The 57,671-nt window shown below is 30.0% G+C and carries 61 protein-coding genes, 1 tRNA gene and 1 pseudogene (1 of these 63 running past the window's edge); 25 read left to right on the top strand and 38 right to left on the bottom strand.

Going from position 1 to position 57,671, the window contains the following annotated elements; genetic code table 11:
• The 4 genes in view from moaA to mqnP are tightly spaced (at most 12 nt apart) and all read right to left on the bottom strand, a layout consistent with a single transcriptional unit that may run on beyond the window.
• On the bottom strand, positions 1–101 hold the beginning of the coding sequence (gene moaA / locus AJ887_RS00610; RefSeq protein WP_002860981.1) for a GTP 3',8-cyclase MoaA. It extends 862 nt beyond the left edge of the window; only the first 101 of its 963 coding nucleotides appear in the window; its start codon is at positions 99–101; the stop codon falls past the left edge of the window.
• 12 nt (positions 102–113) lie between these two features.
• Positions 114–629: a DUF6115 domain-containing protein gene (locus AJ887_RS00605; protein WP_070239761.1), complete on the bottom strand. Its 516-nt coding sequence runs from the start codon at positions 627–629 to the stop codon at positions 114–116.
• Positions 626–1,123, bottom strand: a complete 498-nt coding sequence (locus AJ887_RS00600; RefSeq protein WP_002860983.1) for a hypothetical protein — start codon at positions 1,121–1,123, stop codon at positions 626–628. Before AJ887_RS00600 ends, AJ887_RS00605 begins: the two co-directional genes overlap by 4 nt.
• The gene (mqnP, locus tag AJ887_RS00595) at positions 1,114–1,998 is read right to left on the bottom strand and encodes a menaquinone biosynthesis prenyltransferase MqnP (RefSeq protein WP_070239763.1); all 885 of its coding nucleotides are present in this window, start codon (positions 1,996–1,998) and stop codon (positions 1,114–1,116) included. The genes AJ887_RS00600 and mqnP overlap by 10 nt, the downstream gene beginning before the upstream one ends.
• 70 nt (positions 1,999–2,068) lie before the next feature.
• Here mqnP and miaA point away from each other — a divergent pair, with 70 nt between their 5' ends.
• Entirely contained in the window at positions 2,069–2,938 is an 870-nt protein-coding gene (miaA, locus tag AJ887_RS00590; protein WP_070210600.1) for a tRNA (adenosine(37)-N6)-dimethylallyltransferase MiaA, read from the top strand.
• On the opposite strand, the gene AJ887_RS00585 is transcribed toward miaA, so the two are convergent.
• Positions 2,924–3,487, bottom strand: a complete 564-nt coding sequence (locus tag AJ887_RS00585; RefSeq protein ID WP_070210601.1) for a manganese efflux pump MntP family protein — start codon at positions 3,485–3,487, stop codon at positions 2,924–2,926. The two genes, miaA and AJ887_RS00585, sit on opposite strands and share 15 nt — an antisense overlap.
• A 147-nt stretch (positions 3,488–3,634) precedes the next feature.
• On the opposite strand from AJ887_RS00585, the gene AJ887_RS00580 reads away from it, so the two are divergent.
• Positions 3,635–3,709, top strand: a tRNA-Glu gene (locus AJ887_RS00580).
• A gap of 134 nt (positions 3,710–3,843) precedes the next feature.
• Here AJ887_RS00580 and AJ887_RS00575 read toward each other — a convergent pair.
• The gene (locus AJ887_RS00575) at positions 3,844–4,026 is read right to left on the bottom strand and encodes a hypothetical protein (RefSeq protein ID WP_070239765.1); all 183 of its coding nucleotides are present in this window, start codon (positions 4,024–4,026) and stop codon (positions 3,844–3,846) included.
• Positions 4,027–4,293: 267 nt separating this feature from the next.
• Here AJ887_RS00575 and sodB point away from each other — a divergent pair, with 267 nt between their 5' ends.
• The 3 genes from sodB to AJ887_RS10320 all read left to right on the top strand — a co-directional run bounded on the left by sodB (position 4,294) and on the right by AJ887_RS10320 (position 5,715).
• Positions 4,294–4,956 (top strand): superoxide dismutase [Fe], encoded by a 663-nt coding sequence (gene sodB, locus AJ887_RS00570; protein WP_002851662.1) that lies wholly within the window; start codon positions 4,294–4,296, stop codon positions 4,954–4,956.
• 69 nt (positions 4,957–5,025) lie between these two features.
• Positions 5,026–5,244: a hypothetical protein gene (locus tag AJ887_RS10325; RefSeq protein WP_002857297.1), complete on the top strand. Its 219-nt coding sequence runs from the start codon at positions 5,026–5,028 to the stop codon at positions 5,242–5,244.
• 108 nt (positions 5,245–5,352) lie between these two features.
• Positions 5,353–5,715 (top strand): hypothetical protein, encoded by a 363-nt coding sequence (locus tag AJ887_RS10320; RefSeq protein ID WP_002870694.1) that lies wholly within the window; start codon positions 5,353–5,355, stop codon positions 5,713–5,715.
• 12 nt (positions 5,716–5,727) lie between these two features.
• Here the strand turns inward: AJ887_RS10320 and AJ887_RS00555 are convergent, their stop codons facing one another.
• The 5 genes and pseudogenes from AJ887_RS00555 to AJ887_RS00535 all read right to left on the bottom strand — a co-directional run bounded on the left by AJ887_RS00555 (position 5,728) and on the right by AJ887_RS00535 (position 10,608).
• On the bottom strand, positions 5,728–6,933 hold the full coding sequence (locus AJ887_RS00555; protein WP_002881175.1) for a saccharopine dehydrogenase family protein: 1,206 nt from the start codon (positions 6,931–6,933) through the stop codon (positions 5,728–5,730).
• 35 nt (positions 6,934–6,968) lie between these two features.
• Positions 6,969–7,877 carry an ABC transporter ATP-binding protein gene (locus tag AJ887_RS00550; RefSeq protein ID WP_072223564.1) on the bottom strand — a complete coding sequence of 303 codons (909 nt, stop codon included), beginning with the start codon at positions 7,875–7,877 and terminating at the stop codon, positions 6,969–6,971.
• Positions 7,861–9,477 carry an ABC transporter permease gene (locus AJ887_RS00545; RefSeq protein WP_070239767.1) on the bottom strand — a complete coding sequence of 539 codons (1,617 nt, stop codon included), beginning with the start codon at positions 9,475–9,477 and terminating at the stop codon, positions 7,861–7,863. The genes AJ887_RS00550 and AJ887_RS00545 overlap by 17 nt, the downstream gene beginning before the upstream one ends.
• Positions 9,477–10,481 (bottom strand): Fe(3+) ABC transporter substrate-binding protein, encoded by a 1,005-nt coding sequence (locus tag AJ887_RS00540; protein WP_002870690.1) that lies wholly within the window; start codon positions 10,479–10,481, stop codon positions 9,477–9,479. Before AJ887_RS00540 ends, AJ887_RS00545 begins: the two co-directional genes overlap by 1 nt.
• Positions 10,478–10,608: pseudogene (locus tag AJ887_RS00535) on the bottom strand (hypothetical protein). The gene AJ887_RS00540 and the pseudogene AJ887_RS00535 overlap by 4 nt, the downstream one beginning before the upstream one ends.
• Before the next feature lie 193 nt (positions 10,609–10,801).
• On the opposite strand from AJ887_RS00535, the gene AJ887_RS00530 reads away from it, so the two are divergent.
• On the top strand, positions 10,802–12,001 hold the full coding sequence (locus tag AJ887_RS00530) for a putative transporter (RefSeq protein WP_052859058.1): 1,200 nt from the start codon (positions 10,802–10,804) through the stop codon (positions 11,999–12,001).
• Positions 12,002–12,101: 100 nt separating this feature from the next.
• Positions 12,102–13,460 (top strand): hemolysin family protein, encoded by a 1,359-nt coding sequence (locus AJ887_RS00525; protein ID WP_070239769.1) that lies wholly within the window; start codon positions 12,102–12,104, stop codon positions 13,458–13,460.
• Positions 13,461–13,472: 12 nt separating this feature from the next.
• Here AJ887_RS00525 and AJ887_RS00520 read toward each other — a convergent pair whose 3' ends face one another.
• The 10 genes from AJ887_RS00520 to tig form a co-directional block, all read right to left on the bottom strand.
• Entirely contained in the window at positions 13,473–14,657 is a 1,185-nt protein-coding gene (locus tag AJ887_RS00520; RefSeq protein WP_052781292.1) for a metallophosphoesterase, read from the bottom strand.
• A gap of 9 nt (positions 14,658–14,666) precedes the next feature.
• On the bottom strand, positions 14,667–14,876 hold the full coding sequence (locus tag AJ887_RS00515) for an alkylphosphonate utilization protein (protein ID WP_002933768.1): 210 nt from the start codon (positions 14,874–14,876) through the stop codon (positions 14,667–14,669).
• Positions 14,869–15,588, bottom strand: a complete 720-nt coding sequence (locus tag AJ887_RS00510; RefSeq protein WP_053872464.1) for a TerC family protein — start codon at positions 15,586–15,588, stop codon at positions 14,869–14,871. The genes AJ887_RS00515 and AJ887_RS00510 overlap by 8 nt, the downstream gene beginning before the upstream one ends.
• Before the next feature lie 71 nt (positions 15,589–15,659).
• Complete coding sequence (gene purN / locus AJ887_RS00505; RefSeq protein WP_002851620.1) at positions 15,660–16,226, bottom strand: phosphoribosylglycinamide formyltransferase; 567 nt, start codon at positions 16,224–16,226, stop codon at positions 15,660–15,662.
• Positions 16,217–17,587, bottom strand: a complete 1,371-nt coding sequence (locus AJ887_RS00500; protein ID WP_002851837.1) for a bifunctional ADP-dependent NAD(P)H-hydrate dehydratase/NAD(P)H-hydrate epimerase — start codon at positions 17,585–17,587, stop codon at positions 16,217–16,219. The genes purN and AJ887_RS00500 overlap by 10 nt, the downstream gene beginning before the upstream one ends.
• Entirely contained in the window at positions 17,571–18,269 is a 699-nt protein-coding gene (locus tag AJ887_RS00495) for an NYN domain-containing protein (RefSeq protein ID WP_002826913.1), read from the bottom strand. The genes AJ887_RS00500 and AJ887_RS00495 overlap by 17 nt, the downstream gene beginning before the upstream one ends.
• A 1-nt stretch (position 18,270) precedes the next feature.
• The gene (locus tag AJ887_RS00490) at positions 18,271–19,776 is read right to left on the bottom strand and encodes a YifB family Mg chelatase-like AAA ATPase (RefSeq protein ID WP_052949939.1); all 1,506 of its coding nucleotides are present in this window, start codon (positions 19,774–19,776) and stop codon (positions 18,271–18,273) included.
• A complete protein-coding gene (gene def, locus AJ887_RS00485) occupies positions 19,773–20,300 on the bottom strand; it encodes a peptide deformylase (RefSeq protein WP_070284661.1) in 528 nt (175 codons plus the stop codon). The genes AJ887_RS00490 and def overlap by 4 nt, the downstream gene beginning before the upstream one ends.
• A gap of 35 nt (positions 20,301–20,335) precedes the next feature.
• Positions 20,336–20,920 carry an ATP-dependent Clp endopeptidase proteolytic subunit ClpP gene (clpP, locus tag AJ887_RS00480; RefSeq protein WP_002861003.1) on the bottom strand — a complete coding sequence of 195 codons (585 nt, stop codon included), beginning with the start codon at positions 20,918–20,920 and terminating at the stop codon, positions 20,336–20,338.
• The gene (tig, locus tag AJ887_RS00475; protein WP_070239802.1) at positions 20,920–22,254 is read right to left on the bottom strand and encodes a trigger factor; all 1,335 of its coding nucleotides are present in this window, start codon (positions 22,252–22,254) and stop codon (positions 20,920–20,922) included. The genes clpP and tig overlap by 1 nt, the downstream gene beginning before the upstream one ends.
• A 143-nt stretch (positions 22,255–22,397) precedes the next feature.
• Between tig and folE the strand changes: the two genes are divergently transcribed.
• Positions 22,398–22,970, top strand: a complete 573-nt coding sequence (gene folE / locus AJ887_RS00470; protein ID WP_002880936.1) for a GTP cyclohydrolase I FolE — start codon at positions 22,398–22,400, stop codon at positions 22,968–22,970.
• Complete coding sequence (gene fliI / locus AJ887_RS00465) at positions 22,970–24,355, top strand: flagellar protein export ATPase FliI (RefSeq protein ID WP_002854283.1); 1,386 nt, start codon at positions 22,970–22,972, stop codon at positions 24,353–24,355. Before folE ends, fliI begins: the two co-directional genes overlap by 1 nt.
• Positions 24,356–24,357: 2 nt before the next feature.
• Here the strand turns inward: fliI and purF are convergent, their stop codons facing one another.
• From purF to AJ887_RS00440, 5 genes are all read right to left on the bottom strand, one after another.
• Positions 24,358–25,695, bottom strand: coding sequence for an amidophosphoribosyltransferase (gene purF / locus AJ887_RS00460; RefSeq protein ID WP_002870672.1), 1,338 nt, complete (start codon positions 25,693–25,695; stop codon positions 24,358–24,360).
• A 1-nt stretch (position 25,696) separates the two neighbouring features.
• The gene (gene dapB / locus AJ887_RS00455) at positions 25,697–26,425 is read right to left on the bottom strand and encodes a 4-hydroxy-tetrahydrodipicolinate reductase (RefSeq protein ID WP_002861007.1); all 729 of its coding nucleotides are present in this window, start codon (positions 26,423–26,425) and stop codon (positions 25,697–25,699) included.
• Between the two features lie 62 nt (positions 26,426–26,487).
• Complete coding sequence (locus tag AJ887_RS00450) at positions 26,488–27,669, bottom strand: replication-associated recombination protein A (RefSeq protein ID WP_002861008.1); 1,182 nt, start codon at positions 27,667–27,669, stop codon at positions 26,488–26,490.
• A complete protein-coding gene (locus AJ887_RS00445) occupies positions 27,669–28,796 on the bottom strand; it encodes a hypothetical protein (RefSeq protein WP_070239772.1) in 1,128 nt (375 codons plus the stop codon). The genes AJ887_RS00450 and AJ887_RS00445 overlap by 1 nt, the downstream gene beginning before the upstream one ends.
• A 134-nt stretch (positions 28,797–28,930) precedes the next feature.
• A complete protein-coding gene (locus AJ887_RS00440) occupies positions 28,931–29,278 on the bottom strand; it encodes a hypothetical protein (RefSeq protein WP_002915799.1) in 348 nt (115 codons plus the stop codon).
• 317 nt (positions 29,279–29,595) lie between these two features.
• Between AJ887_RS00440 and AJ887_RS00435 the strand changes: the two genes are divergently transcribed.
• From AJ887_RS00435 to AJ887_RS00385, 11 genes are all read left to right on the top strand, one after another.
• Positions 29,596–30,942: a CitMHS family transporter gene (locus AJ887_RS00435; RefSeq protein WP_070239774.1), complete on the top strand. Its 1,347-nt coding sequence runs from the start codon at positions 29,596–29,598 to the stop codon at positions 30,940–30,942.
• 182 nt (positions 30,943–31,124) lie between these two features.
• Entirely contained in the window at positions 31,125–33,122 is a 1,998-nt protein-coding gene (locus AJ887_RS00430; RefSeq protein WP_079264243.1) for an OPT family oligopeptide transporter, read from the top strand.
• A gap of 73 nt (positions 33,123–33,195) precedes the next feature.
• Positions 33,196–33,999, top strand: a complete 804-nt coding sequence (locus AJ887_RS00425) for an undecaprenyl-diphosphate phosphatase (protein WP_070284659.1) — start codon at positions 33,196–33,198, stop codon at positions 33,997–33,999.
• Positions 34,000–34,057: 58 nt separating this feature from the next.
• Positions 34,058–36,220, top strand: coding sequence for a flagellin hook IN motif-containing protein (locus AJ887_RS00420; RefSeq protein ID WP_070239779.1), 2,163 nt, complete (start codon positions 34,058–34,060; stop codon positions 36,218–36,220).
• Between the two features lie 124 nt (positions 36,221–36,344).
• Positions 36,345–38,153 carry a threonine--tRNA ligase gene (gene thrS / locus AJ887_RS00415; RefSeq protein WP_070239781.1) on the top strand — a complete coding sequence of 603 codons (1,809 nt, stop codon included), beginning with the start codon at positions 36,345–36,347 and terminating at the stop codon, positions 38,151–38,153.
• The gene (gene infC / locus AJ887_RS00410) at positions 38,150–38,668 is read left to right on the top strand and encodes a translation initiation factor IF-3 (protein WP_070284657.1); all 519 of its coding nucleotides are present in this window, start codon (positions 38,150–38,152) and stop codon (positions 38,666–38,668) included. The genes thrS and infC overlap by 4 nt, the downstream gene beginning before the upstream one ends.
• A gap of 38 nt (positions 38,669–38,706) precedes the next feature.
• On the top strand, positions 38,707–39,798 hold the full coding sequence (locus AJ887_RS00405) for a DNA adenine methylase (protein WP_070284655.1): 1,092 nt from the start codon (positions 38,707–38,709) through the stop codon (positions 39,796–39,798).
• Positions 39,799–39,961: 163 nt separating this feature from the next.
• Entirely contained in the window at positions 39,962–40,990 is a 1,029-nt protein-coding gene (gene argC / locus AJ887_RS00400) for an N-acetyl-gamma-glutamyl-phosphate reductase (protein WP_070284653.1), read from the top strand.
• A 9-nt stretch (positions 40,991–40,999) separates the two neighbouring features.
• Complete coding sequence (locus AJ887_RS00395) at positions 41,000–41,446, top strand: GNAT family N-acetyltransferase (RefSeq protein WP_070233473.1); 447 nt, start codon at positions 41,000–41,002, stop codon at positions 41,444–41,446.
• Positions 41,447–41,449: 3 nt separating this feature from the next.
• Positions 41,450–42,295: an acetylglutamate kinase gene (argB, locus tag AJ887_RS00390; protein ID WP_083262099.1), complete on the top strand. Its 846-nt coding sequence runs from the start codon at positions 41,450–41,452 to the stop codon at positions 42,293–42,295.
• A gap of 3 nt (positions 42,296–42,298) precedes the next feature.
• Positions 42,299–43,486 (top strand): aspartate aminotransferase family protein, encoded by a 1,188-nt coding sequence (locus AJ887_RS00385; protein WP_083262098.1) that lies wholly within the window; start codon positions 42,299–42,301, stop codon positions 43,484–43,486.
• A 19-nt stretch (positions 43,487–43,505) separates the two neighbouring features.
• Here AJ887_RS00385 and AJ887_RS00380 read toward each other — a convergent pair whose 3' ends face one another.
• Positions 43,506–44,135, bottom strand: a complete 630-nt coding sequence (locus AJ887_RS00380) for a protein-L-isoaspartate(D-aspartate) O-methyltransferase (protein ID WP_070283967.1) — start codon at positions 44,133–44,135, stop codon at positions 43,506–43,508.
• Between the two features lie 88 nt (positions 44,136–44,223).
• On the opposite strand from AJ887_RS00380, the gene AJ887_RS00375 reads away from it, so the two are divergent.
• Positions 44,224–44,772, top strand: coding sequence for a gamma carbonic anhydrase family protein (locus AJ887_RS00375; protein WP_002861022.1), 549 nt, complete (start codon positions 44,224–44,226; stop codon positions 44,770–44,772).
• Here AJ887_RS00375 and AJ887_RS00370 read toward each other — a convergent pair.
• The 7 genes from AJ887_RS00370 to AJ887_RS00340 all read right to left on the bottom strand — a co-directional run bounded on the left by AJ887_RS00370 (position 44,741) and on the right by AJ887_RS00340 (position 49,900).
• On the bottom strand, positions 44,741–46,114 hold the full coding sequence (locus AJ887_RS00370; protein WP_079860411.1) for a nicotinate phosphoribosyltransferase: 1,374 nt from the start codon (positions 46,112–46,114) through the stop codon (positions 44,741–44,743). The genes AJ887_RS00375 and AJ887_RS00370 overlap by 32 nt on opposite strands.
• A complete protein-coding gene (locus tag AJ887_RS00365; RefSeq protein WP_070239791.1) occupies positions 46,101–47,123 on the bottom strand; it encodes a ribonucleotide-diphosphate reductase subunit beta in 1,023 nt (340 codons plus the stop codon). The genes AJ887_RS00370 and AJ887_RS00365 overlap by 14 nt, the downstream gene beginning before the upstream one ends.
• A 14-nt stretch (positions 47,124–47,137) precedes the next feature.
• Complete coding sequence (locus tag AJ887_RS00360; RefSeq protein ID WP_002870659.1) at positions 47,138–47,548, bottom strand: RDD family protein; 411 nt, start codon at positions 47,546–47,548, stop codon at positions 47,138–47,140.
• Positions 47,549–48,157, bottom strand: a complete 609-nt coding sequence (gene pyrE, locus AJ887_RS00355) for an orotate phosphoribosyltransferase (protein ID WP_052859083.1) — start codon at positions 48,155–48,157, stop codon at positions 47,549–47,551.
• A 2-nt stretch (positions 48,158–48,159) separates the two neighbouring features.
• Positions 48,160–48,723: a ribosome recycling factor gene (gene frr, locus AJ887_RS00350; protein WP_074470019.1), complete on the bottom strand. Its 564-nt coding sequence runs from the start codon at positions 48,721–48,723 to the stop codon at positions 48,160–48,162.
• A 9-nt stretch (positions 48,724–48,732) separates the two neighbouring features.
• The gene (gene secG, locus AJ887_RS00345; RefSeq protein WP_070239792.1) at positions 48,733–49,101 is read right to left on the bottom strand and encodes a preprotein translocase subunit SecG; all 369 of its coding nucleotides are present in this window, start codon (positions 49,099–49,101) and stop codon (positions 48,733–48,735) included.
• Between the two features lie 103 nt (positions 49,102–49,204).
• Entirely contained in the window at positions 49,205–49,900 is a 696-nt protein-coding gene (locus AJ887_RS00340; RefSeq protein WP_002851668.1) for a Bax inhibitor-1/YccA family protein, read from the bottom strand.
• A 160-nt stretch (positions 49,901–50,060) separates the two neighbouring features.
• Between AJ887_RS00340 and AJ887_RS00335 the strand changes: the two genes are divergently transcribed.
• Both AJ887_RS00335 and AJ887_RS00330 read left to right on the top strand, forming a co-directional pair.
• Entirely contained in the window at positions 50,061–50,696 is a 636-nt protein-coding gene (locus tag AJ887_RS00335; RefSeq protein ID WP_002851887.1) for a carbonic anhydrase, read from the top strand.
• Positions 50,693–52,576 (top strand): mechanosensitive ion channel family protein, encoded by a 1,884-nt coding sequence (locus AJ887_RS00330; RefSeq protein ID WP_070239794.1) that lies wholly within the window; start codon positions 50,693–50,695, stop codon positions 52,574–52,576. Before AJ887_RS00335 ends, AJ887_RS00330 begins: the two co-directional genes overlap by 4 nt.
• A 22-nt stretch (positions 52,577–52,598) precedes the next feature.
• On the opposite strand, the gene AJ887_RS00325 is transcribed toward AJ887_RS00330, so the two are convergent.
• From AJ887_RS00325 to AJ887_RS00310, 4 genes are all read right to left on the bottom strand, one after another.
• Positions 52,599–53,570 (bottom strand): iron-sulfur cluster assembly scaffold protein NifU, encoded by a 972-nt coding sequence (locus AJ887_RS00325; RefSeq protein WP_002861028.1) that lies wholly within the window; start codon positions 53,568–53,570, stop codon positions 52,599–52,601.
• Between the two features lie 9 nt (positions 53,571–53,579).
• Complete coding sequence (locus tag AJ887_RS00320) at positions 53,580–54,761, bottom strand: NifS family cysteine desulfurase (RefSeq protein WP_002870653.1); 1,182 nt, start codon at positions 54,759–54,761, stop codon at positions 53,580–53,582.
• A gap of 177 nt (positions 54,762–54,938) precedes the next feature.
• Positions 54,939–55,340 carry a hemerythrin domain-containing protein gene (locus AJ887_RS00315; protein ID WP_070239796.1) on the bottom strand — a complete coding sequence of 134 codons (402 nt, stop codon included), beginning with the start codon at positions 55,338–55,340 and terminating at the stop codon, positions 54,939–54,941.
• Positions 55,341–55,478: 138 nt separating this feature from the next.
• A complete protein-coding gene (locus tag AJ887_RS00310; RefSeq protein WP_070239798.1) occupies positions 55,479–56,645 on the bottom strand; it encodes a hypothetical protein in 1,167 nt (388 codons plus the stop codon).
• A gap of 155 nt (positions 56,646–56,800) precedes the next feature.
• On the opposite strand from AJ887_RS00310, the gene rpmI reads away from it, so the two are divergent.
• Together rpmI and rplT are read left to right on the top strand one after the other, a co-directional pair.
• Complete coding sequence (gene rpmI, locus AJ887_RS00305; protein ID WP_070233469.1) at positions 56,801–56,992, top strand: 50S ribosomal protein L35; 192 nt, start codon at positions 56,801–56,803, stop codon at positions 56,990–56,992.
• A 93-nt stretch (positions 56,993–57,085) separates the two neighbouring features.
• Positions 57,086–57,439 (top strand): 50S ribosomal protein L20, encoded by a 354-nt coding sequence (rplT, locus tag AJ887_RS00300; protein WP_070239800.1) that lies wholly within the window; start codon positions 57,086–57,088, stop codon positions 57,437–57,439.
• Positions 57,440–57,671 lie beyond the last annotated feature (232 nt).

The raw sequence follows: 57,671 nt of genomic DNA, 5'->3' as shown, positions 1-57,671 counted from the left end.
AAAGGAATTTTTGGCATACAATAAAGGCAGCGAAAGTTACATCTTTGTGTAACTGAAATTCTAAGATAATTTATTTTTCTACCGAATTGATCTATAAGCATTTATTTTCCATTCTATTTTATTAATTTCTTAAATTTTAAGACAAGTTCTACATTTCCAGCGCCAATGCGTAAATCTTTAGCGATTTGTTCTATGCTTTTTCCTTCTTTGAAAAGATTTTCTATTTTTTGTTCTTCTGTATCGTAATTTGGTGTAAGTTTAGCCATGCTTTGTGCTTTTTGTTCCAAATTTAAAAGACGATTTTGTTGTTCATTTTGAAAATCTTCTATGATATGTTCCATAGTTTTTAGTGTTCTTAAAACAGGAGTGATTTTTGAACTGATTTGTTTATCAAGTTCAATCATAATTTCTTCTTTTAAAAGAGAGATTTTATAGTCTTCATCCTCTTCGCTATCATCTTTAACCCCTAATTCTTTACGAAAATAATGAAGTTCTTTGGTAATATCTTCTATCACATTTTGAAGTTTTGCTATTTTTGCATTATTTTCTCTTTCTTTGATATTCATATAGGCTAGCATTGCAATTAAAAGCACAATTATAAAAACTAAATAAAGTACATCATCACTCATTCTTGGCCTTTCTTATTTCTTATCATATTTCTTTGAATTTCAACAACAAAAGCATCAAAAGCCATTTTGTCTTCGGGCTTAATTTTGATAATTTTTGCCAATGTTTGACTTTGAGCTTTGATAAAAATAGCTATTTTTTGATTATTTAAATCAAATCTTAAATAATATTCTTTATCTTCTTCTAAAATAGTATCCAAAAAATTTAGATATTCAAAATTCAAAGATTCTACTACCCCTTTTTGCTTAAGCGGTATAAGTTCTTTATTTTTATCTAAAGAATTTTCAAGCCTTAAAATATCTTCTTTTAGACTTAAAAGAAGATCAAAAATAATTTTTTCACCCTCGTCAAAATCAATGCGTAAAGCAAGTTTTTTCCATTTTAAAATTTGAGAAATTGCTCCAAGTTTTAGGTATTCTCCAAGAAAACGGTTATTTTCTATTTTACAACATTCTAAATGAGCTTCAAATCCTGCTTTAAAAAGTGTTAATTCCATAATAAATCAATCCAAATAAAAATAAAAAAGATAATACTTAAATAACCATTGAGAGTAAAAAATGCTCTATCAATATGAGCAAAATTCTTGTGAACAATTTTATGTTCCAAGGCTAAAATAATACCGCTTATAATTACCCCAGTAAGTGCTATTTTTCCAAGTGCTACACCCCAAACTTCCCACACAAAAAGAAGCCAAAATAATACCGCTAAAATATGGCAAAAAGCTGATATAAATAAAGTAGCCTTTGAGCCAAATTTAGTAGGGATAGAGTGAAGTCCTATTTTTTTATCATACTCCATATCTTGTAAAGAATAAAGCAGATCAAACCCAGCTGTCCAAAAAGTTACACCTAAACATAAAATAACGCTATAAATGTGAATTTCACCCATAATTATAACGCTTCCTGCAATAGGCGCAAGTCCTAAACAAAATCCTAAAACTAAATGCGCTAAAGAACTAAAGCGTTTAAAAGCTGAATAAATAGCCAATACAAAAAGCACAGGAAAAGACAAATAAAAAGCCAAGGTATTAATAAAATAAGAACATAATATAAAAATAAGTGCATTAATAATAATAAAAATCCATACGCTTTTTCTACCTATTTTTCCACTGACATTAGGACGATTTGCACAACGAGGATTATCCTTATCTATATCTTCATCCATTAAACGATTTGTAGCCATGGCAAAATTTCTTGCACTTACCGCACAAATAATGCCTAAAATCAATGCCTTAAAACCAAACCAAGCAGTGTCATTTGCAAGTTTTGATGCTACAATCATAGAGGAAAATAAAAAAGGCAAAGCAAAAATAGAATGCTTAAATACTACAAGTTCTAAAATATCTTTAAATTTTATCCAGAATGTGTTCATTTTTCTACTTTAAAATATTTTTTGCTATGATTTTACTAAAATTTTTATAAATTTTAGGATAAATATTAAAATGTTTTTTGAAATAGCATTAATAGGAACAACCGCGAGTGGAAAAACATACATAGCTAATACTTTAGCAAGAGAATTTGATGCTGTTGTTTTAAGTCTTGATAGTCTTTGTGTTTATAAAGAAATTAATATAGCAAGTGCCAAGCCTTCACAAGATGATCTTGCGAGTATAAAATACTTTGGGGTAAATTTATTGAGTGTGAATGAACATTTTAATGTTGAGCTATTCATAAGAGAATATCAAAAAGCAAAAGAATTTGCTTTAGCTAGAAATTTACCTCTAATTATAGTAGGTGGAACTGGATTTTATTTAAAAACTATGATAGATGGTTTGAGTGAAAAAACCTTAGAGTCAAAGAGTTCTTTAAATAATGATGAAATTTATGCTCTTTTATTAAATATTGATCCAAACTATAAAATAGAAAAAAATGATACTTATAGATTAAAAAAATGGCTGGGTATTTATGAGCAAACAAGAGAAATTCCTAGTGAATTTTTAAAAAGAACACAAAAAACTGGGGTGCTTAAAGATATAGAAATTTATGAGCTTGAGTGGGATAAAGAAATTTTAAAAAAACGTATTCAAACTAGAACAAAAGAAATGCTTGATAATGGACTTTTAGATGAAGCAAAAATTCTTTTTTCTAAATTTGATCATAAGCTTAAAGCATTAAATTCTATAGGTTTGAAAGAGTGTAAAGAATATTTAGATGGAGAAATTTCCTTTAAAGAGCTTGAAAATTTAATCTCGATACATACTACGCAACTTGCCAAAAGACAAAGAACTTTTAATAAAAAATTTCAAAGTAAAGCCTTGGAATTTGATAAAGCTTTAGCTACTTTAAGAATGAAATTTTCAATCGAAAAATAAATGTTCTACTAGAATTTTTACTCCTAATATAATTAAAACCAATCCGCCTAAAAGTTCAGCTTTATTTTTAAGATAAATTCCAAATTTATTTCCTATTTTTAGAGCAATGATACATAAAATGAAGGTAATAATACCTATTAAAAATATGGCTAATAATAAATTTACATTTAAAAATGCAAAACTCACACCAACTGCTAGTGCATCGATACTCGTAGCAATTGCTAAAGCTAGCATGGTTTTAAAGCCAAATTGGTTGGCATTACTATCGCAATTTTCATTTTCCAATGACTCTTTGATCATTTTTAATCCTATTAAAGAAAGTAAAATAAAAGCTATCCAATGATCAATACTCGCAATAAAAGATGCAAAAGTTATACCTATAAAATAACCAATAGTTGGCATCAAGGCTTGAAATCCACCAAAATAAATTCCAACAATAAGATAATGTTTTAAATGTAGTTTTTTAACACTAAAACCTTTGCATAGTGATACAGCAAAAGCATCCATTCCTAAAGCACAGGATAAAAAAATAAGACTATAAAAATCCATAATAAATCCTAAAATTTTATAAAAAATTGAAGATGAAATTATAATCAAACAAAGATAAAAATCACATAATTTTGATATATTTAATTAAATTTTAAGAAATAAATATATATAATTCAATTTCATTTTTATTTTTTACTCCTTAAAAGTGGCCCATTCGTCTAGCGGTTAGGACATCGCCCTTTCACGGCGGTAACACGAGTTCGAGTCTCGTATGGGTCACCACTTTTTAATTTTTCTTTTAAAATAACTATTTTTTCATTTTTCTATTAAAATTTAATAAATATTAATAATTTATTTTGTAGAATACGGATAGCTTTTGATATAAGTCTATTATAGACTTATATCAAGGCTGGGCATTATTGAGCTGGTGTTTGCTCTTTTGTTTTTTTGTGAGTTTTAGCTTCATGTTTTTTATCAGCTTTAGCTTTTGAATGATGAGCTTTTGTATGTGTTTGATTCACATCGCTTGGAGTATTAGCTGCAAAAACATTAGCTGCGAGAGCACCTAGTAATGCTGAGATTAGTACAACTTTTTTCATATTTTCCTCCTTATGAATAATTTTTAGTTGCAAATTAATTGTAATTATTAAAAACCAACAAATAGATATTTTTTGTAAAAATATTTCAAAAAAATATAATTTTTTATATACATTTAAATTATTATTAAAATATATTATAAATATATCTTATTTTATTTAGATTAAATAAATAGAAATTTTACCCACTAAGCTTTTAAGATATTTTTACTCTTTTTAATATTATTATGGTAATATTTTCAATATCAAACTAAAAATAAAGGAGAAATTATGTTTGAATTAAGAAAATTACCTTATGATACCAATGCTTTTGGTGATTTTTTGAGTGCTGAAACTTTTAGCTATCATCATGGAAAACATCACAATACTTATGTTACAAATCTAAATAATCTTATCAAAGATACTGAATTTGCAGGTAAAGATCTTGTAAGTATTATCAAAACTTCAAATGGGGGCGTATTTAATAACGCAGCTCAAGTTTATAATCATGATTTTTATTTTGATTGCATTAAGCCAAGTACAGGCTGTGGTTGTGGCGGTTCATGTCAAAGTATAGATGCTAATTTACAAGCGGCGCTAGAAAAAGAATTTGGATCTTTAGAAAATTTCAAAGCTGAATTCATCAAAGGTGCTACAGGAGTTTTTGGTTCAGGATGGTTTTGGTTAGTTTATAATACTAAAAATCAAAAGCTAGAATTTGTAGGCACTTCAAACGCAGCTACACCGATTACTGAAGATAAAGTTCCTTTACTTGTTGTAGATGTTTGGGAACATGCTTATTATGTAGATCATCGTAATGCACGCCCTGCTTATTTAGAGAAATTCTATGCTCATATCAATTGGGAATTTGTTGCAAAAGCTTATGAATGGGCTTTAAAAGAAGGTATGGGATCAGTTAGTTTTTATGCAAATGAACTTCACCCTGTAAAATAATTTTAATCCTTTTTGTGTTAGAATGAATTTTGGCTTAATGTCAAAATTCTATACGAAAAGGAGCAAAAAATGGATAATTCTTTATCTGCATATACTCAAAAATATGACAAAGAAGGTTATGGACTTCAATATCCTGATGGTCATGTTATAAGATTTTACGAGAGAATCTTAAAATACAAACTAAGCAAAACAAGTGGAAAATTACTTGATTTTGGTTGCGGAAATGGAGTGCATTCTAAGTATTTTAAAAATATAACTGGGGGGGGGTATAGAGCCTTATGGCATTGATATAGTTCCTAGTTTAAAAAAGTTTGGGAAAAAGATCCTTGCTTAGATTCTAAAAATTTTCACATCATATCTCCTAATTCTAGCTTTAAAAAACTCTTCAATACAAAAATGGATTTTATATTTGCAAATCAAAGCTTATATTATCTTACAAAACAAGCTTTTAAAGAAGCTGTGCAAGAATTTTATGAACTATGCAATGAAGGAGCTATTATATTTGCAACTATGATGAGTGATAAAGGCTATAGTATGTATGAAAGAGGAGAACTTATGGATAATGGCTTACGTGAAGTAAAAGGATGTCCAAGTGGTAGATTGAGCGGTTCTTCATATATACGCTTTACTAAAGACATAGAAGAATTAAAAGAAGATTTTAAACCTTTTAAACCTTTATTTTGGGGAGATTATGAATTAATTAATCTATATAATTTTGAAGGCAGTGTGGAGCACTTTATTTATATAGGACAAAAGTAAGTGCTCTAGCACTTACTCTCCTAAGCTTGGAGTCATTTCGATAATCTTCCAAGGAAGTCCTTGAGAATTCAGCTCTTCCATAAAAGGCTTAGCGTCAAATTCTTCCATATTAAACACGCCTTTTCCTTGCCAAATTCCTTTAGCGATTAATTTCGTACCTATCATAGCAGGAACACCTGTAGTATAGCTCACAGCTTGTGCACCAGTTTCTTTATAACATTCTTCATGATTGCAAACATTATAAATATAAACTTGCTTGTCTTTTCCATCTTTTTTACCACGAATCACACAACCTATATTGGTATAACCTTTGGTGCGTGGTCCCAAACTTGCAGGATCAGGAAGTAAGGTTTTTAAAAATTCTATAGGAATGATTTCTTTTCCTTGGTGCATCACAGGTTTAATCCCTAGCATTCCAACATTTTCAAGGCATTTCATATGAGTTAAATAACTTTGTCCAAAAGTCATAAAAAAGCGTATTCTTTTTAAACCTTTGATATTTTTTACCAAGCTTTCAAGTTCTTCATGATAAAGCAAATAGCTATCTTTCACACCTACTTCTGGATAATCCCACTCCATTTTTATTTCCATAGGCTCTGTTTCTATCCACTTGCCATTTTCCCAATAACGCCCTTTAGCAGAAACCTCACGTAGATTGATTTCAGGGTTGAAATTGGTCGCAAAAGCATAGCCATGATCACCTGCATTGCAATCTAAAATATCTATATAAGAAATTTCATCAAATAAATTTTGCTGTGCATAGGCACAAAAAACATTAGTTACACCAGGATCAAATCCACTTCCTAAAAGTCCTAAAATTCCTGCTTGTTTAAACTCATCATTTCTCGCCCATTGCTCTTTGTATTCAAATTTAGCTAAATCAGGATGTTCATAATTTGCCGTATCTACATAATCAATCCCTGCTTTTATACAAGCATCCATTAAACTCAAATCTTGATAAGGCAAAGCAACATTGAGTAAAATTTGCGCTCCTGTTTTCTTGATAAGTTCTACAACCGCATTGCTATCATCAGCATCAATTTGCGCCGTTTCAATTTGAACCCCTAAACGCTCTTTGATAAAAGCAGCGATCTCATCACATTTGCTTTTTGTTCTACTAGCTAAAGTGATTTTGCTAAAAGTATCAGAATTCATTGCGCATTTTACAGTAGCCACACGACTTACCCCACCTGCGCCTATGATTAAAAGATTTTTCATGAAATTTGTCCTTAAAAGATTTTTAGGAATTTTAACTAAAAATTGATAATATCAAAATTTATTTTTTCTTCTAAGTTATAATTTGAACTTAATAACATAAAAAATTCTATATTTTTATATCTTAACTTAAGTCTATAAAAAGCCCCTAAAAATTCTTTTTGTAAAATTTTAGCCTCAAAGCGATTTCCTATTTTAAGCTCTGCATAACCAAAAATATAATTTTTTGAAGCTATCCAAGCAAAAAATTCATCTTCTAAATCAAGTTTTTCTTCTATGATATTTAAATCAGGTAAAATTTGCGCACTTTTAAAATCAGGCTTAAAATAAAGCTCTTTAGGATTTGCATGAGCTAAGATTTTTCCTTTTTCTAAAAAAGCGATTTGATCAGACATGCAATAAGCATCTTCAATATCATGAGTTACCATAATAGCCGTAATGCCTTGATTTTCTATCATTTTTTTCAATTCTCTTCTTAAATCCTGTTTTAAATTTTGATCCAAATTAGAAAAAGGTTCATCTAAAAGCAAAAGCTTACATCCTCTTGCTATAGCTCTAGCAAAAGCCACTCTTTGCGCTTGCCCTCCTGAAATTTCATCGATTTTTTTATATCTTAAATCTTCAATTTCAAAAGTTTTAAGCAAATGATTTAAAATTTGATTTTTATCTTTTTTATCGTAAAGTGCAAAAAGTATGTTTTTCTCAACATTTAAATGAGGAAATAAAGCATAATTTTGAAACATCAAAGCCACTTCACCTTTGCAAGAAAACAAATCATAAGAACTAGCTTGTTCAAGCTTAGCAATAATCCTTAAAAGCGTGCTTTTTCCGCTTCCACTACCTCCTAAAATGCTTAAAAATTCTCCTTCTTTGACATGAAGATTGATATTTTCTAAAGCTTGTATTTTTCCAAAATTTTTAGATAAATTTTTAATTTCTAACATCATCTTTCCTTGTGATTTTATCCATCCAAACAACAACCATTAAAGAAAGAAAAACGATAAACAAGGAAGGCAAAGCTGCATCATAAATTCTTTCATCACTTGCAAACCAGAAAGCTTTAACACTTAAAGTTTCAAAGCCAAAAGGTGCTAAAATTCTACTTAAAGGAAGTTCTTTAATCGTATCAATAAAAACAATAATAAAAGCTAAAAATAAAAAATGTTTCATTAAAGGTGTGTGAATTTTAAAAAATAAAATAAAATAACTCGCTCTTAAATTTAAACTTGCCTCATCAATATTTAGATGAATTTTATTATATCCTCCTTCTAAAGAATAAATTGCACTCGCTAAAAAACGAATTATATAAGTAAAAACAAGAACAAATAAAGAATTTCCCAATAAACTCATGTGAAAAATTTTATCCAAAAATACAAAAAGCACTATAATGCTAATCCCTAAAGCAGCAGCAGGTATAGAATAACCCAAAGAACTTATTTTTAAAATAAATAAATTAAAAAAATGATTTTTAACTATCCTAGAACTAAACATCAAAAAATAAGCTAAAAAAGTGGTAATTAAAGCAGTGATTAAAGCTAAGATTATAGTTTGAAAACTGATAATATAAAATTGTGATTCAAAAAGCTTATGATCTTTTAGCCCCCAATAAACTAGCCAAATAAAAGGTAAAATAAAACCTACCAAAGCAATCATAAAACAATAAATACAGGATAGAATTTGTTTAATAGGATTTAATTTCCTTTTTTTGATAAAAAGAGTTAAATTTTGATTAAAACTATAATGATGTTTATTTTTATAATAATAATCCACATACATAATCAAAAATACAAAAAGCATTAAAATACCCGATAAAACACTAGAAGAATAAGAATCATTCAAATCATACCAGAGTTTAAAAATTCCAGCCGAAAAAGTATCCACTCCCAAATAAGCACTTGCACCATAATCACTTAAAGTTTCCATTAAAACCAATAAAGCTCCAGAAAAAATGGCAGGTCTTGCACTCAAAAGTGCCACGCGTGTAAAAATTCTAAATTCAGAATATTTCATAATTTTAGCTACTTCATAAGCCTCTTTAGCTTCACTCTTAAAAGCTGTTTTAGCAAATAAATAAATATAAGGATATAAAGAAATAGCCAAAACAAAAATAACACCATAATGATTGAAAAAATCTATCCTAAAGCCAAAATTTTCATGAAAAAATCCTTGAAAATCCATAATTCCCACATAAACAAAGGCTAAAATATAAGCAGGTATGGCCAAGGGTAAAATGAGTAATTTTTCTAAAATTTTACAGAAATAAAAATCATAATTTGCGATCAAATAAGCAGAACTCACACCCAAAATCAAGCTTAAACACAATACTCCCACGCTAATTATAAAAGTATCTTTGATGAATTTTAAAAATAAATAATCAAAAAAATGACTCAAATTTTCTTTAATAGATGAAAATTGGGTTAAAACATTTGTGTTAAAATTTTGAAATAAAATATAAAAAAGTTCAGCAAAAATACCAAAAATAGGCAAAGCAAGAAAAAGGGCAAGTAAAATTGCCCCGAGTTTATAGTATTTTAAGGTTTTATACATTATCTAAAACCGACTTCATCGTAAATTTTAACAGCTTCTTTAATATTTTCTGCTATCTTACTCACAGGAATTTGATCTTCTTTAAAAGTTCCAAAATCCTTTACCGTTTGGCTTAATTCTACATCATTTCTTATAGGAAATTCATAATTACTATCAGTAAGAATTTTTTGAATTTCAGGACTTAACATAAATTCCATAAATTTTTTAGCCGCATCTTGATTTTTACTTGATTTTGTCATAGCAATACCGCTAATGTTAATATGCGTTCCTCTATTGTCTTGATTAGGAAAAATAATACCCAAAGAATTCCCCACTTCTACATCTTTTGGATTTTTAGAATTCTTTAAAAGCCCTATATAATAAGTATTCATAACTGCAAATTTAGCTTCGCCTGCAAATACTTGTCTGGCTTGATCTCTATCCCCACCCTTTGGGTTTGTCGCAAGATTCTCAAGTACACCTTTAGCCCATGCTTTAGCCTCTTTACTTCCATCATTAGCTATAATAGATGCTAAAAGAGTTTTGCTATAAGGAGCTGTAGCACTTCTCATGACAATTTCTCCTTTAAATTCAGCTTTTGCTAAATCTTCATAATTTTTCATTTTGCTAATGTCGATATTTGCGTTTTTATTGTAAGCAATAATTCTTGCTCTTTTTGTAATCGCAAACCATTCTTTATCCTTATCTCTTAAATGAGCAGGTATAAATTCTTCTAAATATTTTGATGAAACAGGGGATAAAAGTCCTAAATTTTTAGCTTCTGTAAGATTTGAAATATCAGCTGTGATGAAAATATCAGCAGGAGAGTTATTTCCTTCAAGAGAAAGCCTTTTAATAAGTTCTGAAGCTTTAGCTTGAGTATGATTGACCTTAATGCCTGTTTTTTCTTCGAATTTTTTTATGATTTCAAAATCAGCATCATAATGTCTTGCTGAGTAAATATTAAGCTCGCTAGCACCTAAAAATGAAAAAGCCGTTAAAAACATAAAGAAGATTTTTTTCATATTTTATCCTTTATTGAGAATTATACTTGGTTTTATTAAGATCTTTAAAATCAGTATGAGAATGTTCAGAGCAAGCAAAAGCAAAGCCAACGCATAGTAAAAATAAAATTATTTTTTTCATAGACATTAATTCCTTTTTTAGATATTTTGATAAGAAATATTAATATTAAAAAGTAAATATGACGTAATATTTATATTTTTATATTTCTTTAAAGAATAAAGAGGTTTATTTTTGACACATATATTGATAAATTTATGATTTTTAATAAACTCTTGATTAAATAAAGTTGATTAAAATTTTTCTTTTAAAAGGTGGTAGCATGTTTTCTTCATTTTTTAAAAGTAAAAAATGGGCTTTATGGGCTTATTTAGGACTTTTTTTACTCTTATTTTTTCTTTTTATTCAAACAAGTCTTAATGTTGCTATAAATTCATGGTATAGTGATTTTTACAATGTTTTACAAAAGCCAAAAATAGAACTTTTGGATTCTAATTCTACGCAAAAAATAGAAACTAATTTCGAAAATAATGCCACTTTAATCCAAGAGGCTAATCAAAGAGCTGAGCAAAATTTCCAAAAAGCTAATTTTATCAATAAAGGCGCATTGTATTATTATCAAAATTTATTAGAATATTTTTTCAACTCTAGGGCTATGATTGAAAAGCCAAATTATTCAGCAAATGATTTTTATGCTTTGATTTTAGTTTTTTTGGCTATTGCTATTCCTTATGTTTTAATCGCTACGATTAATATCTATTTTGCTAGCGTCTATGCTTTTAAGTGGCGTGAGGCTATGACTTTTTCTTATTTAAAATTTTGGAAAAATAAAGATGACAATATAGAAGGAAGTTCGCAAAGAATTCAAGAAGATACTTATAATTTTTCCAAAATCGTAGAGAGTTTAGGACTTAGTTTTATAAAAGCTTTGATGACCCTTGTAGCATTTATTCCGATTTTATGGAGTTTAAGTGATGTTGTGAGTAAAGCTTTATTTGCAAATTTAAGCGAAAATTCTTCTTTTTATTTTTTAAAAAACATTGATGGTTTGCTTGTTTATATTGCACTTTTGATTTCTTTAGGAGGCTTGGTTGTGTCATGGTTTGTAGGTATTAAGCTTCCTGGACTTGAATATAACAATCAAAAAGCTGAAGCAGCTTTTAGAAAAGAGCTTGTTTATGCTGAGGATAATCGCAAAGAATATGCTAAAAATGAGACTATGATAGAGCTTTTTACAGGGCTTAAATTTAACTATAAAAGACTTTTTTTACATTATGGATATTTTAATATTTGGCTCATTTTATTTGAGCAAATGATAGTTATAGTGCCATTTTTAATCATGGCACCAGGGCTTTTTGCTGGAGCTATAGGACTTGGTATTGTAATGCAGATTAACAATGCTTTTGATCAAGTACGAAGCTCTTTTAGTGTTTTTATCACAAACTGGACAACTATCACTCAACTTAGAAGCATATATAAGCGTTTAAAAGAATTTGAGAAAAATATTTCTTATAAGTCTTAGCTTTTATCTTAATAAGATACAAGAAAAAATTCAAATATTAAATTTACTTTTAATTGTGTATAATAAGGTTTAATAATATTTTATTTCTTAAGGAGCTTCATTGGACCCCAGTCAGGTTTTGGATTTAAACCAAACTTCTACAGCATCTTTTGATGCAGGATATTCTATACTTATGGTTGTTGTTGCACTTGCTCTAGTGTTTTTAAATGGTTTTTTTGTTTTGTCTGAATTTAGTATTGTTAAAGTACGCCGTTCCAAGCTTGAAGAGATGGTAAAAGAAAAAAAAGCTGGTGCCAAGAAAGCTTTGGAGGTTACTTCAAGACTTGATACTTATCTTAGTGCTTGTCAATTAGGAATCACTTTAAGTTCTCTAGCTCTTGGTTGGATAGGTGAGCCTGCTATTGCAAAAATGCTAGAAATTCCGCTTATTAATCTTGGTTTTAGCACTGTTATTATCCACACTATGGCTTTCATTATTGCTTTTAGCATTATTACTCTTTTACATGTGGTTTTAGGAGAACTTGTGCCAAAAAGTATAGCTATTGCAGTTGCAGATAAAGCGGTTTTATTTATAGCTAGACCGCTTCATTGGTTTTGGATACTCTTTTTGCCTTGTATTAAAATTTTCGATTTTTTAGCAGCTATAAGTTTGAAACTTTTTGGAATAAAACCTGCTAAAGAAAGCGAGCTAACTCATAGCGAAGAAGAAATTAAAATCATAGCAAGTGAGAGTCAAAAAGGTGGAGTTTTAGATGAATTTGAAACAGAGATCATACGCAATGCTGTTGATTTTTCAGATACTGTTGCTAAAGAGATTATGACTCCTAGAAAAGATATGATTTGTCTAAATAAACAAAAAAGTTACGAAGAAAATATGCAAATCATTTGTGAATATAAACATACTCGCTTTCCTTATATTGATGGTTCTAAAGATACTATTTTAGGGATGATACACATACGAGATATAATACAAAATGAATTAAGCCATAAAAGTCAAAATTTAGATACTTTTGTTAAACCTTTGATTTTGGTTCCTGAAAATATCAGCATTTCAAAAGTACTTGTAATGATGAATAAAGAACGCTCTCATACTGCATTAGTAGTTGATGAGTATGGTGGAACTGCTGGAATTTTAACCATGGAAGATATCATGGAAGAAATTATTGGCGAAATTAAAAGCGAGCATGAAGAAGACAGCTATAAAAAACTTGCTGAAAATATCTATGAATTTCAAGGACGATGCGATATAGAAACTGTTGAAGAAATGCTTGTAATAAACTATGATGAGGATTTAGAACAAGTTACTATAGGTGGTTATGTATTTAATCTTTTAGGACGCTTGCCTATGGTAGGAGATCGCATTGAAGATGAACTTTGTTACTATGAAGTTAAAAAAATGGATGGGAATTCTATAGAGCGTGTTAAGGTGGTTAAAAAAACAAATAAAGATGAAGAATAAGCCTCTTTAGGCTTATTTCTTTTTGTAAATTTGGTTTTTAATTTCTATACACTCAAAACTTTTTTTATCTAGTGTAACTACGCGTAAATATCCACCATCATCTATTTTACCCTCACATAAAAATACTCTTTTGGCTATTTTCATAGGAAGTTTTTCTTTATTTCTGTGTCCAAAGATTTGATAAAGATTGTCCGAGGTGAAATTGCAAAATTGATTTGCTACTTTTTGACTGTCTTCATATCCACCTACACCATAAATAAAATCATGGCTTGGTATAAAACTTATTTTTTCAGGTTTGGAGGGTATAAAATTTACTCCTCCATGTGAACAAAATATGAATTTATTTTGGAATTTGTAGTATAAACATTCTTTTAGATGAGGATAGAGTTTTCTAGCATCTCTTGGAGTAAGTTTTTCTTTTCTAAAATCCTTTAAAGTATTTTCATTAAATTCTTTGGAATTTGACAATTCTCCATTAGCCCATTTTATAAGATGTCTTTCGTGATTTCCTTCTAATAAGCATACGTTTTCTTTTTCGCAAATTTTTAAAAGAAATTTTATTACTTTGCCATTTTCTATACCTCTGTTGATATAATCTCCCAAAAATATATAAAATTCATCTTCTTTGATTGTTTTAATGTATTCTTTTAAAACACTATAACAACCTTGTAAATCTCCTATATGATGAATTTTTTTGTATTTGCTTAAATTTGGCATTTGGTAAAGACATTTTTTCCAGTCTCTTGAGTCTAAAATTGGGTATTTTTTTGGATTTTTTTTGAGTAAATCTTGAGTTTTTTCCAAAAGAGCATAAGGGATGATATATCCATTTTTTTTAGCTTCTAAAAGATTTTTTTCTTGACATTGTTTTAAAGAGCTATCAAAAACAATAACATACATTTTATAGCGATATTGTTTAGCTAAGTCTTTATAAATTTTTAATGTTTCATTGTAAGCGTTTATGATGCAAAATTCACCTTTTTGCATACGCATTTCTAGAAGTTTGAGTAAAATTTTACTCAAATCTTCATCATTTTTAACATTTAAAATTTTATATTCACTGACTATATTTTTAACGCTTCCTGATAAAAGACGCAAAGCATTTAAATCAAGTGTATAATTTTGAAGTTTATTATTTTTGATAAATTCTTCTTGTCCTGCGTAATAATTCCCTCTTAAAACAAGTAAGATTCGCACATTCTTTGCCTAGATTTTCTTTAAAAATTCAGTTTTTAAAACAATAACTCCAAATTTGTCTACTCTAGCCTCAATTTCACCTTCTTTAGAAGTGAGCTTAATATTTTTTATAGTAGTTCCACGTTTTAAAGTTGTACTTACACCTTTAACCTTAAGATCTTTTATTACACTCACGCTATCACCTGCGTTAAGTTCTGTTCCATTAGCGTCTTTAGCCATTTTTTTCCTTTCTTTGATCTAAAATATTTAAAATTTGCACCACTAAAGCAAAAGCCATAGCAGTATAAATATATGCCTTATCAATATGAATATCAAAACTTTCAGCAACTAAAACTACGCCTATTAACACCAAAAAAGCTAAGGCTAAAATTTTAATGCTTGGATATTTTTCAACAAAATTTGCTATAGGTTTAGAAGCAAAAAGCATCACAGCTACTGCGATAATAACAGCGATAATCATGATGGTTACATCTTGAGCAATTCCTACTGCGGTAATAACACTATCAAGCGAAAACACTATGTCAATCACAGCAATTTCAGCTACAACTATCCAAAGTTTATTGCTTGCTTTAAAATGACTTTGGCCTTCTTCTTGATGAGAAATTTGCTCTTTAATTTCTTTAATAGACTTTACAATCAAGAAAAGCCCACCTAGTAAAAGAACTAGATCTCTTCCTGAAATTTCATTGTCCAATACACTAAACAAAGGTGTTACAAGTTTCATCACCCAAAAAAGAGATAAAAGAAGTAAAATTCTTGTAATCATTGCAAAAGCTAAACCTAAAATACGTCCTTTATCACGATGTTCAGGGGGTAGTTTGCTTACTAAAATAGCTAAAAAAATGATATTATCTATCCCTAGTACAATTTCAAGAGCACTTAAAGTAGCTAAAGTAATCCAAGCATCAATACTAAATATCCATTCAAACATAAATTTCCTTGAAAATTTTAAAATTTTTTAAAGCGATATTTTATAGTTTTAAAGCAAATACCTTTAATTCTTTAAGAAAAAATTTCAATCACACTTAAGGGTAAAATTTCATGTTCTAGACTATGAATTTTTTCTTCAAATTCTTCAAAACTCAAATTTCTTTTTTCAAAAGCTTTTTGAGCTATAATCATTCCACCATCAAGTTCTTCACTGACCCAATGCACGCTGACTCCAGCCACTTTCATATCACTTTCATAACTTTCTTTAATCGCATGTGCTCCTTTAAAAAGGGGTAATAAAGAAGGATGAAGGTTAATTGCTTTAATATTTTTTGTAAAAACAGGACTTAAAATTCTCATAAAACCTGCTAATACAGTAAGATTTGCTCCACTTTCTTTGATTTTTTGTACCAAAATCGTATCAAATTCTTCACGAGTATTATAAGCCTTATGATCAACAATGACAGTATCAAGACCAAATTTTTTTGCTCTTTGTACACCAAAAGCATCTTTTTTATTACAAATGCAAAGTACTACTTCATAGGTATTTTCCCCTATGGTTTTTTTATGAAGTTTTTCTAAAATATTTTCTAAATTACTTCCATTTCCACTAAAAAGTACAGCTAATTTTACAAGCATTTTAATCCTTTGATAAGTTTTAAAGCGTCAAAGCTATTTTTATTAAATTTATATTTTTTTGCAACAAGTCCATGAGCTAAAGTAGCATTTTTTGCTGCTTCTAAAGCGCTAAAACCAAAACCTAAATGTGCAGCAATCATTCCACTTAAAACATCTCCACTCCCACCTTTAGCTAAGGCTTGATTTCCTAAATTTACAACAAATAATTTTTCTTTTTGCACAATAATAGGATTTGCTCCTTTTAAAACAAGAACACAATCATAATTTTGTGAAAATTTTCTAGCATAGAAAAAGCGATTTTTTTGCAATGTTTCTATATCTAAATTCTCATCAAAGCACATTTTATAAAGTTTTATAAATTCTTTTGGATGAGGGGTTATAACAACATCTTTTCTGTTTAAATACCAAAGCAAAGCTTCACTTAAAAAGCAGTTTGCATCCAAGATCAAAGGAGTGTTTTGCAAAATTTCATCTTTTAGAAAATCCAAATTTTCAAGCCCCATACCTAAAGCAATAGCACTTGCATTATTTTCAATTTTTTCTTTTAACATCAAAAGAGGCGAGAAACTTTTTTGTGCTACTAAAGAAACAAGACCTGCTCCAAAATTTAAGGCTCCAAGTCCTGCTAAAGTTCCAGCACTTGCATTGGCAACTATATAAATATGGCCAAAATTTCCTTTATTGGCGTTGATTTTTCTATCTATAGTTTTTAAATCTTTTTTTTCAAGCAAAAAAGCTTGAGAATTAGGGTAAAATTTCTTAGATCTAATGCCTAAATTGGCTATTTTAATCCTTCCTACAAATTCCTTAGCAAAATCTTCAAGTAAAATTTCCTTTAAAGCTCCCATACAAAATGTAATATCAGCTTTAAAACAAGGATAAAATCCCAAATTTGTAGGTATATCACAAGCTATTTTTAAAGCCTTACTTTGATTAACTTTTTGAATAATTAAACTTGTTTTTTCATCTAAACAACGATTTGAACCTGTACCTAAAATACAATCAATGATAATATGAAATTTTTTAAAATTGGGTTCTTTTTTACAAAATTTAAAAGCATAATTTTGTAAAATTTGCTCTTGTTTTTTAAAAAGCGTATTTTCTTTAAAGCCTATTTTATAAGCTTTAGCGTGTTTTAAATTTCTTAAAGCCACCAAGCCATCTGAAGCGTTGTTACCCCCGCCTAATAAAAAAAGTATTTTTACTTTTCTAATCTTGCGTTGAATGCGAATTTTTTTAGCTTCTTTTTTAATTAGCTTGGCTAAATTTAATCCCGCATTTTCCATTAAAATAAGCTCATCTAAGCCTTTATTTATAGCATTTTGTTCTAAAATTTTTATATTATCAATAATAGCTTTCATAATCTTTTTTCACCAAAAAATATATATTTTTTTCTCTTTCTTCTTCAAATTTTTTCATTTTGGGTAAAAATTTCTGGATCAAAGCACGAAAATTCTTAAAACCATAATTTTGCGGATGAAAATCCGAGTATTTGCGGTTCATATTAGTACGGATTTGTGCGTATTCGGCACGTCCTTTTTCATCGATAAGTTGTTCGGTGATATTGATTAAAGCTCTTAAATAATCCTTACTTAAAATATCTTCTTTTTTACTCTCATCTTTATCTAAATAAAAAAATTCACTAAAGGCATTTACATAAGATTTTATAGACTTTTCAAGCCCCATTCCTATAACCTGTTTTTTATTTTCTCTTAATTTTTGAATGAGTGAAGTATAATCGCTATCGCTTGAAACAATAACAAAAATATCTATGTTTTTTTCATAAAATATGGACATGATTTCAGTGATTAAATACATATCGCTTGAGTTTTTGTTGGCTGCAAAATTAAATTGTTGCATAGCAATTAAAGAATATTCAGCAATTTGCTCTCTCCAACCTTGTATATTTTTTTGAGTCCAATCTCCATAAATGCGTTTAATGATAACCTCTCCATAATCTGAAGCGATATCAAAAATACTTTTAGCGTATTTTGCAGGGATATTTTCTGCATCTATAAAGATAGCTATACTTTTATTTTCCATTTTAATTCCTTGCTCTAAAGCTTAAAGCTTCTAAAATATGGGTTTTGTTAATATTAAGACTTTGTTCTAAATCCGCTATACTTCTTGAAACTTTTAAAATTTTATTAAGCGAACGCAAAGAAAGATTATAACGTGAAATTGCTAAATCTAGTGTATCTTTGGCATCTTTTTCCAATACACAAAAACGACTTAAATCTTCATCTTTTAATTTCCCATTAAATTCTTTTTGCCCCCGTTTTTTACCAAAAATAAAAGCTTGTAAAATTTTTTCACTCATTTCTTTAGAACTTATACTCGTTTTATCATCCTTGCTGATCTCATCCATAGCTACATAAAGATCAATCCTATCCATAATAGGAGCTGAAATGTGATTTTTGTATTTTTTAATCTCATTTTCACTACAAACACAAGAAAGATTTTTAGAAAATAAATTTCCGCAAGGACAAGGATTTTGGGCAGCTATAAAGCTAAATTTTGTTTCATAAGTGATTTTAGAATTTACTCTTGAAATATGAATTTTATGATCCTCTAAAGGCTCTCTTAAACTCTCTATGATTTGCTTGTTAAAATGTGGAAATTCATCAAAAAACAATACTCCACCATTTGCAAGTGCGACTTCTCCAATTCTAGCATTTTTTGTTCCTCCGCCAAAAATACTTGCTCTTGTAGAAGTATGATGAGGATGACGAAAAGCACGAATTTTAGTAAATTCACAATCTTTTGAATCTAAAGACATATAAGCATTTTGCATTAAAATTTCACTTAAACTTTGAGGAGGCATGATATAAACAAGGCGTTTAGCACACATACTTTTACCACTTCCTGGACTTCCTTCAAATAAGATATTATGCATACCTAAAGCAGCTATCATACAAGCTCTTTTAGCTTTTTCCTGCCCTTTGATGTCTTTAAAATCAAGTTTAAAATCCATATTTTGTAAAAAAATTTCATTTTCTATTTGCAAAGGGTTTGTAAATAAAGGATGATTGTGCGAGAAGTGAAAATTTTCATAATTTTTTTCTTTAAAAAACTCTATTGCTTCATTTAAATTTTCAAGTCCATAAACCTCCAAATTTGGTATCATGGAAGCTTTTTGAGCTATGCTTTTTGGAACAACGATTTTAGCTTTTTTAATTTTAGCAGAGAGAAACAAAAGCAAAGAAAAAAGCTCGTTAGTGCTTTTAATACTTCCATCAAGTCCTAATTCTCCTACTACAAAAAAGTCATCTAATTCTTCATTTTGCAAAAGGATTAATAAAGCAATGGCCAAATCAAAATGAGATCCCTTTTTTGGGATGCCTGAAGGACTAAGATTGATAGTAATTTTTTTAGCAGGAAAAGCAAAATCACAACTTAAAAGCGTGGCTTTGATGCGTTCGATACTTTCCTTAATCGCTACACTTGCAAGTCCTACTATGCTTAAATTTGGCAAACCTCTTGTAAAAGTGGATTCTACCTCTATAATGTCTAAGCCTTCATGAAAGCTTATGCACTTTAGTTTTTTCATTTCTCTTTTTTATGATTTTTCTTCTTTTTCTTAAATTCTTTATCGAATTTTTGACGCTTAGCAAAAGAAATTTTTTCTATAAATAAATGTCCATTTAAATGATCATTTTCGTGTTGAATGGCCACAGCTAAAAAACCTTTTGCTTCAAGTTCTTTAAATTCTCCAAAGCGATCTTGATATTTAAGTAAGATATGATTATAGCGTTTTACTTCTTCGAAAAAATCTGGCACACTCAAACACCCTTCTGTGCAAGCGATCATTTCTTCATCTAAAGGAATAATTTCAGGATTAATAATCTCTAGCAAATCTTCTTTTTTTTGTTCATCATTTTCATCAAAAATATTCACAAGTAAAGCACGCAAAGGAATATCCACTTGAATAGCTGCTAAACCTACTCCATTACTTGCTATCATAGTTTCATACATATCATCAAGCAAGGTGTGAAGTTCTGCATCAAATTTATTTACAATTTCAGAGTTTAAAAAAAGTCTAGGATTAGGATAAGTGATAATTTTTCTAACCATTAAAAAACCTTTGTTTTAAATGATCTCCAAAGAAATCATTTAAAACTTTTTTCCAAAACCTTATCAATCAGTCCATATTCTTTAGCTTCTTGTGCTGACATGAAAAAATCTCTTTCTGTATCTTTTGCTATTTTTGTAACTTTTTGCTTAGTATTTTTTGCCAAAATATCATTAAGTATAGTTTTAAGTCTTAAAATTTCTTTAGCTTGAATTTCAATATCTGTGGCTTGACCTCTAGCTCCACCTAAAGGTTGATGAATCATAATGCGTGAATTAGGCAAAGCAAAACGCTTTCCTTCTGCGCCACAACTAAGCAAAAATGCTCCCATAGAAGCAGCTTGTCCTATGCAAATCGTACAAACATCAGGTTTGATATAGTTCATAGTATCATAAATACTAAAACCACTTGTAATGACACCGCCTGGAGAATTAATATAAAGATAAATATCTTTTGTAGGATCTTCAGCTTCTAAAAAAAGAAGTTGTGCTACGATAGAAGCAGCAAGTTCATCATGAATTTCGCCACTTAGCATAATAATTCTATCTTTTAAAAGGCGTGAATAAATGTCATAACTTCTTTCACCACGACTGGATTTTTCAATAACATAAGGAATAAACATTATTTATCTTCTTTCTCTTTTTTGCTCGCTTTTTCCGATTTTTCTGTTTTTGGCATAAAAATATCATTAAAAAGTTTTTCTTCAATTAAAGCCATTTTCACAGCAGGTAAAGCTCCTTGTTTTTTATAGTTTTCTAAATGCTCTTTTGGATTCATACCATAGCGATATGCTTCAAAATAAATCGCTTGAATCAATTCTTGATCATTTACTTCAATCTTACGCAATTTTGCAAGCTCATCAATAATAAAAGTAAGTTTTACACTTTTTTGCGCTTCTTCTTTAAAAGAATCACGTTTTTCTTGATATTTTTCTTTACTTGCTTTAAGCTCTTCAATTTCTTTTTCACTAAAAGTATTAAAAGCTGCACGCATTTGCATATCAGTTTCTTGTTCTACTATGCTTTTAGGTAAATCAAAATTATATTTTTCAATCAAAGCATCTGCAAATTTACCTTTTAATTCGTCATTTGCAAGTTTAAAAAGCTTTTCATTTTTGATTTGCTCTTTTAATTTTTCATCTAAAACTTCAACACTAGTTTTTTCTTCTCCTGGTAAAAGTTTTTTAAGCATTTCATCATCAAGCTCTGGAATTTTAAGCTCTTGAATTTCATGTAGTTTTACTTTAAATACCGCATCTTTACCTGCTAAATGCGCTGCACCGTATTCTTTAGGGAAAGTTACTTTGATATCTTTTTCTTCACCTATTTTCATTCCTATCATACCATCTTCAAAACCTGGAATAAATTGCTTAGAACCAATTTCTAAAACATAATTTTCAGCTTTACCACCTTCAAAAGCTTTATCATCTACAAAACCTTCAAAATCAAATTTTGCAAAATCACCTTCTTTTAAAGCTCTTTTTGTTTTTATAGCTTCAGGAGTAGCAAAACGCTTTAAAAGTTCATCTTTTTTCTCATCAATTTCTTTTTTACTTACTTTTGGAGTTTGATATTCAGGGATGAGTTTTTCATAACCCTCAAGTTTAATTTCAGGTTTAAAAGAAAGTATTAACTCAGCAATAATTTCTCCATCTTTACGATCAAATTTTTCAAAATATGGCTCACCTACAAGCTCTTTACTTTCTTTTTTAAGTTCTTGTAAAGCACTATTTACAGCAGATTTAAAAAGATTTTGTTCTGCGTCTTGAGTGAGTTCTCTTTCATATCTTTTAAGTACAGCACTTACAGGAACTTTTCCTGGTCTAAACCCATCCATTTTTACGCTTTTAGAAGCTTTTTTTGCTAAATTTTCTACTTCATTTTTAATGATTCCTGAAGGAATTTTTACACTAGCAGTCGCATTAACAGAATCTAGTTGCTTTGCCTTTACTTCCATAGTTTTTTTCCTTATAAAATAAAATTTGCTTTCAATCATAGCAAATTTTTCCTTATTACTTGCATAAAATTTTAAAGTAATTTATGATAAAATTGCAATATTACATTATTATTAAAATAATAAAAATATTTTTGGAGAAAAGTTTGCAAAAAAAATTTGAAGATTGTGTTAAAACTATGCTTGAAATTATAGGAGAAAATCCAAATCGTGAAGGACTGATTAAAACACCAAATCGTGTTTTTAAAGCTTATGAATTTCTTACTAGTGGTTATACGCAAAATGTCAAAGATATTTTAAATAATGCTTTATTTGAAAGCTCTAATAATGAAATGGTTTTGGTGCGTGATATAGAATTTTACAGTCTTTGCGAACATCATCTTTTACCTTTTTTTGGGCGTGCTCATGTAGCCTATATCCCTAATAAAAAAGTAGTAGGTTTAAGCAAAATTCCACGCCTTGTAGAAGTGTTTGCAAGAAGACTTCAAATTCAAGAACAACTTACCGAACAAATCGCACAAGCTTTAATGGAAAATGTCGATGCAAAAGGTGTGGGTGTAGTCATAGAAGCAAGACATATGTGTGTTGAAATGCGTGGAGTGCAAAAAGCTAATTCCACCACTACAACTTCAGCTTTGCGTGGAATTTTCTTGAAAAATGAAAAAACCAGAGAGGAATTTTTTTCTCTCATAAACTCTGCTAAACAGGTAAGATTTTAATGAATCTTGAAAAATTACGCTCTAAACTCGGTAAAGAAAATTTAAGTGCTATTTTTGGAGAGATTACAAAAATTTCTGCTACAAGCATAGAAATTCGTGGGCTTAAAACAGGGGTTGGAGATATAGTGAAGTTAGTTTCCAATGAAAATGAAAATTTAAACACTCTAGCTATGGTTGTAGAAATCAAAGAACAATTTAGCTATTTAAGCCCTTTTTCTTTTATAGAAGGTTTTAAAATAGGCGATCGTGCTTTCATAAGTGATGCAGGTATGCAAATAGGCGTTAGCGATGAACTTTTAGGCAGAGTAGTAGATCCTTTTATGCGTCCAAAAGATGGTAAAGGAGCTATAGAAGTAAGTAAATATATGCCTATAATGCGTGCACCTATTGATGCGATGAAAAGAGGGCTTATAGAAGAAGTTTTTCCCGTGGGTGTTAAAACTATAGACGCACTTTTAACTTGTGGTGTAGGGCAAAAACTTGGTATTTTTGCAGGAAGCGGGGTAGGAAAATCCACTCTTATGGGAATGATAGTTAAAAATTCCAAAGCTCCTATAAAGGTAGTGGCGCTCATAGGAGAAAGGGGGCGTGAAATTCCTGAATTTATACAAAAAAATTTAGGCGGAAAGCTCGATGATACAGTGATTATTGTTGCTACAAGTGATGATAGTGCTTTGATGCGTAAATACGGTGCTTTTTGCGCAATGAGTGTGGCAGAATACTTTAAAGAACAGGGCAAAGATGTACTTTTTATCATGGATAGTGTAACGCGTTTTGCTATGGCACAAAGAGAAATTGGACTAGCTCTTGGGGAGCCTCCTACAACCAAAGGTTATCCGCCAAGTGTTTTAAGTCTTTTGCCTCAACTCATGGAAAGAACGGGTAAAGAAGAAGGTAAAGGCACTATAACAGCCTTTTTTACCGTTTTGGTAGATGGAGATGATATGAGCGATCCAATCGCCGATCAAAGTCGTTCTATCTTAGATGGACACATTGTTTTAAGCCGTGAATTAACAGACTTTGGAATTTATCCTCCTATTAATATACAAAACTCCGCTTCAAGGGTGATGAGTGACATTATAAGTCCTGAACATAAACTTTGGGCAAGAAAATTTAAGCGTTTAAACTCGCTTTTAAAAGAAAATGAAGTATTGCTTCGCATCGGTGCTTATCAGAAAGGAAGTGATAAAGAACTTGATGAAGCTATTTCTAAAAAAGAATTTATGCAAAAATTCTTAGGACAAAATCCTGAAGAAAGCTTCGAATTTAATCAAACTTTAGAGCTTTTAAGTCAAATTGATACACCAAATACTCCTTTGCCACCAACTCAAAATATAAATGTAGGAAGTGCAAGTGCAACCTTGCCTAATCCTAATTTAAAATAAAATTATTTAATAAAATAATCTCCATCAAAACTGATTAAAGAATATTTCCTTTCATCGCCTATGCTTTGGGTTAATTCTTCTATGCTTAAAAAACTTAGCGTATCGGCTTCTACATATTCACGCACTTCTTCAGCATTTTTATTTGCACTGATAAGTTCTTCAAAAGTTGGAGTATCTATGCCATAAGTATCAGGAAATTTGATCTCAGGACAAGCTATAGCAAGATGGATTTTGCTCGCTCCTGCAGCACGCAGTAAAGAAATTATTTTTTTAGAAGTAGTGCCACGCACCAAGCTATCATCAATGACTACAATTTCTTTGCCTTCTAAAACTTTACGCATAGGGTTAAGCTTTAGTTTTACTTTTAAATTTCTAAGCTCTTGAGTTGGCTCTATAAAGGTTCTTCCTACATAATGATTTCTTACTATTGCCATTTCAAGAGGGATTTGTAAATATTGCGCAAAACCTATAGCTGCACTTACTCCACTATCTGGCACAGGCACGACAAAGTCTGCTTTATAAACAAATTTTTTAGCTAAAGCTTCGCCCATTTTTTTACGCACTTCATACACGCTTTTGCCTTCTACTATGCTATCAGGTCTAGCAAAATAAATGTATTCAAAAGCACAAATTCTAGGAGTTTGAGAAAAAAGTTCTATACTTTCAAATTTATCATTTCCTTGAGTAAAAATAAGCATTTCCCCTGGTTTAACATCACGAATAAATTCAGCCTCTATAAGATCAAAAGCACAAGTTTCACTAGCAACTATATAGCCTCCATCTTTTAAACGTCCTAAAGATAAAGGACGTACTCCATGAGGATCTCTTACAACATAAAGTTTATCTTTGCTTGCTAAAACAAAACAATAAGCCCCTATACATTCTTTTAAACTCTCAATAAATCTATCTTTTAAGCTTTCTTGCTTACTTCTTGCGATAAGATGGACAACATTTTCTGTATCCATATTGGTTTGAAAAATAGCCCCATCTTGAATAAGTCTTGATCTTACTTCTTCTTTATTAACTAAATTTCCATTATGCGCTAAAGCAATATCACCTAAAACCGAAGTAGCTGCTATGGGCTGAGCGTCATTTAAACTTGAATTTCCTGCTGTAGAATAGCGATTATGCCCTATAGCGATTTCACCTTCTAAAGTTTTTAGATTATCAGGATTAAAAATTTGACTCACTTCACCTTTAGCTTTAATAGTCTTAATATTTTTACCATTACTCACACTAATACCACTTGCCTCTTGCCCACGGTGTTGCATAGCAAAAAGTGCATAATACGCATAAGTGCTAGCATTTTTTGAATTGATAACTCCTACAACTGCACACATTTTAAATTCCTAAAAAATCATTGATTGAATACATTTTTGCTTCTTGCTTACTAAGCCAAATAGCGATTTTAATCGCACCTTTAGCAAAAGTCGCCCTTGAAGTAGCGGTATGATTAAGTTCTAAAAATTCCCCATCTTCATAAAAACCTACTGTATGACGTCCTACTATATCGCCACCCCTTAAACTCATCACGGCAATCTCATCTTTGCTTCTTTCACCTATAATGCCATCTCTTCCACTTACTCTTACTTTTTCAAGTTCTAAATTTCTAGCTTTTGCTACACTTTGGGCTAAAGTCATAGCCGTACCACTTGGTGCATCTTTTTTATGGCGATGATGCATTTCTAAAATTTCTATATCAAAATTTCTTAGCATTTGACTGGCTTTACTAGCAAGATAGTTTAAAACTGCAACACCTAAAGACATATTGGTCGCATAAAAAATCGGCATCACTTCACTAGCACTTTGCATCAAATGTAAAATTTTCTCATCAAGTCCTGTTGTACCTATTACCAAAGGTTTAGGCATAGTTCTTGCATAATTTAAAAGCTCATGAGTTCCACTTGGGGAAGAAAAATCAATAATCACATCGCTTTTTTCAAAAAGCTCTTCTAAATTTCCACCCTTATTATAAAGTATCGAAATTTGTGCTTGCGTTTCGCTTTTTAAACATTCTTCAATCTGTTTTCCCATGCGTCCTTTAGCGCCATAAATTCCTATTTTAATCATCTTTTTCCTTGAAAATAAAATATTGATTTTAGCATTTATTTTGTAAATTTTAAATAATAAAATTAAGCTTTATAATTTTTTAATTTATATAAATTATCTAACAATTTTGCTTCTTCTCCTAAGCCCTTGCTATGATAAAATTTTAAATTTTTACTAAGATATTTTTGCTCTACCCAGCCACCAAAATCATGTGGATAAAGATAGTTTTGTTTTTCTTGATGATTGTTGTTAAGATAATTAGGTATTTCTAAAGCTTCATTATTTTTTACATAGTTTAAAGCTTCATTGATAGCTTTGTAGCTTGCATTAGATTTGATTGTGCTTGCTAAATAAACTACGCATTGGGCTAGGATAATTCTTGCTTCAGGATAACCTATATTTTTAACAGCCTCTAGAGTCGAAACCGCTAAATTTAAAGCATTTGGATCGGCATTTCCGACATCTTCACTTGAAAAAATCACCAAACGCCTAGCGATAAAATCCGCACTTTCTCCTGCATCAATAAGTCTTGCAAGATAATAAATAGCTGCATCAACGTCACTTCCGCGTAAACTTTTTATCATTGCACTTGCTAAAATATAATGTGTATCTTTTGAGCTAACACCTTCACTATTTATGGTGTTGCGAAGTTTTTTAAGATTTTCAAGACTGATATGTTTTTCATCTAAAACCAAGACAAATTCAAGCAAATTTAGCATAGCTCTTGCATCAGCACTTTTAAGTAGAAAATCTTTAGCTTCTTTATCAATACTAAATTTCATTTTTTCTTGTACACGCAAAAGTAAAGTTTCAAGTTCCTTTACCCCTAAAGATTTAAATTCGAAAAGCATGGAACGACTTCTTATGCCAGAACTTAAAACAAAATAGGGATTTTCAGTGCTTGCGCCGATTAAAATTAAACGGTAATTTTCCATAGGAATTAAAAGCATTTCTTGTTGGGTTTTGCTAAGGCGGTGAATTTCATCAATAAAAATTAAAGGCTTATAAAGACTATTTTTATAATTATCTAAAATTTTTCTTAGTTCTTCGAGTTTAAAATTTCCTCCATCAAATTCATAAAAATCTAAGCCAAATTCTTTGGCTACAACTCTAGCAAAAGTTGTTTTTCCAGAACCTGCTGTTCCAAAAAAAATACTATGAGGAAGTTTTTGTAAAGCAGTAAATTTTTTGAAAATTTCTATAAGCTCATATTGTCCTAAAATATCATCAAAATTTTCAGGGCGAAAGGTTAAAGCTAGGCTCATTAATTTAAATCCATATTTGAAAATTCACTACCATTAATTTTTAGCTGAGGATTGGCTAAGCTATCATAAGATAAATTTAGAAAAAAGTTATTATTTTCTTTTAAAAAATATTGATTTAAACCTCCATAATCCTTTGTCCAAGGAAAAATTTCATCTGGCTCATCTGAACTGATAACTTGTAATTTTGCTTGATAAGAGTTGTTAATATTTAAATTGCCTTGTAGACTGATATTTTGTTTATTTTTTTCAAGAATTAAATTTTGTATTTTTAGATCAAGATTTTTTTGAATAAAATGAGAGATATTGAAATTTGAGTTAAGAAATTTATTTATGGTTATGTTAAATTTTGTTTTGTCAAAATTCAAATTCTGACCCAATAAAGATTTAAGATCAATATTAATTTCATTGGATTTTCCTTGTATGTTTAAGTTTATTGCTGAATTTTCTTCATTAAAATTTACTTGGTTTTTGCTATAAAAAGAATTGATTTTATTGTTATCTAGCACAAGATAATCAAAGTTGATCTCTTGTTGGCTATCGCTAAATAAATTTAACTCATAAAATTGTACAGGATTGTTAAAAAATTGTTCGTAATTTAAATTTTGCAATACAAATTTAGTATAAAATTGAGAAAAATCAATCATATCAAAATGTATTTTAATGTTTTTAATTTCTAAATTTTTATTCATTAAAGCTTCAATATATCCGCCGTTTATGATGGTATCTCCACCTTCATTGCTTAAATTTATATCTTTAATATTTAGAAATATTTTAGAGTTGTTATCGTGTAATTTAAGAGTAAAAGTTCCTAATTTATTGTTTTTTAATGCTTCATCTAAAAAATCAAAAGGATTTGTAAAATTTCCTTTTATAATTTTATTTAAGAAAAAATAATTATTAAATTTAAGGTTGATTTTGGTTGAAAGCTGTGTATGAGAGTGATTTAAAGTAAAACTTCCTTTAGAAGTTAAAAAACCTTTTTTGAAGTAAATATCTGTAATTGTATAATCAGGATTGCTGTTTTTAATAAATTTATTAAATAAAAGTTCGTTAGTGTATCCTATATAAAATATATGAATAATAAAACCTAATATAAAACAAAAAACAATAAAAATCCATTTTTTCATTATTTGCCTTAGATGAAAATATAAGTGTTATTTTATAAATTGCTTGTTAAAAAAGAGTTTAAATTTTTATTTAAGAGTGATGAAGTAGTTTAGTAAAGAATGATTTTTATAAATCCCTTGTTAAGGGATTTATATTAATAAGCTTTTTTATAACATTGAATTTCAATTTTTCTAGCTACTGGAATAGCCTGAGTATTTGGCGTAGCAGGTGTTCCATAAGAAATTTTACTTTCTAAAAAATTTCCAACCTTTAAATCTTTAAAAGTTCCATCTTTATCTGTTCCAAAAATACCACAATCATCCATTTCTATTTCGGTATTTGGTAGAACTTTTATAGCCATTTGTCCGCCATAAATCGAGTCAATAAGCAAGGTTTTATTGTTATCATAAATTTGTGCAATAGTACCTTCAAGTTTTAGACTATCTGCAAAAAGCATTGAGCTAGCTAAAAGTGCTGATGCAAATAAAATACTTTTTTTCATAATTATTTCTCCTTCAATGTAAAGTGATAACATTATAAACTTTTTAAGTGAAGTGAATGTGAAGTTAAAATTTTGACTTTTTAGTTTTGATAATATTATGCAACTTATTATATTTTGATTATCGTTACTTCTAGTTGTAAATTTAAAAGAGTGAATACTTTATCAAAAATAATTAAAAATTATTTTTTTATTCTTGTTTAAAATGGTTACATTAAAAAATATATTTTTTCCAAAAAGCTATAAATTTAAACACATATAAGTTGGACTTAAAATATCCTATTTTATTATCGAATAAAAATGATACAAAAGGATAGGATATGGAAATTTTTTTAGCTTTATTGGGTTTTTTCTCATTAGGATTGATAGTTTGGCTTTTGCTAAAAGATTATACTACTCCAGCATTAGCTTTTATAAGTGTAAGTATTAGTGTAGCTTGTATTTTACTTATTCTTGAACAACTTGGTTTTGGCGTGGGTGCAGCTTTAGGGGTTAAAGGAGGTGTTTTTGATATTAAAACATTGGTTGCTTTTATTAAAGATGGAGTCAAAAGCGTAACGGATACGGCAGCTTTGTTTGTTTTTTCTATACTCTTTTTTAGTGTTTTAAATGCAAGTGGTTTTTTTACTAAAATTTTAAATGCATTTTTATCAAAAATGAAAGCTAATGTATATCAAGTTTGCATTCTTACTGTTTTTATTGCTGCTGCTGTGCATTTAGATGGTTCAGGTGCTTCTACTTTTCTTATTGTAATACCTGCATTATTACCTATTTATGAGCGTTTAGGTATAAGAAAGACTTCAATGTTATTGATTATTACTTCGGCTATGGGGGTTATGAATGTTATTCCTTGGGGTGGTCCTACTTTAAGAGCGGCTACTAATATAGGAATGGATGCAAATTTGCTTTGGCACCATATTATACCTATTCAGATTGTAGGTTTGGTATTATCCCTTCTTTTGGCAATTTGGATTGCTAAGATAGAAATAAAAAGAGGTGCAGGCGCAGGTAACTTGTCTGGAATAAATTTAAATATAGAAAAAAGCGAACACCATAATGAAAAATGGTTTTGGTTAAATTTACTTGTAGCTATTGGGGTTATTGGGCTTTTAATTAGTGGTATTTTTCCTAGTTATATTTGCTTTATGATAGGACTTGCAATAATTTTACCGCTTAATTATCCTAATTTAAAAATAGCTAAAAAAGTTTTAGATCGTGCAAGTGCTGGTGCAATGCTTATGTATATTACTTTAATTGGTGCTGGGATATTAATAGGCGTATTTGATAAAAGTGGTATTATGGAGAAAATGGGTGTTTTGATTTTAAATTTTGTTCCAGATTATTTAGGTGCTTATATTCCTTTGATGGTAGGGGTATTGGCTGTTCCAATGGCAATTATTTTTTGTACAGATTCTTATTTTTATGGAGTGATGCCTATAGTTTTGAGTGTAACTAAGGCTTTTGGCGCTGAACCTTTGACTATAGCTATTATCATGGTGATAGCAAGAAATTGTGCGACATTTATTTCTCCTGTTGTGCCTGCAACTTTGCTAGGTTGTGGTTTAGCAGAGGTTAATATTAAAGATCATATCAAAAGAAGCTTTTTTTATATATGGGGTATAAGTATTATTTGCTTGATTTTTGCTGAGGTAGCTGGGATAATATAATTAAAATAAAAGAACTTTTGATTTTTCAATGATTGGTTCATTGTTTTATGATATTTTTGAGTCAAAAATTTATAAAAATATAAGCGTTTTTTTGTATTATTTTATTTTGCTTTAGAGAAAAATTATAAATTTAAACTTATAAGAATATTTTTTAAGTTGAAAGTAAATTTTAAAACGGAGAAATGATGTACAAAAAACAAAATTTACCAGAACTTACCTTAAGGGGTTTGATTTTGGGAAGCATTTTAACTATTATTTTTACAGCTTCAAATGTATATTTGGGGTTAAAAGTGGGACTTACTTTTTCATCATCAATTCCAGCTGTGGTCATCTCCATGGCGGTTTTGAGTCTTTTTAAGACTTCAAATATTTTAGAAAATAATATGGTTCAAACTCAAGCTTCAGCAGCAGGAACTTTATCATCAGTTATTTTTGTTATCCCAGGGCTTTTTATGTGTGGGTATTGGAGTGAATTTCCACTTTGGCAAACTTTTATGATATGTCTTTGTGGTGGCGGACTTGGAGTGCTTTTTACTATACCATTAAGAAGGGCTATGGTAGTTGAAAGTAAACTTGCTTATCCTGAAGGTAGAGCCGCAGCTGAAATTTTAAAAGTAGCCAATAAAGATCAGAGTAATAAAAAAGGAAAACAAGGCATTAAAGAAATAGCATTAGGCTCTTTTATAGCTGCTATTTTTAGTTTATTAAGCAATGGTTTTAAACTCGCTGCAAGTGAGAGTAGTTTTGCTTTTATTTGGAATAAAATGGCTTTTGGTTTTTCTATGGGATATTCTTTGGCACTTTTAGGAGCAGGTTATTTAGTTGGTTTAGCAGGTGCTATAGCTCTTTTTGTAGGTATGTTTTTAGCTTGGGGTATTTTTACTCCCTATCTTTCAAATTTTGAATTCGATAGTGCAAAAAATGCCGTAGATTTAGCTTCTAGTGTATGGAGTTCTAAAGTAAGGCTTATAGGAACAGGAGCTATTGCTATAGCAGCGTTTTGGACTTTAATAGAACTTTTAAAACCCGTTATTGAAGGTATTAAAGAAATTGTTAAAAATGTTAAAATTACTAATCAAGAAAAAAATGAAAGAACAAATATAGATCTTTCTTTAAAAAGTATTTTTATACTTTTTGTTTTAATGGTTGTGGGTTTATTTATTACTTTTTATAGTTTTGTTGAAGATGCTAACTTAAGTATTTATTATCAAATGCTATTTTCATTTGTTGGAACTTTAGTTTCTGTTTTAATAGGTTTTTTTGTTGCAGCAGCTTGCGGATATATGGCAGGACTTGTAGGATCTTCTTCTAGTCCTATTTCTGGAATCGGACTTATTGGTGTTATTATTTCTTCTATTGTTTTTTTGGTTTTAGGTGTGGAACTTTTTCAAGATCCTATGCTTTCTAAATTTGCAGTAGCATTAGCTATTTTTACTACTAGTGTTATTTTGGCTACAGCTGCTATTTCGAATGATAATTTACAAGATTTAAAGACAGGACATTTAGTTGGAGCTACTCCTTGGAAGCAACAAGTTGCTTTACTTGTAGGCTGTGTTTTTGGTGCTTTGGCTATAGTTCCTGTTTTAAATTTGCTTTATCAAGCCTATGGTTTTGTTGGGGCAATGCCAAGAGAAGGTATGGATGCTTCATCGGCTTTAGCAGCACCGCAAGCGAATTTAATGAGTACTATCGCTCAAGGAATTTTTCATCACAATATAGAGTGGGGTTATATGGCTTTTGGTGTATTTGTAGGAATTTTAATGATTATTATAGATAAAATTTTAAGAAGAACACAGAAGATGTCTTTGCCACCTTTAGCCGTTGGAATAGGTATTTACCTTCCACCTGCTGTAAATATACCTTTAGTTATAGGCGGAATTTTAAAATATATTGTAATGCAATACTTAACTAAAAAATATACAAAAAATTCTCATAAAGAAGAAAAACTTGCAAGTTGTGAGCAAAGAGGCACGCTTTTTGCTTCAGGGCTTATAGTGGGTGAAAGTATTTTTGGGGTAATTATCGCAGGAATTACTGTATTTTCAGTAAGCATGGGTGGTAGTGAAAATCCTTTAGCTTTAAATTTAACAAATTTTCATGATAGCGAGCTTTTAGCACTTATCTTTTTTGTGGGAGTTGTATTATATTTCATTAAGCGTATTGTTAAAAAAGATGCTTAATTTTTGGGGTTAAAACCCCATTTAATCCATTCTGATATAATTTTTCTTTTGCAATTATCATTCAAGGATTAAAATGGAAAATTTATATGCTTTAATACTTGGAATTATAGAAGGTCTGACTGAGTTTTTACCTATTTCTTCAACAGGACATATGATTTTAGGTACGACTATTTTAGGTATTGATATAGATGAGTTTTGGAAAAGTTTTTTGATTATTATCCAGCTTGGTTCTATTTTGGCGGTAATTTTTGTATTTTGGCGTAAATTGTTTCAAGGGCTTGATATTTGGTTAAAACTTGCAGTGGGATTTTTTCCTACTGGAGTTATAGGGCTTTTTGTGGCAAAATACTTAAATGCTTTATTTAATGGTTGGGTTGTGGTTGGAATGCTCATTTTTGGTGGTGTTGTGCTTATTCTTATAGAACTTGCGCACAAAAATAAACAATATCGTATCAATTCTTTAGAAGAAATAAGCTTTAAACAAGCTTTTTGTATAGGTATTTTTCAATCTTTAGCCATGATTCCTGGAACTTCAAGAAGTGGAGCAAGTATTATTGGTGGGCTTTTGTTAGGATTTAATAGAAAAGTGGCTGCTGAATTTAGCTTTTTGCTTGCCATTCCAACGATGATTATTGCTACAGCTTATAGTATTTATAAAGAGCCTGAATTACTGAGTAACGCAAATTCTTTAATTCCTTTAGGCATAGGTTTTATCACTGCTTTTGTCGTTGCGGTTTTAGTTATAAAATTTTTCTTAAAATTTATTTCTAAATTTAATTTTATCTCTTTTGGAATTTATCGCATTATTTTGGGGCTTATTTTCTTTTATTTATATTACAGCGGAATTTTAAATATAGGAAATGAGTTTAACTTATAAAGATAAAAATAATAAAACTATGGTATACTTTCAAATATTCTTAAATATAGGGTGATTAGTGTTGAGAATTAATACCAATGTTAATGCTTTAAATGCTTATACTCAAGCTAATTTAAATCAACAACAATTACATCAATCCTTAGAGCGTTTAGGTTCTGGTTTGCGTATCAACTCTTCTAAAGATGATGCTTCAGGAATGTCTATTAGCAATAATCTTTTGAGTTATGCACATACTTTAAAACAAGCTAATAATAATGCAAATGATGCTATAGGGATACTTCAAATTGCAGATAAAGCTATAGATGAGCAATTGAAAATTTTAGATATTATTAAAGCTAAATCAACCCAAGCAGCTCAGGATGGCCAAACTTCAAAAACAAGGGCAATACTATTGTCAGATATTAATCATTTATTGGAAGAGTTTGATGCAATTTCTAATAATACAAACTATAATGGCATGAGTTTACTTAATGGGAATTTCATCAATAAAAAATTTCAAATTGGATTTACCTCTAATCAAGTTATACAATCAAGTATTCTTTCTACGAATTCAAAAAAAATAGGAAATACGCGCTTTGAAACTAGTGCTAATATTATTGCTGGAAATTATGGAAATATTGATGTAAAAATTAATTCTATGTTAGATGGTAAAGAATATACTATTTCAAATATTGAAATAGGTAGTGAAACAAATCAAGGAATTGGTAGTTTAGCAAATGAAATTAATAAAATAAGTGACAAAACAGGAGTTAGGGCGTATTATAATGTTATTACCAAAGGGACAAATACAATTAAGTCTGGAAATACTGGGGATGATTTTAGTATAAATGGTATTAATATTGGAAGATTGGAAATAAAAAATGGAGATTCTAATGGAGCTTTAATTCAAGCTATAAATTCCATTAAAAATGAAACAGGAGTAGAGGCAAGTGTTGATGCTTTTGGATATTTGAATTTAAAATCTTTAGATGGTAGAGGCATTACTATAAAAGATAGTTCTAATGGTATATTTGGTATAGCATCTTTAAGAAGTGTCCAAGGGGTAGTGTCTGAGGTAGAAAAATTTAAAGCAACAAGTGATGGTGGTATCATAATAAATGGAGAAGCTGTTGAAGGTGCAACTAATATAACTGATTTTATAAAAAATGTTAATAAAATTACCAATAAAACACAAGCAATGGCAAAAATTGAAAATGGGAATATTGTTTTTGTGCCTCTTGATGAAAGCAAGTCTTTGCAAATTAGTGGTAATGAAGTAAGAACAAAACTTGGCATACCATTAACAACAGTTAGAGGAGACTGGGTTGATTCATCTAAAGCTTTTATTAAAAGACCTGCGGATGAAGACAATCCACCCAGTTTAGCTTTGTATGTATTATATAATGGCGAAGATAAGCCTAGATATACTCCAAATATTAAATTAGAAGGTAAGGCAGATGGAATATATACTCTTTATGATGTAGCAGAGTGTTTCAATAGAATGAGTACTCAAACAGGAATTAAAGCCTTTGTAGAAGAAAATGAACAAGGTCAAGTAAGATTGTGTTTTGATATGCCTGATAACGTAAGCACTATAAAAGGAATTAGCACAGGTTCAAAACCAGAAGGATCTTCAGGTGATGCATATAGTTTAGGTTTTGGTGGAAATAAAGAGCGTACAGCTGATGGAGCGAAAATGACTACTATATGTGAAAATTATGGGCGTTTATCTTTGGTGGGGTCTAGTTCTTCTGATATTTCTATTAGCGTTAATAAAGATGGTTTAGAGCAAAATGGTTTGCTTGGGATGAGCACCGATTTAAAAGGCTTCTATCAGACCAATGTAAGTTTAAAAGAAATGACCGGGACTTTAAGTTTAGAACAAGAACATGCAATGGGTTTTTATGGTTCTATTTTTGATTCTATTTTAATGGAAGGCAAAGGTTTAAGTCTTAAAAAAGCTATGGCTTTAATGGATGTAAGTGAAAATGCTATTAAAGATCTTAATAAAATCAGGTCAGATATCGGAAGTGTGCAAAATCAACTTCAAGCAACAATAAATAATATTAGTTTAACTGAAATTTCGCTTTTAAATTCGGCTTCAAATGTTAAAGATCTTGATTTTGCTAATGAAAGCATTAAATATACAAAGTTGTTTATAATTACACAAAGTAATATAAATGCACTTTATAAAGCAAATATTTTAAAATCACAAATTTTTTTTAATCTTTTTAAATTTTAATTTTTCTTGATAGCAACTATTTTTTAAAAATAAGCTGAATTTCAAAAATAATTAAGTCTTAGAAAGTTAAAATTAGGACTTTATAAACACTCGCAGGGTAAGTGAGCAACAAAGGGTTAAAAATATGGAAAAAGAAGTTATTGCGTATTTGGACAATGAGACAATAATTGACTCTCAAAGTGTGAAAGATACAAATTTAAAAGAAATTTATTTTGATAATTCTAAAGAAAGTTTAGAAGTAATCCGCCATTCTTGCGCACACTTAATGGCGCAGGCGATTAAGAGCTTGTATCCTGAGGCTAAATTTTTCGTTGGTCCTGTTATAGAAGATGGATTTTATTATGATTTTCGTGTAGAAAGTAAGATTGGCGAAGAAGATTTAGTAAAAATTGAAAAAAAGATGAAAGAACTTGCTGAAGCAAAGATTGAAATTTTAAAATATGAAATCACAAAAAACGAAGCTTTGGCTAAATTTCAAAATGATGATTTAAAACAAGAAGTTTTATTGCGTATTCCTGATGGAGCTGTAAGTATTTATAAACAAGGTGAATTTGAAGATTTGTGTCGTGGTCCTCATGTTCCAAATACGAAATTTTTACGCTTTTTTAAACTCACTCGTGTTGCAGGAGCGTATTTGGGTGGCGATGAAAAAAGAGAAATGCTTACTCGAATTTATGGTACCGCTTTTGCAGATAAGGAAAGTTTAAAAGAGTATTTAACCATTATTGAAGAAGCTAAAAAACGCGATCATAGAAAGCTTGGAACAGAGCTTAAGCTTTTTACTTTTGATGATGAGATCGGAGGAGGTCTTCCTATTTGGTTGAGTAACGGTGCAAGACTTAGATCTAAACTTGAACATATGCTTTATAAGATCCATCGTTTACGTGGTTATGAGCCTGTGCGTGGGCCTGAACTTTTAAAAGCAGATGCATGGAAAATCAGTGGGCATTATGCAAACTATAAAGAAAATATGTATTTTACACAAATTGATGAACAAGAATATGGCATTAAGCCTATGAACTGTGTGGGACATATTAAAATTTATCAAAGTGATGTAAGAAGCTATCGTGATTTGCCTTTGAAATTTTTTGAATATGGCGTGGTACATCGTCATGAAAAAAGTGGGGTTTTGCATGGGCTTTTTAGAGTGAGAGAATTCACTCAAGATGATGCACATATTTTTTGTATGCCAAGTCAGATTAAAGAGCAGGTTTTAGAAATTTTAGCTTTTGTGGATAATTTGATGAAATTATTTGATTTTAGCTATGAGATGGAAATTTCAACTAAACCTGAAAAAGCCATAGGTGATGATGAAATTTGGGAAGTAGCAACTAAGGCTTTAAAAGAAGCTTTAGATGAACAAGGTTTAAAATACGGCATTGATGAAGGTGGCGGGGCTTTTTATGGTCCAAAGATTGATATTAAAATTACCGATGCTTTAAAAAGAAAGTGGCAATGCGGAACTATTCAAGTTGATTTTAACCTGCCAAGTCGTTTTAAACTCGAATATACTGATAGCAATAATGAAAAAAAACAACCTGTAATGTTGCATCGTGCGATTTTAGGTTCTTTTGAAAGATTTATAGGAATTTTAACCGAGCATTGTGCGGGTGAGTTTCCATTTTTTATTGCACCAACTGCTGTGGGTATAGTACCAATAGGTGAAGCACATATTGCTTATGCAAAAGAAATTCAAAAAGAATTATTAGAGCTTAATATCGATAGTGAGGTGTATGAAAAAAATGAGAGCTTGAGTAAAAAAATTCGTATCGCTGAAAAACAAAAATTACCTATGATTTTAGTTTTAGGTGATGATGAGGTGACAAAGCGTAGCGTTGCTTTAAGAGATAGAAGAGCTAAAGAACAAAAAAATCTTAGCTTGGACGAATTTATTAAATTAGTTAAGGAGAAAATGAGTGAGGTGCACTTTTGAGTAAGGAAAAAGAAGTATTGCTTAATGAAGAAATAAGAGCGGATGAAATCAGATGTGTTGGCGATGATGGTAAGGTTTATGGTATTATCAGTAGCAATGAAGCTTTGGAAATTGCAAATCGTTTAGGGTTTGATCTTGTAATGATAGCTGCGGACGCTAAGCCGCCTGTTTGCAAGATCATGGACTATGGTAAATTCCGTTATCAACAAGAGAAAAAACAAAAAGAAGCAAAGAAAAAACAAAAAGTGATTGATATAAAAGAAATCAAACTTTCTGTAAAAATTGCTCAAAATGATATTAATTACAAGGTAAAACATGCTTTAGAATTTTTAGAACAAGGTAAGCATGTGAAATTTCGTGTATTCTTAAAAGGTCGTGAAATGGCAACCCCTGAAGCAGGCGTAACCTTGCTTGAAAAAATTTGGATCATGATAGAAAATGAAGCTAATCGTGATAAAGAGCCAAATTTTGAAGGTCGCTATGTAAATATGCTTGTAACTCCAAAAAAAGCTTAATCCATTTTTGTGGATAAAGCTTTTAAAGGTTTTAAATTTTGAAAGAAAATCCTTTTTTTTTAAAAGAGCAAATCATAACTTATCTTGGAAATAAAAGAGCACTTTTAAGTTTTTTAAATAAGGGCTTTAATGTAGCTAAAAAAGAACTCGGCAAGGATAAATTTAGTTTTTGTGATATGTTTAGTGGCTCAGGTGTTGTCAGTCGTTTTGCAAAGGCATACTCGAGTTATATTTTAGCTAATGATTTAGAAGATTATTCAAAACTTATCAATAAGTGTTATCTTGCTAATAAAGATAAAGATTTGCTCCAAAATCTAAAAAAGTGTTATAAAAATTTAACCCAAAATTTAGATTTTCAAAAAGGTTTTATCAGTGAGCTTTATGCTCCAAAAGATGATGATAATATTAAAAAAAATGAAAGGGTTTTTTATACTTTTAAAAATGCTTTATATCTTGATACTATGAGACAAAAAATTGAAAATGAAATTCCAAAAGAATTAAAGCATTTTTTTATAGCCCCTTTAATTTATGAAGCTAGTGTGCATTCAAATACTAGTGGAGTTTTTAAAGGTTTTTATAAGGGTAAGGATGGCATCGGAAAATTTGGTGGCGAAGGACAAAATGCACTTAAACGCATTAAAGGGGAAATAGAGCTTAAAATGCCTATTTTTTCAAATTTTTCTTGTGAATTTGAAGTGATGCAAAAGGATGCAAGCATGCTTGCAAAAGAACTTGATTTTTTTGATGTGGTTTATCTTGATCCTCCTTATAATCAACATCCTTATAGCTCTAATTACTTTATGTTAAATTTAATCGCAAATTATAAAAAACCTGAAGAAATTTCTAAAATCAGTGGCATTCCAAAAGATTGGAATCGTAGTACTTTTAATAAGTCAAAATTTGCCCAAGATGCTTTATTTGAACTTATTAATGATTTAAAAGCAAGAGTGATTTTACTTTCTTATAATTGTGAAGGTTTTGTAAAAAAAGAAATTTTTTTAAAGCGTTTAAGTACTCTTGGAAAATGTCGGATTTTAGAACAAAAATATAATACTTTTAGAGCTTCTCGCAATCTTAAAAATCGTAATATCCATCTTCATGAACAACTTTATATTTTAGTTAAAAATTAAATTCTTGTTGCTAAAATTATTTTTTATTTTGCATGATTAAATTAATTTTATTTTTTCAGATGTTTTGATTTTCGAGCAATAAAGATAAGGTTAAAGAGAATAATAGTTAAAATTTTTAACTTTTTTTGTTTATAATACTTCCTTTTACATTTAAAGGATAAAGATGAAAATAAAAGTTGGGATTTTAGGAGCGAGTGGTTATGCAGGTAATGAGCTTGTACGCATTTTGCTTAATCATCCCAAAGTTGAAATTTCTTATTTAGGTTCGAGTTCTAGAGTGGGGCAAAATTATCAAGATCTTTATCCTAATATCCCTTTAAATTTATGTTTTGAAAATAAAAATTTAGATGAGCTTGAACTTGATCTTTTGTTTTTGGCTACTCCGCATGAATTTAGCGCTAAGCTTTTAAATGAGAATTTGTTAAAAAAGATGAAAATCATTGATTTAAGCGCAGATTTTCGTCTTAAAAATCCTAAAGATTATGAGCTTTGGTATAAATTCACTCATCCTAATCAAGAGCTTTTGCAAAATGCGGTTTATGGACTTTGCGAGCTTTATAAAGAAGAGATAAAAAAAGCAAGTTTAGTGGCAAATCCAGGTTGTTATACCACTTGTTCGATCTTAAGTCTTTATCCGCTTTTTAAAGAAAGAATCATTGATTTTAACTCAGTTATTATTGATGCAAAAAGTGGAGTAAGTGGAGCAGGAAGAAGTGCAAAGGTGGAAAATCTTTTTTGTGAAGTTAATGAAAATATCAAAGCTTATGGTTTGGCTTCACACCGTCATACTCCTGAAATTGAAGAACATTTAAGCTATGCGGCCAAAGAGAAAATCACTTTACAATTTACCCCTCATCTTGTACCTATGCAAAGAGGAATTTTAATCAGTGCTTATGCAAATTTAAAAGAGAATTTGCAAGAACAAGATATACGCGATATTTATACAAAATACTATCAAAACAATAAATTCATAAGGCTTTTACCGCCGCAGTCGTTTCCGCAGACTCGGTGGGTTAAATCAAGCAATTTTGCGGATATCAATGTTAGTATAGATCAACGCACAAGGCGTGTTATTGTGCTTGGTGCTATTGATAATTTAATTAAAGGTGCAGCAGGACAAGCTGTTCAAAATATGAATTTAATGTTTGATTTTGATGAAGATGAAGGACTTAAATTCTTTGCAAATTTGTAAAGGATAAAAATGTTAATACGAGCTATGCAAAAAAGCGATTATGAAGTCGTTTATAAGCTTTGGTGCGAGATAAAAGGCTTTGGGATAAGAAGCATTGATGATAGCAAAGAAAATATAGAAAATTTTTTAGATAGAAACCCAAATCTTAGCGTTGTAGCAGTGATTGATGAAGAAATTGTAGGAAGTATACTTTGCGGGCATGATGGACGCACAGGGGGATTTTATCATGTATGTGTACATAAAGATCATAGAAAAAAGGGTATAGCACACGAGATGACGAAATTTTGTCTTGAGGCTTTAAAAGCTCAAAAGATCAATAAAATCGCCTTAATCGCTTTTAAAAACAATGATTTGGGCAATGAGTTTTGGAAACATTATGGTTTTACTTTAAGAGAAGATGCGAATTATTACGATCTTTCTTTAAATGAGTATAATCAAACTAGCTTTAATGTTTAAGGAATGATCATGCAAAAATATTTAGAAAAAGCCAATGTCTTAATCGAAGCTTTACCTTATATACGCAAATTTAATTCTAAGATTATACTTATAAAATACGGTGGATCAGCTATGGAAGATGAAGAGCTAAAGCATTGTGTGATGCAAGATATAGCTCTTTTAAAACTCGTGGGTTTAAAGCCTATCATTGTACATGGTGGAGGAAAAGATATTTCTGCTATGTGTGAAAAATTAGGCGTAAAGAGTGAGTTTAGAAACGGCCTTAGAGTTAGTGATAAAGCCACTACTGAAGTAGCAAGCATGGTTTTAAATCATATCAATAAAAATTTAGTCCATAGTTTGCAAAATTTAGGAGTTAACGCCATAGGGCTTTGTGGTAAAGATGGCGCACTTTTAGAATGTGTGAAAAAAGATGTAAATTTAGCTTTTGTTGGCACGATACAAAAGGTAAATTCGAAAATTTTAGAAGAGCTTTTAGAAAAAGATTTTTTACCTATCATTGCTCCTATTGGCATGGATGAGGATTTTAATACTTATAATATCAACGCTGATGACGCAGCTTGTGCGATTGCTAAGGCTTTAAGGGCTGAAAAACTTGCTTTTTTAACCGATACTGCAGGGCTTTATGAGGATTTTAATGATAAAAATTCTTTGATTTCTAAAATCAGTCTTGAACAAGCTAAAATTTTAGCTCCTAAAATAGAAGGTGGCATGCATGTAAAATTAAAATCTTGCATTGATGCTTGTGAAAATGGAGTTAAAAAGGTGCATATTTTAGATGGGCGCGTGAAGCATTCTTTGTTGCTTGAGTTTTTTACTGATGAAGGTATAGGCACTTTGGTGGGTTAAAGAATGAAAATGGATTATAAAGAACAAAGTCATATTATCCCTACTTATAAGCGTTTTGATATAGTTTTAGAAAAAGGGCAGGGGGTTTATCTTTTTGATGATAAGGCTAAAAAATATCTTGATTTTTCAAGTGGTATAGGCGTTTGTGCTTTAGGATATAATCATGCTAAATTTAATGCTAAAATCAAAGCTCAAGTGGATAAGCTTTTGCATACTAGCAATTTATATTATAATGAAAACATAGCCACTGCGGCTAAAAATTTAGCTAAAGCTAGTGCTTTAGAGCGTGTTTTTTTTACAAATTCTGGTACAGAAAGCATAGAAGGAGCAATGAAAACAGCTAGAAAATATGCCTCTAACAAAGGTATTAAAAGTGGACAATTTATTGCTTTTAAGCATTCTTTTCATGGGCGTACTTTAGGAGCTTTATCGCTTACTGCTAATGAAAAATATCAAAAGCCTTTTAAACCTTTAATTTCAGGGGTTAAATTTGCAAAATATAATGATATTTCAAGCGTTGAAAAACGAGTAAATGAAAAAACTTGTGCTATTATCTTAGAAAGCGTGCAAGGAGAAGGTGGGATAAATCCTGCAAATAAAGATTTTTACAAAGCCTTAAGAAAGCTTTGCGATGAAAAAGATATATTATTAATCGCTGATGAAATTCAATGTGGCATGGGTAGAAGTGGAAAATTTTTTGCCTATGAGCACGCACAAATTTTGCCTGATATCATGACTTCAGCTAAGGCCTTAGGTTGTGGGCTTAGTGTGGGTGCTTTTGTAATAAATCAAAAAGTAGCAAGCAATTCTTTAGAAGCGGGTGATCATGGAAGCACTTATGGGGGAAATCCTTTGGTTTGTGCAGGAGTGAATGCGGTTTTTGAAATTTTTAAAGAAGAAAAAATTTTAGAAAATGTCAATAAACTCACGCCTTATTTAGAGCAAAGTTTAGATGAGTTGATAAAAGAATTTGATTTTTGTAAAAAACGCAAAGGCTTAGGGTTTATGCAAGGGCTGAGCCTTGATAAAAGTGTAAAAGTATCCAAGGTCATTCAAAAATGCCAAGAAAATGCACTTTTACTGATAAGTTGCGGGGAAAATGATTTGAGATTTTTACCTCCTTTGATTTTGCAAAAAGAACATATTGATGAAATGAGTGAAAAGTTAAGAAAGGCTCTAAAGAGTTTTTAATAAATTTTGTAAAAAAAGTTTATTCTTTTCCATCTACTATAGGCACAAATAAACATTCTTCTAAAATTTCTTTTTGTAAATTTGTGCCATTTTTTCTAAGGCGTGTGATGAATTGTTTGCCATTGTGTAAAATAGGAGCGACTAAAATCCCGCCATCGCTTAATTGATCGAGTAAAATTTCAGGAATTTGTGTCGCATAAGCAGAAAATAAAATTCTATCATAAGGAGCATAATTTTTCCAGCCATTTTGTCCATCATCAAATTTTACATTGATATTAAAAAGTTCTAATTCTCTGAAAGTTTGAGCGGCTTTTTTGGCTAAATTTTCTATGCGCTCTATGGTAAAAACACGCCTTATGACTTTGCTTAAAATCGCAGCTTGATAGCCGCTTCCACAACCTATCTCTAAAATACTATCAGCATTTTTAAAATCTAAAGCCATAGTCATTTTAGCTACAGTTAAAGGCGAACTAATCCATTGAGAATTTGCCAAAGGCAAAGCATCAAGGCGATAAGCATGGGCTTTTAAAGGAGAAAAAATTTCACGCGGAATTTGACAAAAAGCATTAAAAAGTTCTTCATTGATAAAAACTTTTTGTGCGATTTCTTCAGTCATATTTTGACATCTTTTTTGTTCAAATGCGTTCATTACTTCTCCTACAAATTTAAATAAAAATTGTAACTAAAAAAGTTGAAATAGAGTTAAACTTAGCTATACTTAAATAAAAAGGAAAAAAATGCTTATAAAATTTAAAAATCATAGTCCCAAACTAGGTCAAAATGTTTTTGTTGCAGAGGGGGCTAAAATCATAGGAGAAATAGAAATAGGAGATGAAAGTAGCATTTGGTTTAATTGTGTTTTAAGAGCCGATGTTAATTTTATAAAAATTGGCAAAAGAACCAATATTCAAGATCTTAGCACGGTGCATGTTTGGCATAGGGAATTTGATGAAAAAGGAAAGTTAAAAGATGCTGGTTTTCCTACAATAATAGGAGATGATGTAACCATAGGACATAATTGCGTTATCCATGCTTGTGTGATAAAAAATCGTGTTTTAATCGGAATGAATGCTGTTGTCATGGATAATGCTTTGATAGAAGAAGATAGCATAGTGGGTGCTGGAAGCGTTGTAACAAAGGGTAAAAAATTTCCGCCACGCTCTTTGATACTTGGAAATCCTGCAAAATTTGTGCGTGAATTAAACGATGAAGAAATAAGCTTTCTAAAACAATCCGCTTTAAATTATGTGGATTTTAAAAACGAGTTTTTAAAAGATCTTCAGTGATATTTTGAAGTTTAGGTGAGAGTTTTACTTCAAATTTCACAAAACGATCAAGATCTAAAAAACTCTCATCGAGTTTTGAGATTTGCTCTTTTGTATAATCTTGAATAGTATTTAAAGATGACTTTTTAAGAAGTCTTTTTTCTTTGTAGACTAATTCTAAAAGTTCTTTGCGTTCTAAATTTTCATCTTGATTTGGGTTTTCATCAAAAACATAAAGCTCATCAAAAAGGATTTTTTGCGTGTTTTTATCATAAACCCTAAAAAGCTTTTTAAAATGAGGTAGGGTTGATTTTTCGTTATTTTCGCTGATTTTGATTTTAGGTTTTATGCCTTGATCTTCTAAGGCTGCGAGTTTATAAACGCAACTAAAAATAGGATCGCTTGAAGCAGTGATCAATCTTTCGCCTACACCAAAGATATCAATAGGTGCGTTTTGTTCTTTGAGTTTTTTAATGCTCCATTCATCAAGGGCGTTAGAAGCTATGATTTTGCATTTTTGAAGTCCTGCTTGATCAAGTTCTTGTCTGATTTTCAAACTTAACTCAAGTAAATTTCCAGAATCTATTCTCACACCGCCTTCTTGGATGCCAAATTCTTTAAAAACTTTAATCGCATTTTTAAGTCCGCTATTTAGACAATCATAAGTATCGATCAAAAAAACAGGATTTTTTGGATAAATTTTTACATAAGCTTTAAAAGCTTCAAGTTCATTTTCAAACATTTGCACCCAAGAATGTGCCATAGTTCCATTAATAGGGATATTATAAATTTTTCCTGCTAAAGTACAAGCACTTCCTATGCAACCTCCTATAAAAGCTGCTCTTGCCCCTTTTAAGGCTGCTTCACTTCCTTGCGCTCTGCGTGAGCCAAATTCTAAAATTTTACTGTCTTTAGCTGCACGCACGATACGATTGGTTTTGGTAGCAATAAGACTTTGGTGGTTTAAACTTAAAAGTAAAAAAGTTTCTAAAAGCTGTGCTTCTATGGTTGTAGCTTTAATACATAGCAAAGGTTCGTTTGGAAAAATCACTTCTCCTTCACGCATAGCATAAATTTCACCTTTAAATTTAAAGTTAGCTAAAAAATCTAAAAATTCTGTATCAAAAATACCTTGTTTTCTTAAAAATTCTATATCTTCTGCATCAAAACTCAAATTTTCAACAAAGTCTAAAATATCTTCAAGACCTGCAAAAATAGCAAAAGATCCTGAATCTGGAATTTTTCTAAAAAATATATCAAAATAACAAATTTGATCTTTTTTATTGTTTTTGAAATAGCCTTGAGACATTGTAAATTCATAAAAATCACAAAGCAAGGCTAAAGAAGTTTTAGAAGTCATCAAAGCTTATGCTACCCTTAGAATAATTCGTTACTTTACTTTCAAAGAAATTGCTCTTTTGATCGTTAAATTTTGAAAAATCATCTACCCATTTAATAGGATGTTTTGCATTGTATAACTTGTCTAAATTGATTGCGCTTAATCTTTGATCTACAAGATAATGGATATATTCTTCTATGATATCATCAGTAAAGCCCATGATTTGATTTTGAGTGATGTATTTACCCCATTTAATCTCAAGATCTCCAGCTTTTTTAAACATATCATAAATTTTATTGATATTTTCATCATGGAACAAATCAGGTCTTTCTTTGCGTACTGAATTGATCATATTTTGAAATAATAAAAGATGTGTGATTTCATCTCTTTGGATAAAGCGGATCATTTGTGCTGAACCTAGCATTTTTCCTGCACGTGCAAGTGCGTAAATAGCAGTAAAGCCACTATAAAAATATACTCCTTCTAAAATTTGATTTGCCACCATAGCCAAAAGAAGTTTATTATCATCTACATCGCCTGCTAATTCTTCATAAATGCTTGAAATAAAGTCATTTTTTTCACGCAAAGTTTCATCATGCTTTTCCATTTCATAAATCAAATCTGTATTATCGCAAATCGCTTCTACCATAACAGCGTAAGATTTTGAATGGTTTGCCTCTTCATAAGCTTGGCGTGCTAAAACCGCATTGATTTCAGGAGCTGTGATGTAAGGATTGATATTATCTGCTAAATTATTAGTTTGAAAACTATCCATAGAAATAAGCTGACTCCAAACCAAATCATACATTCTTTTTTCACCTGCAGTTAAATTACAGCGATAATCAAGCGCATCTTTAGTTGTATCCACTTCTTTTGGAAACCAAGTATTTGCCTCCATTAAATCCCAAAGTTTTAAAGCCCAAGTATATTTTGCCTTAGTGAAATTTAAAATTCCATGTGGGTTACCATCAAAAACTTTACGATCTCCTAGGGTTTCGTTTGAGTTTGGATTGTAAATTCTTTTTCTTTGCATTTTTTAACCTTTCTTTATGCTTTGGTGGCTATACAACTTTGAGTTAAAATATCGTGTAAATTTAAACGATCTTTTCTTACAAAACTGACAAATAAACCAAAGAGTAAGCCAAAACTTATAATAAATATCACATATCTTAGTAAAATTCTAAGAAAACTTAGTTTCTTTCCCGTTTTTATATCAATAAGATATAAATCATATGCTTTAAGACCTGGGCTTTGTGCCTTTTTTGTTAAAAAAATAGCTTGAATCAAACCAAATAAAAAAGTACATAAAGTTGTGATAAAATGGTTGTTTAAAAAAGCTTCTTTAGAGCCTAATATAAAATAAAATAAATATAAAATAGGAACATAAATAAGAAAAATATCTATAAGCAAAGCTCTAAATCTTAGCCATCTAGAGCTAATTTTTGCTTTAGTTTTCATTTAATTTCCACGACTTCCTGGTTTTATGGCTTTGCTCCCTTTTTTACAAAGCGGACAATTTGTTTCATCATAAATTTCAAATTCAAAATTTCCTAGAGTAAAGAGTGGTAAATTTTCAGGTAATTTCGCATTATCTTTTCTTGGAGATTTTAGATTTTCTACCGCACAAAAACCACGATTTGCTAATGCTGCAAAACCTACAACAATGCCACCTAAACTTTTAATGATTTTTGCACTCTCTAAAGCACTACCACCTGTAGTAATGATATCTTCACAAATTATAAATTTTTCACCCTTTTTTACTTCAAAACCACGTCTTAGAGTCATTTCTTTATTTACTCTTTCAGTGAAGATAAAACGTTTACTACAAGCTCTTGCAAGCTCATAACCTGCTAAAATTCCACCTAAAGCAGGAGAGCAAATGCTATCAAATTCTATCTTATAGCTTGCAATAATCTTTGCAAGTTCATCACAAAGTTTTGCTGCTAATTTTGGATCCTCTAAAACTTTTGCACTTTGAAGATAAAACTGTGAATGTTTACCTGAACTTAGTAAAAAATGTCCTTCTAAATAAGCACCACAATCTTTATAAATTTGCTCTAAATTCATCGTTAAACCTTTAAAAGTTCACTTTCTTTGCTTTTTACACTCTCATCAATTTTTGTTGTGTAGGCGTCAGTAAGTTTTTGCACTTCATCATAAGCTTTTTTTGCTTCATCCTCGCTTATTGCCTTATCTTTTTCTAGTTTTTTAACTGCATCGTTGGCATCTTTGCGTATATTTCTTATAGAAACTTTTGCCTTTTCACCCATAGCTTTAGCTTGTTTTACATTTTCTTCTCTTTGCTCTCTAGTCATCGGAGGAAAAAATAATTTTACACTTTCGCCATCATTGTTTGGATTGACACCGATATTTGCAGCTGCAATAGCGCTTTCTATGGTTTTTAGTAAAGGTTTTTCCCAAGGAGTGATGCTAATAGTTGAAGCATCACTTGCTAAAACAGTTGCTACTTGATTTAAAGGAGTTTGAGTTCCATAATAATCCACTGTAATGTGATCTAAAATATGGGTATTAACTTTTCCAGTTCTTAAAGTGGTGAAGTCTTTTTTTAAGGCTTCTAAAGATTTTTCACTTTGGGTTTTTTGTTTGTTAAAAATTTCACTTAGCATTATCATTTCCTTTAATTATTTACTTGAATTAACATCGCTTGGAAGTTGTGGTGCACTTGGAGCGATAGAATTTGTATTTGGGGTAGCAGGTGCAATAGGAGCACTTGGAATAGTAGTGTTGTTTTCTACTTTAATTTTCTCTGCTAGAGAGTCCTTGCTAGTTTTATTGTATAAATAACCAAGACCAATAGTATTTGCAATAAGTAAAATTCCCATAATAAAGGTAAATTTTGCTAAAAATCCAGCCGGTCCTTTGGCGCCAAATAAACTTTCATTGCTTCCACTATAAGCTCCAAGTCCTATACTTGAACTTTTTTGAAGTAAAACTGCTATACAAATAACTACAACGATGATAAATTGTAAAATGATTAAAAGAGTGATCATTGAAAATTCCTAAAAGTTAATTTTTAAATGATTATTTTAGCTAAATAAAACTTGAAAAGTTTTGAAACTTGATAAGTTTTTGTGAGAAAAATCCCACAAAAACTTATCTGCTATTGAAGCTTCTTAAGATATTAAGTAAAGATACGAAAAGATTAACAAAATCAAGATAAAGTGCTACTGCACCTTCGATTGGAGTTTCATAATTTCCGCGGATAATATTTTGCGTATCATAAAGAATGTAAAATGAAAATAATATTGCAGCTACTGCTGAAATAGCTAGATTAACTATACTGCTTTGGAAGAAAAGGTTTAGTAAAGATGCTGCTACAATAACGATTAATACTATAAATAAAGCTTTGCCCATAACAGTAAAATCTTTTTTTGTATTCATAGCAAATACACTAAGTCCTGCAAAAGCAACCGTTGTTAAAGCAAAAGCTTGAGCGATGATAATTCCTCCAGCTGGTAGAGCTAAAACTGAAATAAGTAAAGGTGTAAGCGTTAAACCTGAGCAGAAAGTAAAACCAAAAAGTAAAACAAGATTTAATGGAGCCTCTCTTTTTTTCCATTGCAAAGCAAATAAAAGTCCGATTTCAACAGCAAAAAGGATCCAAAAAGTTACTTGTGATTGTATAAAAAATGATGCTAAAGCAAAAATTCCTACATATGCACCTACTGTTGCAGCTAATAATGAAGCAGCAAAAAGTTGATAAGTTTGTTTAATAAAAATACTTAATTCGCTTGAGCGTGTATTTTCAAATTCTTTTGATCTTGAGTAGTCTCTATCATAAAGACTCATAAAATTCTCCTTGCAAAATTGTTAGATTTTTTAAAATCTTGAGCGAAATCTAACATATTAGACTAAATAAAAAGTTAATTTATATAATATCTTGATGCTTAAATGAAATCTTTTCTGAAATTTTGTTATAATTTCAAGATTTTAGTTTTAGGTTGGTTTTATGGAAAATCTTATTAGCGGTGCGATTAAGTTTATGCAAGAAGACTTTAAGGAGCATGAAGAACTTTTTGAAAGTCTAAAAAATAAGCAAAATCCCCATACTCTTTTTATAGGTTGTTCTGATTCTAGAGTAATTCCAAATTTGATCACTAATACAGGTCCAGGTGAGCTTTTTGTAATACGAAATATTGCAAATATAGTTCCACCTTATCGCGTTGGAGAAGATTACTTGGCGACAACTTCAGCAATAGAGTATGCTTTAAATTCATTGCATATTAAAAATATCGTCGTTTGTGGCCATAGTAATTGTGGAGGTTGCAATGCTCTTTATTATTCTGATGAAGAGTTAAATAAAATTCCTAACGTGAAAAAATGGCTTACTATGTTAGATCCGATAAAAAAAGATGTGATGATTTTTGCAAGAGACGATTTGGCTATGCGTTCATGGCTTACAGAAAAATTAAATTTAGTAAATTCTTTGCAAAATATACTTACTTATCCAGGCGTGCAAGAAGCTTTAGATGAAGGAAAAATAGAAGTACATGCTTGGTATTATATTATAGAGACAGGTGAAATTTATGAGTATGATTTTAAAGCAAAAATTTTTACTTTAATACAAGATAGGAAAGTTCAATGAAGAAAATTATTTTTAGTTTATGTTTTTTTATTTTATACCTTGGAGCACAAGAATTTAAATTTATTGATGCGAATATTAGTAAAGAAGATGAAGGAATTTATGCTTTAGTTGAAAAATATGTTGATCTTAACAATCAAATTAAAGAATTTAAGAAAAACAATGATGAAAATTCAAGCACTTTTAATGGTATTTTAAGTGAATTTGAAAAAGACAAAAAGACTATTTTAGCAAAAATACCCGATATGATAGTAGGACAAAAGATTAATGAAGAGGCAGTGGCTAGATTTTTAAAAGCAAAAGAAAAATTACTAGATGTTCAAAAAAAGAATATTAATAAGCCTTACATTTATACAGATGCCACTCTTAATCTAGTTTATTTTAACATTGTGGAAAGTTTTTATTCTTCTTTGTTTGAAGTGGAAAAACTTTTTAAAAATACAGCAAGTAGTGAAGATTTAATTGCTACTGTTGATAAGGCAATGGAAAATTTACAAAATTCTTCTAGTGTAAATTTAGATAGTTTTAAAAGCAAAATTACAAATCCAGAAGAATTGGAAAAAATTACCCTAAAAGAAAGATATATTGCTAACGCTCTAGATTCTTATTCTGAAATTCTTAAGTATTTACGATCAAATGCAGATTTGCTTGAAAGTAATTATATTTTTTCACTACTTGAGCTTCAAGTTTGGATAGATCGTATAAACGAGGCAATTGGGGTAAGTTTTGTTAATATCGGAAAAATAGTAATTTCTGCTTTGGTTTTAGTTTTTTTTATATCTTTAAGACGTTTTTTTGCAAATATAGTATATTTTTTCCTTGTTCGGCTTTTTTATAGAAATAAAAATGATGTAGATGATATTAAAGTTATTTTTATTGAGAATATTAAAAAACCAGTGAGTTTTTTTCTGATTGTTTATGCTATTTCGATTTGTCTTACTATAGCAACTTATCCTGCACCTTTAAGTATTAATTTGAGTAATTTTTTCCACATAATTTATGCGGTTTTGATTGCATGGCTTATTTTAAAAATGCTTGATGGTTATGGAATGGTACTAGTTTCTAAGCTTGCTCAAAAAAGCGGAAAAAAAGAAGTTGTAAATTTAATTATTAAAATTTTATATTTTGTTATTATTATCATAGCTTTATTATATATCCTTGCTCAGCTTGGTTTTAATATTTCAGCTATTATTGCATCTTTGGGAATTGGTGGTTTAGCTGTTGCTTTAGCAGCGAAAGATATAATTGCAAATTTCTTTGCTTCTATACTTTTACTTTTTGATAATAGTTTTAATCAAGGAGATTGGGTAGAGGTTTCAGGTATAGAAGGAACAGTAGTTGAAATAGGACTTAGAAAAACTACTATTAGAACTTTTGATAATTGTCTCGTATTTTTACCAAATTCAACTATTATGGGGGCTAATATCAAAAATTGGAGTAAAAGACGCATGGGTCGCCATGTTAGAATGTATTTGGGTGTTGGTTATGATGCTACTCCTGAAAAATTAGATCAATGTGTAAAAGATTTGAAAGAATTTTTGGATACAAGTGATTTGGTAGCTCACGATGAGGATAGTGCATTAAAATATGGTGATCATACGACAAAATATCGTCAAAATCTTGTATCTATTAACGATTTAGAAGGCTATAAAAATGCTTGTTATGTGGCTTTAAGCGAATTTGCAGATAGTAGTATTAATATAGAGCTTTATTTTTATACCAAAAAAATAGGCGCAAAAGATTTTAGGGAAGCTAGACAAAGCTTAATGCTTGAGTTTATGCGTATAATCGAAAAAAATGGTTTAACTTTTGCTTTCCCAAGTCGCAGTATTTATATAGAAAATTTACCACCTCTTGATTTGCAAGCAAAAGCTATAAAATAGCAAGATTTTATCTTGCTATTTTTTAAACCGGCATAACGCGTATATTTGGACTTAATTCTTCTTGTAAAATCGTTTCAATAGCATAAAGTGTCGCACCACTTCCACTAGAACAACCACTACAAGCACCAAGATAACGAATATAAACATCAATTGCTGCACCTTCAGCCTTTTGTATATCAATCACTTCCAAATCTCCACCATCATTATGAAGCATAGGGCGAATTTCAGCATCTAAAACACTTTCAACTGCTTTTAATTGTCCTACTACGGTCATTTCATCAAAAGCCACATCACTTTTCATTGTATTTTTGAGTTTTTCTCTATCCATCTCGGCTCTGGTTTCAGCTAAAATATCTACAAGGTAATAATCTCTTTTTTCATGTCCGCCTGGCTTGATACAGGATTTGCAAAAAGCACCTGCTTTAGTATATTGTGTGATTTCTTCTACACTATGCAAATCATTAAGTTTAATCACTTCTTTAATAGTTCCAAGACTTACTCTAGCGCACTCACAAACTATAATTTGATCTTCAAAATCTTCAGGACTTATACCTTTATAATGAGCTGCTGCTTGTTTGATTACATCATAAGCCATAACCGAACAGTGCATTTTTTGAGGTGGAACAGCTGGAGTTTCTGGATTATCACGCATAGCAAATTCCACATCTAAATTTGTGATTTTTACTGCTTCATCTACAGTTTTTCCTATGCAAAGATCTACCATAGTATCGCTACTTGCTATAGCTGTACCACAACCAAAACTTTTAAATTTTGCATCGATAATTTTATCAGTTTTTTCATCTACAAGCCAAAAAAGTCTTACTGCATCGCCGCAACTTTCTGCACCAAAATCAGCTACGATCAATTTTGCATTGCGTGCTTTAGCATCTTCTTCGCTAAATTCTCCCATATGTTGAGGATTATTCATTCTATCTTGAACTTTTTGTGAATACTCATCCCAAATGGATCCACCAATTAAACTATTTTTTCCCATTTTTCATCCTTATTTGTAATTATTTGGATTATAAGCATAAGTACAAGAAATTGCTCTTAATCTCTGTGTTGCATTTTTAATTTGTTTTGCTGCATAATCAATTTCTTCTTCAGTGTTAAAACGTGACAAAGAAAGTCTTAAAGCTGTATGCGCTAAATCATGCTCCGCACCGATAGCTTCCATAATAGGATTGCTTTCTAAAGCTTCACTTGCACAGGCTGAGCCCGTACTTGCTGCTATACCATTTTTATTTAAATCCCAAAGCATTGCTTCGCCTTCAACACCTTTAATACTTGCTAAGATTGTATTAGGCACACGGTGTTCCCTTTTTCCAACAACTGTTGTATCAGGCAAGGCTAAAATTTGATCTTCTAGTTTATCTCTTAAACGGCGTATATGAGAATCTTCAAAATCAAGCATAGTATTTGCAATACGCAAAGCCTCGCCCATAGCCACTATGTAAGGCACATTTAAAGTCCCACTTCTACGACCACCCATGTGTTCTCCACCGTGTAAAAGTGGAGTAAGTTTAAGTCCTTTTTTTATAAAAAGTCCACCCACACCCTTTGGTCCATGAAATTTATGTGCCGAAAATGAAGCAAAATCAACTCCTACTTGAGTTAAATTAACCTTTATTTTACCTACTGCTTGAGTAGCATCTGTATGAAAAAGAGCGCCAAATTCATGTGCAAGTTCCGCCATCGCTTTAATATCAAAAATCATACCTGTTTCATTATTTGCCCACATAACACTTACAAGTGCTGTTTTATCGCTAATCACTTTACGTAAATCTTCTACAGTAGAAACCCCTTCTTCATTTACAGGGAGTTCTATGACTTTTACTCCAAGACTTTTTAAAAAATAAGCAGCAGCAGTAACAGCAGGGTGTTCTACGCTAGAAATAATCACTTCATTGCGTTCCTTATCTAAAATATGATCAAAATACACACCCTTAAGCACCCAGTTAATGCTTTCTGTTGCACAGGAGGTTACAACTATATCATCTAAGTCATTTGCTCCAAGCCCTGCATAAAGTTTGTCCAAAGCTTCTCTTAAAGCAGGATGTGTTGTGCTTCCATATTGATGAAGGCTATTTGGATTTCCATACATATCCTTTAAAAAAGGTAGCATCAACTCATAAGCATTAGGATCAAGCATCGTCGTTGCATTGTTATCTAAATATACTTTCACTTTAAAATCCTTAATTTATCCTTAACTTTAATTAGGATATTTTTTATCTTTATTCGAAAACGGATAATAACAAAAATTTATAAAAATTAGGTTAAAAATTATAACAAAAATAAAATGTTAAAGTAAAATTTTAAAGTGAAATATTTTGTGAATTTCATATAGTAAAAATGAGAAATACTATTTCTTAAATTTTTCTTCGTAATACTTTACTATTTTTGAATCTTCTTTGACTGTATGTTTAAAGATAAAATCTTGAACAACGAGATCTAGCTTTTCAATCATTATATTTACAAATTTAGCTTCACTGATGATAATTTCTTCAATTTCTAAGATAATTTTTCTGTGAATTCTTGTATGATGGTTGATATAAGGATATTCTATTTCTCTCATAAAGGCTTCTTCATCTGAAAAATGTCTATTGATTATTATCAACAACTCTCTTAAGACAATTTTTAATTCTTTTGTTTCAACATGACGTTGGCTCATTAAAGAGAGTTTTTTAGAAATTTCAAAAAGTTCTTTATGTTGATGATCTAAAAGATCATTATTCATTGAAATAATTTTTTCATTATAAATCATGGTTTTGAGTGCTTTTATATTTATATTTTTTCGGGGGCGAATTATAATGTTATTATACTTAAAATTTTATTAATTACTCATATAAAAATTATTATTATTGAAATATTTATAATTTATATATTTTTTATAAAAATTATTTTAAATCATCACAGACATATAAGAGTTTAGAATTTTATTTATATTTGCTTGTTTTTGGCGACGATCTAGAAAATTTTCTATAGAATTAGAGCGTAGTTGATTTACTTCTTCTAATCTTTGCGTGTCTTGACCTTGGTTTTGATATTGTTTTTTAAGAGTATCAAAATCATTGCGATTTTGATCGATATAAATTTGAAATATTGAGCTTGAATTTGCAAATTCTCTTAAATCCATATCTTTTTGGTAGTTAATATATTGTTGAAAAAATACAGATAGTTTGTCTTGAGTACTTGTTTTTTTATCTATACCATTAACATAAAGATAAAGATCAAAACTCATCTTTTTTTCATTTTCTTTTTTGATGTAATCTTCTATATCCATCTCGCCTTTAAGAATTTTTTGTAAATTTTGATGAGAGCTCAGTTCTAGAGTGATAGGTTTCATAAAAAAGTTAAATTCTTTTTCATTTTGGGTTTTTATATCATGGTATATAAAATTCATTAAAAGACCAGATTTTGATACTTCTGCGTTTTTAGTTAAATAAGGTTTTAAAATTTCATTAGAAGAAGTATTCTCTATGGCTTTATTAAAATGAAAATTAGTTATTTTGTTATCTAACATTAAGGTATTTAAATTTGTGATATTGCTTAATGCTAAATCAATTTCTTCTTGATTGTTGTAAATTCTTGAAATTTGGCCCAAAAATTCTCCATTATCTGTTGAAAAACCTGATGATAGTTTTGAAATAAAATCGCGATTTAAATAAGCATTATCATCTTGTAAAAATTCTGAATTTATAGATTTTAATGAACTATGATAGCTATTTAAAAGATAAGGTAGATCAATTTTATTATAATTTAAAATTTCATCTTGTTTCGTGAGTTCTTTTGCTATACTTCTAACGCTTTTAATGTTAATATCATAAGATTCTGGTATATTGGCAATTTTATTTAAATCTTTATCGAAAAAACCTTCTTCATTGATTCTAAATCCAAATTCACTAGCATAAGTGGTATTATTAAAAATATAACTTAATTGTTCTAAGCTATTTTCATTTCCTTCTTGTTCTAAAGCTTTGCTATCTTTAATCAAATTTAGAGCAGAGCTATTCTGTAAAGGATTAGATAAAGTTAAATTTTGATACGGATTTGCCGAATTTATAGTCATTTTAAATCTTTCCAAAATATTGCTGATTTTTTATAAGCAAAAGGTGTGCCAAGTTTTTTAAAAATTAAATTCAGTCAAAAATTAGAAAACATTTGATAGTATTTAGCTTTTCTTTTAATTTGAAAAATAAAAATTTATCTAAATAAGGAAAGCGTATGCCAAAGATGAAAAGCGTTAAAAGCGCAGTTAAACGCTTCAAAGTAGGTAAAAATAAAATCAAAAGAGGCTCAGCTTTTAGAAGTCATATTTTGACTAAAAAACCTGCAAAAAGAATGCGTGATCTTCGCACAGCTAAATATGTGCATAACACAAATGTAAAAGCTGTTGAAAAAATGCTAGGAATTTAAGTTTTTGACTAAAAGTCATTCAAACTCCCCTCTGAGATAAAATTTCAAGGGTAAGCTCCAAATTTGGACGCCACTTTATGAAAGGAAATAAAAATGGCAAGAGTAAAAACAGGTGTTGTTAGACGCCGCAGACACAAAAAAGTTTTAAAATTAGCACGTGGTTTTTATAGTGGACGCCGTAAACATTTTAGAAAAGCGAAAGAACAATTAGAAAGAAGTCTAGTCTATGCTTATCGTGATAGACGCCGCAAAAAAAGAGACTTTCGCCGTCTTTGGATTGTGCGTATCAATGCTGCTTGTAGGCTTAATGATTTAAGTTATTCAAGATTTATCAATGGTCTTAAAAAAGCAGGTATTGAACTTGATAGAAAAATTCTAGCAGATTTAGCTATGAATGATACTGCTGCTTTTGCAAAAATTGCAGAGGCCGCAAAAAAAGCACTTTAATTTTTTAGTGTAAGAATTTCAAGATTCCATCTTGGAATTCTTAAAATTCTAATAAACCCTGTAATATCAATTTTTATTTTTAAAATCTTTCTTAATTTTATTCATTAATTGAATTTATAAATTTGAAGTAATAAAATCACATTTATTATATACGGTTAAATTTTAAATTATCCAAAAAAACATCCATCCCAATAATTTTAAAATTATCAGGATGAAATTTTAATAAGTAGGA

This window comes from Campylobacter sp. BCW_6466 (assembly GCF_001762835.1).
Classification (GTDB): domain Bacteria; phylum Campylobacterota; class Campylobacteria; order Campylobacterales; family Campylobacteraceae; genus Campylobacter_D; species Campylobacter_D jejuni.
Note: the sequence above shows the minus strand (reverse complement) of the source record. Positions and strands in the feature narration are given on the sequence as shown.

Coding starts and splice junctions, on each gene's coding strand:
- AJ887_RS00360 (WP_002870659.1), bottom strand. CDS start 47,548: ATGAAAACTAAAGCAAAAATTAGCTCTAGATGGCTAAGATTTAGAGCT.
- AJ887_RS00490 (WP_052949939.1), bottom strand. CDS start 19,776: ATGAAAAAACTAAAGTGCATAAGCTTTCATGAAGGCTTAGACATTATA.
- AJ887_RS00375 (WP_002861022.1), top strand. CDS start 44,224: ATGCTTATAAAATTTAAAAATCATAGTCCCAAACTAGGTCAAAATGTT.
- purF (WP_002870672.1), bottom strand. CDS start 25,695: ATGTGTGCAGTTGTAGGAGTTATCAATTCAAAAAATGCTAGCACTTAT.
- argB (WP_083262099.1), top strand. CDS start 41,450: ATGATCATGCAAAAATATTTAGAAAAAGCCAATGTCTTAATCGAAGCT.
- AJ887_RS00380 (WP_070283967.1), bottom strand. CDS start 44,135: ATGAACGCATTTGAACAAAAAAGATGTCAAAATATGACTGAAGAAATC.
- AJ887_RS00600 (WP_002860983.1), bottom strand. CDS start 1,123: ATGGAATTAACACTTTTTAAAGCAGGATTTGAAGCTCATTTAGAATGT.
- thrS (WP_070239781.1), top strand. CDS start 36,345: ATGGAAAAAGAAGTTATTGCGTATTTGGACAATGAGACAATAATTGAC.
- AJ887_RS00540 (WP_002870690.1), bottom strand. CDS start 10,481: ATGAAAAAAATCTTCTTTATGTTTTTAACGGCTTTTTCATTTTTAGGT.
- rpmI (WP_070233469.1), top strand. CDS start 56,801: ATGCCAAAGATGAAAAGCGTTAAAAGCGCAGTTAAACGCTTCAAAGTA.
- pyrE (WP_052859083.1), bottom strand. CDS start 48,157: ATGAATTTAGAGCAAATTTATAAAGATTGTGGTGCTTATTTAGAAGGA.
- frr (WP_074470019.1), bottom strand. CDS start 48,723: ATGATAATGCTAAGTGAAATTTTTAACAAACAAAAAACCCAAAGTGAA.
- dapB (WP_002861007.1), bottom strand. CDS start 26,425: ATGATTAAAATAGGAATTTATGGCGCTAAAGGACGCATGGGAAAACAG.
- rplT (WP_070239800.1), top strand. CDS start 57,086: ATGGCAAGAGTAAAAACAGGTGTTGTTAGACGCCGCAGACACAAAAAA.
- AJ887_RS00510 (WP_053872464.1), bottom strand. CDS start 15,588: ATGTTTGAATGGATATTTAGTATTGATGCTTGGATTACTTTAGCTACT.
- tig (WP_070239802.1), bottom strand. CDS start 22,254: ATGGAAGTAAAGGCAAAGCAACTAGATTCTGTTAATGCGACTGCTAGT.
- def (WP_070284661.1), bottom strand. CDS start 20,300: ATGGTTAGAAAAATTATCACTTATCCTAATCCTAGACTTTTTTTAAAC.
- AJ887_RS00435 (WP_070239774.1), top strand. CDS start 29,596: ATGGAAATTTTTTTAGCTTTATTGGGTTTTTTCTCATTAGGATTGATA.
- AJ887_RS00500 (WP_002851837.1), bottom strand. CDS start 17,587: ATGAAAGCTATTATTGATAATATAAAAATTTTAGAACAAAATGCTATA.
- AJ887_RS00365 (WP_070239791.1), bottom strand. CDS start 47,123: ATGCAAAGAAAAAGAATTTACAATCCAAACTCAAACGAAACCCTAGGA.
- AJ887_RS00315 (WP_070239796.1), bottom strand. CDS start 55,340: ATGATTTATAATGAAAAAATTATTTCAATGAATAATGATCTTTTAGAT.
- AJ887_RS00545 (WP_070239767.1), bottom strand. CDS start 9,477: ATGTATAAAACCTTAAAATACTATAAACTCGGGGCAATTTTACTTGCC.
- mqnP (WP_070239763.1), bottom strand. CDS start 1,998: ATGAACACATTCTGGATAAAATTTAAAGATATTTTAGAACTTGTAGTA.
- AJ887_RS00585 (WP_070210601.1), bottom strand. CDS start 3,487: ATGGATTTTTATAGTCTTATTTTTTTATCCTGTGCTTTAGGAATGGAT.
- AJ887_RS00495 (WP_002826913.1), bottom strand. CDS start 18,269: ATGGAAAATAAAAGTATAGCTATCTTTATAGATGCAGAAAATATCCCT.
- miaA (WP_070210600.1), top strand. CDS start 2,069: ATGTTTTTTGAAATAGCATTAATAGGAACAACCGCGAGTGGAAAAACA.
- AJ887_RS00425 (WP_070284659.1), top strand. CDS start 33,196: ATGGAAAATTTATATGCTTTAATACTTGGAATTATAGAAGGTCTGACT.
- AJ887_RS00440 (WP_002915799.1), bottom strand. CDS start 29,278: ATGAAAAAAAGTATTTTATTTGCATCAGCACTTTTAGCTAGCTCAATG.
- AJ887_RS00310 (WP_070239798.1), bottom strand. CDS start 56,645: ATGACTATAAATTCGGCAAATCCGTATCAAAATTTAACTTTATCTAAT.
- AJ887_RS00395 (WP_070233473.1), top strand. CDS start 41,000: ATGTTAATACGAGCTATGCAAAAAAGCGATTATGAAGTCGTTTATAAG.
- AJ887_RS00515 (WP_002933768.1), bottom strand. CDS start 14,876: ATGGCTAAAGACGCTAATGGAACAGAACTTAACGCAGGTGATAGCGTG.
- AJ887_RS00550 (WP_072223564.1), bottom strand. CDS start 7,877: ATGATGTTAGAAATTAAAAATTTATCTAAAAATTTTGGAAAAATACAA.
- purN (WP_002851620.1), bottom strand. CDS start 16,226: ATGCTTGTAAAATTAGCTGTACTTTTTAGTGGAAATGGAAGTAATTTA.
- AJ887_RS10325 (WP_002857297.1), top strand. CDS start 5,026: ATGGATAATTCTTTATCTGCATATACTCAAAAATATGACAAAGAAGGT.
- AJ887_RS00575 (WP_070239765.1), bottom strand. CDS start 4,026: ATGAAAAAAGTTGTACTAATCTCAGCATTACTAGGTGCTCTCGCAGCT.
- AJ887_RS00430 (WP_079264243.1), top strand. CDS start 31,125: ATGATGTACAAAAAACAAAATTTACCAGAACTTACCTTAAGGGGTTTG.
- AJ887_RS00340 (WP_002851668.1), bottom strand. CDS start 49,900: ATGAGTCTTTATGATAGAGACTACTCAAGATCAAAAGAATTTGAAAAT.
- AJ887_RS00335 (WP_002851887.1), top strand. CDS start 50,061: ATGGAAAATCTTATTAGCGGTGCGATTAAGTTTATGCAAGAAGACTTT.
- AJ887_RS00605 (WP_070239761.1), bottom strand. CDS start 629: ATGAGTGATGATGTACTTTATTTAGTTTTTATAATTGTGCTTTTAATT.
- argC (WP_070284653.1), top strand. CDS start 39,962: ATGAAAATAAAAGTTGGGATTTTAGGAGCGAGTGGTTATGCAGGTAAT.
- secG (WP_070239792.1), bottom strand. CDS start 49,101: ATGATCACTCTTTTAATCATTTTACAATTTATCATCGTTGTAGTTATT.
- AJ887_RS10320 (WP_002870694.1), top strand. CDS start 5,353: ATGGATTTTATATTTGCAAATCAAAGCTTATATTATCTTACAAAACAA.
- sodB (WP_002851662.1), top strand. CDS start 4,294: ATGTTTGAATTAAGAAAATTACCTTATGATACCAATGCTTTTGGTGAT.
- AJ887_RS00385 (WP_083262098.1), top strand. CDS start 42,299: ATGAAAATGGATTATAAAGAACAAAGTCATATTATCCCTACTTATAAG.
- AJ887_RS00555 (WP_002881175.1), bottom strand. CDS start 6,933: ATGAAAAATCTTTTAATCATAGGCGCAGGTGGGGTAAGTCGTGTGGCT.
- clpP (WP_002861003.1), bottom strand. CDS start 20,920: ATGTTTATTCCTTATGTTATTGAAAAATCCAGTCGTGGTGAAAGAAGT.
- AJ887_RS00530 (WP_052859058.1), top strand. CDS start 10,802: ATGTTTTCTTCATTTTTTAAAAGTAAAAAATGGGCTTTATGGGCTTAT.
- fliI (WP_002854283.1), top strand. CDS start 22,970: ATGAATCTTGAAAAATTACGCTCTAAACTCGGTAAAGAAAATTTAAGT.
- AJ887_RS00445 (WP_070239772.1), bottom strand. CDS start 28,796: ATGAAAAAATGGATTTTTATTGTTTTTTGTTTTATATTAGGTTTTATT.
- AJ887_RS00450 (WP_002861008.1), bottom strand. CDS start 27,669: ATGAGCCTAGCTTTAACCTTTCGCCCTGAAAATTTTGATGATATTTTA.
- AJ887_RS00325 (WP_002861028.1), bottom strand. CDS start 53,570: ATGGGAAAAAATAGTTTAATTGGTGGATCCATTTGGGATGAGTATTCA.
- AJ887_RS00330 (WP_070239794.1), top strand. CDS start 50,693: ATGAAGAAAATTATTTTTAGTTTATGTTTTTTTATTTTATACCTTGGA.